This window comes from Fibrobacter succinogenes (genome assembly GCF_902779965.1).
GTDB lineage: Bacteria > Fibrobacterota > Fibrobacteria > Fibrobacterales > Fibrobacteraceae > Fibrobacter > Fibrobacter succinogenes_F.
This window is the reverse complement of record NZ_CACZDK010000028.1, coordinates 1-45,166: the sequence shown is the minus strand read 5'-3', so window position 1 is coordinate 45,166 and position 45,166 is coordinate 1. Positions and strand designations below refer to the sequence as shown.

At 50.0% G+C, this 45,166-nt stretch carries 67 protein-coding genes and 1 pseudogene; 43 read left to right on the top strand and 25 right to left on the bottom strand.

Going from position 1 to position 45,166, the window contains the following annotated elements; translation table 11 throughout:
- Window positions 1-58 precede the first annotated feature (58 nt).
- From HUF13_RS12830 to HUF13_RS12750, 17 genes are all read right to left on the bottom strand, one after another.
- Complete coding sequence (locus HUF13_RS12830) at window positions 59-487, bottom strand: hypothetical protein (protein ID WP_173475510.1); 429 nt, start codon at window positions 485-487, stop codon at window positions 59-61.
- 2 nt (window positions 488-489) lie between these two features.
- Entirely contained in the window at window positions 490-807 is a 318-nt protein-coding gene (locus HUF13_RS12825) for a septation protein SpoVG family protein (protein ID WP_173475509.1), read from the bottom strand.
- Window positions 785-1,018 carry a hypothetical protein gene (locus tag HUF13_RS12820; RefSeq protein ID WP_173475508.1) on the bottom strand — a complete coding sequence of 78 codons (234 nt, stop codon included), beginning with the start codon at window positions 1,016-1,018 and terminating at the stop codon, window positions 785-787. The genes HUF13_RS12825 and HUF13_RS12820 overlap by 23 nt, the downstream gene beginning before the upstream one ends.
- Window positions 1,019-1,126: 108 nt before the next feature.
- Window positions 1,127-1,267 carry a hypothetical protein gene (locus HUF13_RS12815; RefSeq protein ID WP_173475507.1) on the bottom strand — a complete coding sequence of 47 codons (141 nt, stop codon included), beginning with the start codon at window positions 1,265-1,267 and terminating at the stop codon, window positions 1,127-1,129.
- A 70-nt stretch (window positions 1,268-1,337) separates the two neighbouring features.
- Entirely contained in the window at window positions 1,338-1,550 is a 213-nt protein-coding gene (locus HUF13_RS12810) for a hypothetical protein (RefSeq protein ID WP_173475506.1), read from the bottom strand.
- Window positions 1,537-1,689 carry a hypothetical protein gene (locus tag HUF13_RS12805; protein ID WP_173475505.1) on the bottom strand — a complete coding sequence of 51 codons (153 nt, stop codon included), beginning with the start codon at window positions 1,687-1,689 and terminating at the stop codon, window positions 1,537-1,539. The genes HUF13_RS12810 and HUF13_RS12805 overlap by 14 nt, the downstream gene beginning before the upstream one ends.
- Window positions 1,670-2,293 carry a hypothetical protein gene (locus HUF13_RS12800; RefSeq protein WP_173475504.1) on the bottom strand — a complete coding sequence of 208 codons (624 nt, stop codon included), beginning with the start codon at window positions 2,291-2,293 and terminating at the stop codon, window positions 1,670-1,672. Before HUF13_RS12800 ends, HUF13_RS12805 begins: the two co-directional genes overlap by 20 nt.
- Window positions 2,293-2,748 (bottom strand): N-acetyltransferase, encoded by a 456-nt coding sequence (locus tag HUF13_RS12795; RefSeq protein WP_173475503.1) that lies wholly within the window; start codon window positions 2,746-2,748, stop codon window positions 2,293-2,295. The genes HUF13_RS12800 and HUF13_RS12795 overlap by 1 nt, the downstream gene beginning before the upstream one ends.
- Window positions 2,749-2,950: 202 nt before the next feature.
- Window positions 2,951-4,597, bottom strand: coding sequence for a ParB/RepB/Spo0J family partition protein (locus tag HUF13_RS12790; protein ID WP_173475502.1), 1,647 nt, complete (start codon window positions 4,595-4,597; stop codon window positions 2,951-2,953).
- A gap of 18 nt (window positions 4,598-4,615) precedes the next feature.
- Window positions 4,616-5,158: a 3'-5' exonuclease gene (locus tag HUF13_RS12785; protein WP_173475501.1), complete on the bottom strand. Its 543-nt coding sequence runs from the start codon at window positions 5,156-5,158 to the stop codon at window positions 4,616-4,618.
- Window positions 5,155-5,388, bottom strand: a complete 234-nt coding sequence (locus HUF13_RS12780) for a hypothetical protein (protein WP_173475500.1) — start codon at window positions 5,386-5,388, stop codon at window positions 5,155-5,157. The genes HUF13_RS12785 and HUF13_RS12780 overlap by 4 nt, the downstream gene beginning before the upstream one ends.
- A complete protein-coding gene (locus tag HUF13_RS12775; protein WP_173475499.1) occupies window positions 5,385-5,651 on the bottom strand; it encodes a hypothetical protein in 267 nt (88 codons plus the stop codon). Before HUF13_RS12775 ends, HUF13_RS12780 begins: the two co-directional genes overlap by 4 nt.
- A 66-nt stretch (window positions 5,652-5,717) precedes the next feature.
- Window positions 5,718-5,882: a hypothetical protein gene (locus HUF13_RS12770; protein ID WP_173475498.1), complete on the bottom strand. Its 165-nt coding sequence runs from the start codon at window positions 5,880-5,882 to the stop codon at window positions 5,718-5,720.
- A gap of 12 nt (window positions 5,883-5,894) precedes the next feature.
- Window positions 5,895-6,305 (bottom strand): single-stranded DNA-binding protein, encoded by a 411-nt coding sequence (locus tag HUF13_RS12765; RefSeq protein ID WP_173475497.1) that lies wholly within the window; start codon window positions 6,303-6,305, stop codon window positions 5,895-5,897.
- A gap of 7 nt (window positions 6,306-6,312) precedes the next feature.
- Window positions 6,313-6,801, bottom strand: coding sequence for a hypothetical protein (locus tag HUF13_RS12760; protein WP_173475496.1), 489 nt, complete (start codon window positions 6,799-6,801; stop codon window positions 6,313-6,315).
- Window positions 6,798-7,691, bottom strand: a complete 894-nt coding sequence (locus tag HUF13_RS12755; RefSeq protein ID WP_173475495.1) for a hypothetical protein — start codon at window positions 7,689-7,691, stop codon at window positions 6,798-6,800. The genes HUF13_RS12760 and HUF13_RS12755 overlap by 4 nt, the downstream gene beginning before the upstream one ends.
- The gene (locus HUF13_RS12750; RefSeq protein ID WP_173475494.1) at window positions 7,675-7,899 is read right to left on the bottom strand and encodes a hypothetical protein; all 225 of its coding nucleotides are present in this window, start codon (window positions 7,897-7,899) and stop codon (window positions 7,675-7,677) included. Before HUF13_RS12750 ends, HUF13_RS12755 begins: the two co-directional genes overlap by 17 nt.
- Before the next feature lie 145 nt (window positions 7,900-8,044).
- On the opposite strand from HUF13_RS12750, the gene HUF13_RS12745 reads away from it, so the two are divergent.
- The 20 genes from HUF13_RS12745 (at window position 8,045) to HUF13_RS12655 (ending at window position 23,789) form a co-directional block, all read left to right on the top strand.
- Window positions 8,045-8,413: a helix-turn-helix transcriptional regulator gene (locus HUF13_RS12745; RefSeq protein ID WP_173475493.1), complete on the top strand. Its 369-nt coding sequence runs from the start codon at window positions 8,045-8,047 to the stop codon at window positions 8,411-8,413.
- Window positions 8,414-8,439: 26 nt separating this feature from the next.
- Window positions 8,440-9,648, top strand: coding sequence for a hypothetical protein (locus HUF13_RS12740; RefSeq protein WP_173475492.1), 1,209 nt, complete (start codon window positions 8,440-8,442; stop codon window positions 9,646-9,648).
- Between the two features lie 17 nt (window positions 9,649-9,665).
- Window positions 9,666-9,791 carry a hypothetical protein gene (locus HUF13_RS17395; protein ID WP_304039136.1) on the top strand — a complete coding sequence of 42 codons (126 nt, stop codon included), beginning with the start codon at window positions 9,666-9,668 and terminating at the stop codon, window positions 9,789-9,791.
- Window positions 9,792-9,850: 59 nt separating this feature from the next.
- The gene (locus HUF13_RS12735) at window positions 9,851-10,093 is read left to right on the top strand and encodes a hypothetical protein (RefSeq protein ID WP_173475491.1); all 243 of its coding nucleotides are present in this window, start codon (window positions 9,851-9,853) and stop codon (window positions 10,091-10,093) included.
- Between the two features lie 315 nt (window positions 10,094-10,408).
- Window positions 10,409-10,687, top strand: a complete 279-nt coding sequence (locus tag HUF13_RS12730; RefSeq protein ID WP_173475490.1) for a helix-turn-helix transcriptional regulator — start codon at window positions 10,409-10,411, stop codon at window positions 10,685-10,687.
- Between the two features lie 15 nt (window positions 10,688-10,702).
- On the top strand, window positions 10,703-10,996 hold the full coding sequence (locus HUF13_RS12725; RefSeq protein WP_173475489.1) for a hypothetical protein: 294 nt from the start codon (window positions 10,703-10,705) through the stop codon (window positions 10,994-10,996).
- Window positions 10,997-11,308, top strand: a complete 312-nt coding sequence (locus HUF13_RS12720) for a hypothetical protein (RefSeq protein WP_173475488.1) — start codon at window positions 10,997-10,999, stop codon at window positions 11,306-11,308.
- A gap of 1,042 nt (window positions 11,309-12,350) precedes the next feature.
- Window positions 12,351-13,052 (top strand): hypothetical protein, encoded by a 702-nt coding sequence (locus tag HUF13_RS12715; RefSeq protein WP_173475487.1) that lies wholly within the window; start codon window positions 12,351-12,353, stop codon window positions 13,050-13,052.
- Window positions 13,045-14,904 carry a phage terminase large subunit family protein gene (locus HUF13_RS12710; RefSeq protein ID WP_173475486.1) on the top strand — a complete coding sequence of 620 codons (1,860 nt, stop codon included), beginning with the start codon at window positions 13,045-13,047 and terminating at the stop codon, window positions 14,902-14,904. Before HUF13_RS12715 ends, HUF13_RS12710 begins: the two co-directional genes overlap by 8 nt.
- Complete coding sequence (locus tag HUF13_RS12705) at window positions 14,901-15,554, top strand: phage tail protein (RefSeq protein ID WP_173475485.1); 654 nt, start codon at window positions 14,901-14,903, stop codon at window positions 15,552-15,554. Before HUF13_RS12710 ends, HUF13_RS12705 begins: the two co-directional genes overlap by 4 nt.
- Window positions 15,555-15,617: 63 nt before the next feature.
- Window positions 15,618-15,857 carry a hypothetical protein gene (locus HUF13_RS12700; RefSeq protein ID WP_173475484.1) on the top strand — a complete coding sequence of 80 codons (240 nt, stop codon included), beginning with the start codon at window positions 15,618-15,620 and terminating at the stop codon, window positions 15,855-15,857.
- Window positions 15,850-17,370 carry a phage portal protein gene (locus HUF13_RS12695; protein WP_173475483.1) on the top strand — a complete coding sequence of 507 codons (1,521 nt, stop codon included), beginning with the start codon at window positions 15,850-15,852 and terminating at the stop codon, window positions 17,368-17,370. The genes HUF13_RS12700 and HUF13_RS12695 overlap by 8 nt, the downstream gene beginning before the upstream one ends.
- Before the next feature lie 51 nt (window positions 17,371-17,421).
- Window positions 17,422-18,678 (top strand): S49 family peptidase, encoded by a 1,257-nt coding sequence (locus tag HUF13_RS12690; RefSeq protein ID WP_173475482.1) that lies wholly within the window; start codon window positions 17,422-17,424, stop codon window positions 18,676-18,678.
- A gap of 12 nt (window positions 18,679-18,690) precedes the next feature.
- A complete protein-coding gene (locus tag HUF13_RS12685; RefSeq protein ID WP_173475481.1) occupies window positions 18,691-19,377 on the top strand; it encodes a hypothetical protein in 687 nt (228 codons plus the stop codon).
- A 12-nt stretch (window positions 19,378-19,389) separates the two neighbouring features.
- The gene (locus HUF13_RS12680; RefSeq protein WP_173475480.1) at window positions 19,390-20,418 is read left to right on the top strand and encodes a major capsid protein; all 1,029 of its coding nucleotides are present in this window, start codon (window positions 19,390-19,392) and stop codon (window positions 20,416-20,418) included.
- Window positions 20,419-20,428: 10 nt separating this feature from the next.
- Window positions 20,429-20,803 carry a hypothetical protein gene (locus HUF13_RS12675; protein ID WP_173475479.1) on the top strand — a complete coding sequence of 125 codons (375 nt, stop codon included), beginning with the start codon at window positions 20,429-20,431 and terminating at the stop codon, window positions 20,801-20,803.
- Complete coding sequence (locus tag HUF13_RS12670) at window positions 20,796-21,377, top strand: hypothetical protein (RefSeq protein ID WP_173475478.1); 582 nt, start codon at window positions 20,796-20,798, stop codon at window positions 21,375-21,377. The genes HUF13_RS12675 and HUF13_RS12670 overlap by 8 nt, the downstream gene beginning before the upstream one ends.
- Before the next feature lie 15 nt (window positions 21,378-21,392).
- Window positions 21,393-22,913: a hypothetical protein gene (locus tag HUF13_RS12665; RefSeq protein WP_173475477.1), complete on the top strand. Its 1,521-nt coding sequence runs from the start codon at window positions 21,393-21,395 to the stop codon at window positions 22,911-22,913.
- A 12-nt stretch (window positions 22,914-22,925) separates the two neighbouring features.
- Window positions 22,926-23,297: a phage tail tube protein gene (locus HUF13_RS12660; protein WP_173475476.1), complete on the top strand. Its 372-nt coding sequence runs from the start codon at window positions 22,926-22,928 to the stop codon at window positions 23,295-23,297.
- A 240-nt stretch (window positions 23,298-23,537) separates the two neighbouring features.
- Window positions 23,538-23,789, top strand: coding sequence for a phage tail assembly protein (locus tag HUF13_RS12655; protein ID WP_173475475.1), 252 nt, complete (start codon window positions 23,538-23,540; stop codon window positions 23,787-23,789).
- Window positions 23,790-23,948: 159 nt separating this feature from the next.
- On the opposite strand, the gene HUF13_RS12650 is transcribed toward HUF13_RS12655, so the two are convergent.
- From HUF13_RS12650 to HUF13_RS12640, 3 genes are read right to left on the bottom strand one after another with little or no spacing between them, the layout of a single operon-like run.
- Window positions 23,949-24,119: a hypothetical protein gene (locus HUF13_RS12650; RefSeq protein ID WP_173475474.1), complete on the bottom strand. Its 171-nt coding sequence runs from the start codon at window positions 24,117-24,119 to the stop codon at window positions 23,949-23,951.
- Window positions 24,120-24,132: 13 nt separating this feature from the next.
- A complete protein-coding gene (locus tag HUF13_RS12645) occupies window positions 24,133-24,435 on the bottom strand; it encodes a hypothetical protein (RefSeq protein WP_173475473.1) in 303 nt (100 codons plus the stop codon).
- Between the two features lie 58 nt (window positions 24,436-24,493).
- Complete coding sequence (locus HUF13_RS12640; protein WP_173475472.1) at window positions 24,494-24,736, bottom strand: hypothetical protein; 243 nt, start codon at window positions 24,734-24,736, stop codon at window positions 24,494-24,496.
- Window positions 24,737-24,882: 146 nt separating this feature from the next.
- Here HUF13_RS12640 and HUF13_RS12635 point away from each other — a divergent pair, with 146 nt between their 5' ends.
- The 23 genes from HUF13_RS12635 to HUF13_RS12525 all read left to right on the top strand — a co-directional run bounded on the left by HUF13_RS12635 (window position 24,883) and on the right by HUF13_RS12525 (window position 42,471).
- A complete protein-coding gene (locus HUF13_RS12635) occupies window positions 24,883-26,535 on the top strand; it encodes a hypothetical protein (protein WP_173475471.1) in 1,653 nt (550 codons plus the stop codon).
- Window positions 26,535-27,767: a DNA circularization N-terminal domain-containing protein gene (locus HUF13_RS12630; RefSeq protein ID WP_173475470.1), complete on the top strand. Its 1,233-nt coding sequence runs from the start codon at window positions 26,535-26,537 to the stop codon at window positions 27,765-27,767. The genes HUF13_RS12635 and HUF13_RS12630 overlap by 1 nt, the downstream gene beginning before the upstream one ends.
- A complete protein-coding gene (locus HUF13_RS12625; RefSeq protein WP_173475469.1) occupies window positions 27,764-28,834 on the top strand; it encodes a phage baseplate assembly protein in 1,071 nt (356 codons plus the stop codon). The genes HUF13_RS12630 and HUF13_RS12625 overlap by 4 nt, the downstream gene beginning before the upstream one ends.
- The gene (locus HUF13_RS12620) at window positions 28,831-29,325 is read left to right on the top strand and encodes a phage baseplate assembly protein (protein ID WP_173475468.1); all 495 of its coding nucleotides are present in this window, start codon (window positions 28,831-28,833) and stop codon (window positions 29,323-29,325) included. Before HUF13_RS12625 ends, HUF13_RS12620 begins: the two co-directional genes overlap by 4 nt.
- Window position 29,326: 1 nt before the next feature.
- On the top strand, window positions 29,327-29,572 hold the full coding sequence (locus HUF13_RS12615; protein WP_173475467.1) for a hypothetical protein: 246 nt from the start codon (window positions 29,327-29,329) through the stop codon (window positions 29,570-29,572).
- Window positions 29,573-29,633: 61 nt separating this feature from the next.
- Window positions 29,634-30,092 (top strand): phage GP46 family protein, encoded by a 459-nt coding sequence (locus HUF13_RS12610; RefSeq protein WP_173475466.1) that lies wholly within the window; start codon window positions 29,634-29,636, stop codon window positions 30,090-30,092.
- Window positions 30,082-31,233 (top strand): baseplate J/gp47 family protein, encoded by a 1,152-nt coding sequence (locus tag HUF13_RS12605; RefSeq protein WP_173475465.1) that lies wholly within the window; start codon window positions 30,082-30,084, stop codon window positions 31,231-31,233. Before HUF13_RS12610 ends, HUF13_RS12605 begins: the two co-directional genes overlap by 11 nt.
- Window positions 31,233-32,420, top strand: coding sequence for a putative phage tail protein (locus HUF13_RS12600; RefSeq protein WP_173475464.1), 1,188 nt, complete (start codon window positions 31,233-31,235; stop codon window positions 32,418-32,420). The genes HUF13_RS12605 and HUF13_RS12600 overlap by 1 nt, the downstream gene beginning before the upstream one ends.
- Window positions 32,421-32,423: 3 nt before the next feature.
- Window positions 32,424-32,681 (top strand): hypothetical protein, encoded by a 258-nt coding sequence (locus tag HUF13_RS12595; RefSeq protein WP_173475463.1) that lies wholly within the window; start codon window positions 32,424-32,426, stop codon window positions 32,679-32,681.
- Complete coding sequence (locus HUF13_RS12590; protein ID WP_173475462.1) at window positions 32,678-33,040, top strand: hypothetical protein; 363 nt, start codon at window positions 32,678-32,680, stop codon at window positions 33,038-33,040. Before HUF13_RS12595 ends, HUF13_RS12590 begins: the two co-directional genes overlap by 4 nt.
- Complete coding sequence (locus tag HUF13_RS12585) at window positions 33,033-34,235, top strand: hypothetical protein (protein ID WP_173475461.1); 1,203 nt, start codon at window positions 33,033-33,035, stop codon at window positions 34,233-34,235. Before HUF13_RS12590 ends, HUF13_RS12585 begins: the two co-directional genes overlap by 8 nt.
- Window positions 34,236-34,246: 11 nt before the next feature.
- On the top strand, window positions 34,247-34,426 hold the full coding sequence (locus HUF13_RS12580) for a hypothetical protein (RefSeq protein ID WP_173475460.1): 180 nt from the start codon (window positions 34,247-34,249) through the stop codon (window positions 34,424-34,426).
- 8 nt (window positions 34,427-34,434) lie between these two features.
- Window positions 34,435-35,652, top strand: a complete 1,218-nt coding sequence (locus HUF13_RS12575; protein WP_173475459.1) for a hypothetical protein — start codon at window positions 34,435-34,437, stop codon at window positions 35,650-35,652.
- A gap of 62 nt (window positions 35,653-35,714) precedes the next feature.
- Window positions 35,715-36,173: a four helix bundle protein gene (locus tag HUF13_RS12570; protein ID WP_173475458.1), complete on the top strand. Its 459-nt coding sequence runs from the start codon at window positions 35,715-35,717 to the stop codon at window positions 36,171-36,173.
- Complete coding sequence (locus tag HUF13_RS12565; protein WP_173475457.1) at window positions 36,163-37,512, top strand: reverse transcriptase domain-containing protein; 1,350 nt, start codon at window positions 36,163-36,165, stop codon at window positions 37,510-37,512. The genes HUF13_RS12570 and HUF13_RS12565 overlap by 11 nt, the downstream gene beginning before the upstream one ends.
- A complete protein-coding gene (locus HUF13_RS12560; RefSeq protein ID WP_173475456.1) occupies window positions 37,509-38,996 on the top strand; it encodes a hypothetical protein in 1,488 nt (495 codons plus the stop codon). Before HUF13_RS12565 ends, HUF13_RS12560 begins: the two co-directional genes overlap by 4 nt.
- 159 nt (window positions 38,997-39,155) lie before the next feature.
- Window positions 39,156-39,971, top strand: coding sequence for a hypothetical protein (locus HUF13_RS12555; protein ID WP_173475455.1), 816 nt, complete (start codon window positions 39,156-39,158; stop codon window positions 39,969-39,971).
- Between the two features lie 98 nt (window positions 39,972-40,069).
- Window positions 40,070-40,297, top strand: coding sequence for a hypothetical protein (locus tag HUF13_RS12550; protein WP_173475454.1), 228 nt, complete (start codon window positions 40,070-40,072; stop codon window positions 40,295-40,297).
- Window positions 40,298-40,406: 109 nt separating this feature from the next.
- Window positions 40,407-40,874 (top strand): hypothetical protein, encoded by a 468-nt coding sequence (locus HUF13_RS12545; protein WP_173475453.1) that lies wholly within the window; start codon window positions 40,407-40,409, stop codon window positions 40,872-40,874.
- Window positions 40,875-40,876: 2 nt separating this feature from the next.
- Window positions 40,877-41,272 carry a DUF5675 family protein gene (locus HUF13_RS12540; protein WP_173475452.1) on the top strand — a complete coding sequence of 132 codons (396 nt, stop codon included), beginning with the start codon at window positions 40,877-40,879 and terminating at the stop codon, window positions 41,270-41,272.
- A gap of 110 nt (window positions 41,273-41,382) precedes the next feature.
- Window positions 41,383-41,883, top strand: coding sequence for a hypothetical protein (locus tag HUF13_RS12535; protein WP_173475451.1), 501 nt, complete (start codon window positions 41,383-41,385; stop codon window positions 41,881-41,883).
- A 13-nt stretch (window positions 41,884-41,896) separates the two neighbouring features.
- Window positions 41,897-42,235, top strand: coding sequence for a hypothetical protein (locus HUF13_RS12530; protein WP_173475450.1), 339 nt, complete (start codon window positions 41,897-41,899; stop codon window positions 42,233-42,235).
- Complete coding sequence (locus tag HUF13_RS12525; RefSeq protein ID WP_173475449.1) at window positions 42,235-42,471, top strand: hypothetical protein; 237 nt, start codon at window positions 42,235-42,237, stop codon at window positions 42,469-42,471. The genes HUF13_RS12530 and HUF13_RS12525 overlap by 1 nt, the downstream gene beginning before the upstream one ends.
- 49 nt (window positions 42,472-42,520) lie before the next feature.
- Here HUF13_RS12525 and HUF13_RS12520 read toward each other — a convergent pair whose 3' ends face one another.
- From HUF13_RS12520 to HUF13_RS12500, 5 genes and pseudogenes are all read right to left on the bottom strand, one after another.
- Entirely contained in the window at window positions 42,521-43,576 is a 1,056-nt protein-coding gene (locus HUF13_RS12520) for a site-specific integrase (RefSeq protein WP_173475448.1), read from the bottom strand.
- A gap of 317 nt (window positions 43,577-43,893) precedes the next feature.
- Window positions 43,894-44,196 carry a helix-turn-helix domain-containing protein gene (locus HUF13_RS12515; RefSeq protein ID WP_173475447.1) on the bottom strand — a complete coding sequence of 101 codons (303 nt, stop codon included), beginning with the start codon at window positions 44,194-44,196 and terminating at the stop codon, window positions 43,894-43,896.
- Entirely contained in the window at window positions 44,193-44,627 is a 435-nt protein-coding gene (locus tag HUF13_RS12510) for a hypothetical protein (RefSeq protein WP_173475446.1), read from the bottom strand. Before HUF13_RS12510 ends, HUF13_RS12515 begins: the two co-directional genes overlap by 4 nt.
- Before the next feature lie 96 nt (window positions 44,628-44,723).
- A pseudogene (locus HUF13_RS12505) lies at window positions 44,724-44,822 on the bottom strand.
- A gap of 4 nt (window positions 44,823-44,826) precedes the next feature.
- On the bottom strand, window positions 44,827-45,166 hold a 340-nt coding region (locus tag HUF13_RS12500), incomplete at its 5' end, for a hypothetical protein (RefSeq protein WP_304039135.1).

The window sequence follows — 45,166 nt, the reverse complement described above, 5'->3', positions numbered from 1 at the left end:
ACTTCGAGCTGTTTGGCGTATTCCTTATATTCTTCGATTGTCTGCATCAGTGTTCCTTTTAGATTGAATTCAGAAGCGTTTTGACGCCTTCTGCAAAGATTTTATAGTAATGGTGATTTTCTTGTTCTTTGGCTGCTTTTTCGGCCTTCTGAAGGCGAATGTCAACGGCTGTGGCAAAGTTCCGGAGCGTGTTCAATTCGTCATTCATCGGCGCGATTCGGTCCATGATGAACTGCGACAAAATTTTTTCCCAACGCGTCGTGAAAGCTCCGTTGCCTATGTTGGCCTTCACGTTCCCAATGAACTCCTTTGTTTCGAGGTTTGCGAGGCGCTTGATTTTTGCGCGTCGGTTGTCTTCGTCGATCTGCTGTTGAGTCCTGGAGTCGGCTTCCGGTGCTGTTTCGCCGCGCTCGGCGGCTTCCACCTCCGCAAAGATGCGGTCAAGCCTTGCACGTTCTTCTTCAGTCTTGATCTTTGCAATCGGCATGATTACGTCTCCTGATTCGCTATATCTTGGTACTTTCTCAGGATGCAGTTTTCGATGTGTTCGCGAAGCTGTCGTGTAATGGGAATTGCGATGTTGCGTAAGTCTTCGCCCTTGAAAAACGGGTCGATGGGGTAGCTTACAAAAAGACCGGCTGTGCCGTCCACAATACGCAATCCGCGCAGGATTAGCTGGTCGTTTAATACTATTTCCGCGACACCTTTTATGTGGCTGGCTCCCGGAAGATTCGGAAATTTCGTGACATTAACTTCTGTTACGGCGAGACAGTCAAATTCGAGCTTAGATTTTTTCTTTTGTGCCATTGTCGATGAAATCCTTTAGTTGGTTGTCAAGTTTTACGGCCTGCTTGAAATGCGCTTTGCTGTTGCCATCCAATGTGGCCGCGTGTTTGTGCATCAGGTCAGCGGTAAATTCGGTGCTATGGATTGCGTTGTAGACCTTGAAAAGGTTGTTGAACATCTTCGACTTTTCGTCCGCGAGTCTGCCTATCGTCTGTCGGTATTTTACCACCATCTTTGCAAGTTCAATTTCTAGGGGCGTGTAATTGCTACCCCCCCCCCATATTTACTTTGTTCAAAATGTCTTTTACATCGTCAATACTGATTTTCATTTCATATCTCCTTATAGGTAAGTTAAATCCAGTGTTAAAATTCCTGCGGCGATCCAGTAGACGGTCATCCTGACGTCGCCTTCGATGGCGTAGGGGACGGCTGCGACAAATTGCAGGGCCATCAATATCGTCGGGAAAATCTTTGTGTTCATCAAATCTTTCCTTTGATTGCTAAGATGATTGCAATTGCTGTTCCGAAAAGCCATCCTAGAATTAGCCCGATCATTTCTTAAGCTCCATGATGTGTCTGATGATGCGTTGGATCTTGGTGATGAAAAGTTGCTGGTCTCGTTGATAGAGCTCGGCGATGCGGATGCATTCCTTTTGACAGATGTCGAGCTTTCGCTTGAGAGCGTCATATTCTGCCTTGGGTACGGTTGCATAGAGCGGTGCGGGGTGGTGGTTGGGTAGAAGGTGCTGTTTATCGATTGGCATTGCTGAACTTGAATTTTGGATAGTTTCCGTTGGAGCAAGAAAAACAGATGAAGTGACGTCCGTCCAGCTTGCAGTATTTTTTCAGACCGCACTTGCTGCAGGTGGCGTATTCGCTGTACTCAGGGTGAAATGCTGTCATTTGCGAATTCCTCCATTAGACCATGCTTGACTTTGTACCTGTAAGTGCTGTAGCTCATGCCGTGCTCTTCCTTGAACTTTGCAAGCCACTTGTTCTGGTATTCCTTGTACTTTTCAGGATGCTCCTTTTGGGCTTTCTTGTGGTACCGGTGTTCGCGCTCAAGGATTTCTGCGTATTTTTGCGGGTCGTTTGCCTTGATCCAGACGCGGCGTTCTTTCAGGCGTTTCGCGTTGTAGCCCGAATGCTCCTTGCGCCATTTTGCAGTTCGCTCGATTTCACGCTCGCGGTTGGCCTCGTACCAGGCTTTATGCGACTTGCGCTTGAGTTCCTTCTTGCCTGGCTTAGCAATCCACCGTGCGGCTCGTCGGCGTTGCGATTCGCGGCCTTTTTCACTGTGGTCGTAGCGGTAATGACGTTCTTTCTGCTTTTCCTTGTCGCGTGCCTTTTTGCGCTGGAGCGGGTCTTTGCTGTCAAGAGACGGTTCTACGACGGGCTTGGGTATCTGGCGTTCGATAGCCTCGTCTGCAAGCCTGGCCATCTTTTCCCGGAGCAATTCATTGAATGTCTTTTTTTTCGGTCGACCGCGTTTCTTCTGTCCATTCATTACCAGTTCTCCCTGCCGCCAAGGCCTTTTTTTGTTGCCATGAAAATTTCCCGCATGGGCATCTGCATGCCGTAAGGTTTGAATCCAAGCTTACGGTAAAGGTTGTAAGCGATGTTGTTGTCAGCATTTACGTGTAGCGATACGCCGTTTGGCGACATCTCGATTGCGTGTAGCAGCAACGCTGTTGCGATTCCCTTGTTACGGTCCGGTTCGTTGACAAAAACAATGGATACGTATTGCGAATTAAACTTGTCGTGATTCCGCGTCATAATTACCGCACTTTTCCCATCTTCTGTGCAGTAGGTAGCACAATTTGTTTGTCTAATTTTTTCAACAAAAGCGTCATAATCTTGTGGTGTAAGAACTTCGGACTTGTGGTAATTACGATATTCATGCGTAAGGTAATTGATGGCTATGTTCTTGCATTCGTTGTTGTTAAGTTCGCGGATTTTCATTTAAATGTTCCTTACAGGTGTTTCAAATTTTGCCCTCCGGCGGCGGTCTTTGTGTATGTTTACGTTTTTAGAAGAAGTTTGAAATATGGGTTTAACTTTCAGTTTTGCACACCATCGGGCTAAAGGGTTGCCCGCGCACGGAGAGGGATTGGATAGTGTTTACCGTTGTGTTGTGGTAAAATGCCGTGCGCGAGCGTTATGTCTATTCGTCGGTTTCTCCGTCTTCGGGTTCGGTTGCTTTTTCTTCGTCGATGGCGGCCTGGACTTCCTTGTCGGTAGGCATGAGCTTTTCGGGGCTGATTGCGCTTACCATCGTGTAGAGCTTATGAAGCTTCCTGGTGCTGTAGATTTCGTCGAGCACGGTTTCGCCGCTGCGGCGGATTGCGTTTGCTACATCGCGGAAGGTTTTGCCTTCCGGAATGTCTTCGAGGTCGCCGCAATAACCGTCTTCGGTTTCGACGCCAAGGCATTCCTTGGCGGCTTCGTCGCTGATCAGGTAATTGTCAGATGCGAATGCGAGTACGGTCACGATGAGGTCTGCATGGCTACTGAAATCGAAGCATTTTTCGATGATTGCCTTGCGGAGCCGTTCTTTGAACATGGATTCGCGCTTGCGCTCGAATTCGCGTTCGGTGTTTTCCTTTTCGATACGTTCTTCGCGCTGTTCTTCGGTTTCTTCTTCGAAATCCGGAAGGTCACGGCGGTCGTAGTATTCCACTTCAGTCAGGTCGTGCGGATGAACAAAGACGCGCTTGGAGATTCCGTTTTCTTCGGCGACCTTGAAATCAGACGCCCACTTTTCGATTACGTTGTCGTCTAATTCGTCGCCATCGCAAGTTGCTTGCTTTCCTTCGGCTTGCAGTTCCTGGACACGCTTCTGAGCCTGCTTTTGACACATCTTGTTCCAGCAATCGTTATCGAGGCAGAACGCCTTCTGGTCATTTTCGAAAAGGTCCTTTTGTGCGTCGCTGCACTTGGCACAGCCGAGACACGGGGAAACGTCAAACTTTGCGCTGTCGAGGTCGTGGGTAAGGCGGTGGATGATTCTTTCGGCGTCGCTTGCGGTCAGGTTCCAGGCGTCTTCCATTTCCTGTTTGAAAGTTTTGTCAGGGAGTTCCACCAGCTTGGCGGCGGCACCGAGTTCAATCCTGCCGTCCTTCACCTTTTCGAGCACCTCTTTACCGGCATCAGCGAGCTTCTTTCTGACCATCACCCAGCGCACCGTTCTGCCGAGTCTCTTCGCGATCTGAGCGGGAGTGTTCTTCTTGTTTTCGAGGTTCTTAACAGCGAGGCATTCTTCGTAGGGGGTCATTTCGACGCGGCTCACGTTCTCGGTCAATGCGATTTCATGGAGTGCGGCCTTGCTCTGGTCGCTGATGACATGGCAGGGAATCTCCTTGAGCCCGATCTGCTTGGCGGCGGCAAAGCGGCGGTGGCCTGCCACGAGCACGTAGTAGAGCCCGAGGGACGCCTTGTCCTGCGTGACGGTAATCGGGTGCAGCATGCCGTGCGCCTTGATACTTGCCGCGAGGTCGGACACGTCGGAATCGTTGGCGCGGATATTGCCCGAATCCTTGATGTAGTCGATGTTGACGGTCTTCACCGCGAAGGTGTTTCCGCTGATGGTGTGTTCTTTCATTTCGATGCCTTTTTCCTTGTGGTTGTTTTCAATTCTTTCGATCAGGGCTTCGACTTCGTCGATTTCGCGTTTGCCTGGGAACGGAATACCGTGTCGGTTGCAAAATACCCTGCATGCCCTGATGCTTCGTCCTTGCGGGCATACCCCGCAGCGCATGATCTTCACGTCAATGTTGGTCCATGTCTTGAATGTCTTGTCGTACTTTTTCATGCGTGCGGGCCCTTCGTTCTAGTCCTTTGTCAAGCTGTAGAACGCGCGGAGCCCGCGCATCTGTGCCTTGGAGTCTTCGAGGGCGGAATGCTTGAGCAGGTTGCCTTCGGCGCTCTTGATGACTGGGAAAAGGTTGGCTACGGTGCGGTAGTCGTACTGCTGCCAAAATTGCCACGGGCACCCGTTAAAGCCGAATGCGGCAAAGAACCTGTTAAGAATAGGGAAGTCAAAATCAATGCCACGGCTCCAAACCTTAAACTTGTCGGCACGGCCGGTGCGGAAGTTCGCCATGACCCATTGCTTGAAATCCGCGATGCCTTTGATGGGGTCGGTGTCGCCGCCGAAGGCTTCCTCGAAGGCTTCCTTGCCCTGCGACTGCCACCATGTCATGGTGCTGTCTGTGTCGAAAAGGCCCTGTGCGCTTTGCGACTTGGCGTCGAAGCGGCGGTAGAATTCCACCTGCTGGCCGTCCTTGTCGAAGCCGAAGGCACCGAGGCTCAGGACCTTGCAGCCCGGCTTGTCGCCAGATGTTTCTATATCTACCATTAACTCGTTGATCATTGTGCTATTCCTTGATATTCGTTGTGTCTTGCCATGGTGAACTTGATTGCCTTGATGCTGTCGGCATAGAGCCTGGTGTGCGACTTGGCAAGGGTTTCGCACAGCTCGGTTACACTCTTGTGGGGTTTTCCGCTGATCTCTATCCTGTCGATTTTTTCGCAAGAGACAAAGACGCTTACCACGTATGACCCGCAAAAAGTTTTGCCCTTAAGGCGTGTGACTTCGTTCATTGTTCTCTCCATTCGGGTGGGTAGCTGAGCGGCTCTGCTCCAGGTGTTCCGCTCGGCAAAAGTTTCTTGCTGAAGTTCGGGTTCGGGCGGCGGTGCACGTCGTAGTTGAAGCTGAGCAGCCGCACCATCTTGCTCTTGAATTCGCTGATCTGACCGATGGTCGCGTCAGGATCGCGCCTGCGGATATACCAGCGGAACTCCTTAGCCTTGCCGACCTTGGCGCAAAGCATTTCGAGGGCCCGCCAGAAGTTATGGCGCTTCACGGCTTCCTCGGCCTGCTCCGCCGTCAGCGGGCGCTGTTGTCTCTTCGGTTTCCGCATGGCGTGCTCCTAGACGGCTTCCATCGGAGAAAGATTCTTGACGGGCTCGAACGAGAGCGACACGTGCTGCCCTGCGGACTGGCTCCAGCTCCAGCGGAATGCGTCGCGCATGGTCATGATGCTGAGGTCTTCGCCGTTTGCGCGGACGAGGAAAAGTTTTTCTTCTTTATTCATGGTTTTCTCCTTTTAGAACGGCAAGTCTTCGTCGACTGCGGTGTTAGATTCCGGATTGGTAGCGGCGGCACCTTCCTGTGCGGCCTGGTTCTTGTCGGTGGTTCGGTGGCCCGTGAGTTCGATGCCGGTGCAGTTCAGGGCCCCCGTCGTGCGCGGAATGCCGTCGTTGTCGGTCCAGTTGTTGATTTCCCAACGGCCAGTGACGCACACCTTGTCGCCCTTGCCCAGGTGGACCTTGCGGGCGTAATTTGCGGAGCCCCAAATGACGACCGGAATCCAGTCGGTGGGGCGGCTGCCGTCTTCGCGCTTGTAGTTGCGGTCCACGGCGATGGAAAAGCGAACGCGCTCCTTTCCGCTGGGCATGGTGGTAATTTCGGGATTGTTGCCGAGGCGGCCGACAAAAGTGCATACATTCGTTGACATAAAACTCCTATGCGGTAATAGCGTTTGAAACTTGATTGATGATTGCCTGCGCCTCGCTCACGACGGCCTTGCGGTCGACCGGAGGGAGTATTTTCTTGCCCGCCTGGATAAGCGGCGCGTAAATTTGCGCGAGCTGCTTGAATGCGGGGAGCCTGCGCAAATCTTCGTCTTCCTTGAACGGGAGCCACGAATGCGCGATTCTCTGTTCGCACTGGAATCCGATGTAGCGCTGCTTCATGCAGAATTCAAGGTCGGCGATGGTTGCCGCGTGCGGCATCATTCCGATGTCTTCGTGGTACTGGTGCGCGTCGGCGAAGAGTGAACGCAGCTTTCGGGTGCAGCAGGGAATCTTATCGATGAACATGACTGTCATTGCAAGGTCGGCGTCGTTCAGACGCTCGCCGCGATACTTGAACACGTCTTCCTTGACAAGGAATTCTATGACTTGCATCCTGAGCAGTTTGGAAAACTTGTTTACCTGTTCTTGGGTGTTCATTGAACGTCTCCGTTGTCAAAGATTGAATGGGTGAAGAATTCGGTTCGGGCGTCAAGGTCTTGCTGCTTGAAGCTCTTGTTGTTCTTGGTGGCGTTTTCGAGGCGCTTTTCGTTGATCCGGTATTCCTGCACCTTCTGCCAAACCCAGTTGCCCTTGCGGAGCACGGCCGCGTGGTTCTTGTATTTCTTGAGCGCCTTCGGGTTGTTTTCCAGGTAGGCGTCAAGGATTTCGATGGCGAGCGCAAGGTCCGTGCCGTAGACTTCGCGCAAGTGGTGCCCTTCGGCGTCGGTAAGCATCACGTGCTTGCAGGTGCCGTAAGGCTTCTTGGCGGTATCTTCTGGGAAAAGGTCGGCAGGGGAATCTGCACCGGGCTGTGATACTTTCGCCAACCCTCTTACGGTTGAGCCCGATGCAGACCCTTGGTTTACCAGAGCCTCTCCGGATGGAGAATCTTGGTGACTTTGCCGATCCTCGTCTAAATGTTCCTCGCAGGAAGGTGGCGGATTCCAAGGCGATCCGTTTCCGGACTCTGTCAGTTCATCCCCGGCCTTACGGGTAGGGGCCTCCTGCGAGGGGTTTGTGCTTATCGTACTGGCACAGGATGTGGTAGCAGTGCCGTTGTTGGTTTCTTGGTCGTTAAGTCTGTTCTTGCGGTTTTGGTACATTTTGGCGTTGTGCTCTTGGGTGTCAAGAATTCTTGACATTGCCCAATCGTAACGTTCTTTGATAAAAGGGTCGGTTTTCGGGTCGATACAACCGGAGCAACAGTCGATGACGGCCTTGCGCCACCAAGCGCCAAGCTTTGCGTCAGTCATTCCCTGGATTCTTGCTGCCATCGCCTGCATATCGAAACTCACGAATTGAGCGATTGTGTTACGCCTGCGTGCCATACTGCGACTCCTTGAGTCTGGAGTGCATGTCTTTGAGAGCTTTAGCGCAATTAGTTCCTGCGTATGGCAAATTGCTGCTTATTTCGCACAAGTCGTCGATTACGACGCCAAGCGAAATTTGCTTGCCGAACTCTTTAGCTGCTTTTTGGATAATCTTGAGCTTGTTGAAAGTCTCAATTCTTACTCTTATGTTTTTTGCTTGTGTCATAATGTTCTTGTTTTTCTCATTTTGTTCTTTTCACGAACAAATATAGTTCCGATTTTTCACAAAGTCAATAGATTGTGTGAAAAAAAATCACTTTTTTTTTCATAATGTTCACACATTTTATACATTTTGACCAAAAAAGTGAGTTATGGCTATGCTAGAGCGCGTTAAGTTGCAAGAATTTATGGACCGTAAAGGTCTTACTCAGCAACAGTTAGCCGACAAAATAGGCGTTAATCGTGGCGCTATTGGGAAATGGAATACGTATGTCTCTGATGTTACCAGAGAAAATTGCGCGAAATTGCTTCTTGCTGGAATGACGCTTGAAGAAATGTTCGGCAAAGAAGTTGCTGATTGCGTAAAAAAAGCTGTGCTTGAAGAGGCTAAAAATGCGCAAGTAAAAATTTTGCCAAATCCCGACAATACGCCTATCGACTACCAGGACCCGAAGTTCCTGGAAGCTGTCAAAAAAGCAATGATCGAACTTGATGAGCGTATAAAGAACGGGATTAAGTGAGCCTAGTAAAAAACGGAGGTTTGGTTATGAAGAAAATTAAGTACATCGTGTCTTTGGTTTTGTTCTGTTTGTTGCTGATACTTGATATCTTGTTTGCCTTGGCTACAGTTGCTGTCGCTATTGACAAAAAAGAACCTAGTGCCGTTGTAGTTGGTATTGTCTTTTCAGCTTTCTTTATTTTCTTGACGGTGAAGTGCCGTTCGTATAGCAAAAAGCTTGATAATGCTAAAGATGATGATTCTAAAATTGAAAAGGTAGATGTCCCAAAATCTTCTAGTAAAGCGGTGGATGTTATTGCAGTTGATTCCGTGAGTAAAAGAGGAAATTTAAAACCTAATTACGAAATCAAGTATAGAGACGCGGAAGGTAATGAAAGCGTTAGAAAAATATTTGTTAGAAAATTTGACGGAAGGGTTATAGAAGCTCATTGCTTTTTGAGAGGTGATGAGAGAACTTTTTATGTTCCGAGAATCGTTGAATGTGTAGATTTGGAGACTAGTGAAGTTATCAACGCGGATGAGTTTTATGGCGATTTGCGTTGGTATTTCAATAAAAAATTTAATAATAGATATAAACCATCGGACATGTTTAATCCTGAAGAATGGAATGGTTTTTCCTTTTCTTCTTTTTCGCCGTTGTTGGACGAAATGGATAGATTCGAAATTAACGAAGTATTCGTGATGAAAATTGCTGATTATGACGATGGCTTTATTACCAGAAAATTTAGTTGTGGATCTGTTTGGATCACTCGCTCCGAAGGTTTTTACATTTCTTTGGAAAATACAAACGGGACTCTTTACGATATAGCGTTTAATAAAATCATATCTGTTGACGGAATAGAGGATTTTGGCAAGTATCTTAATGACAAATTTTTAAACAGTGACGAGGGTAAAGCTGTTTGTTTACAGAAAGATTGTGAAGAAGAGCTTACGATACTGATTTATTTGGCTCGTGCAGATTCTGCTTTTACTGCAAAAAAGAGAAATGTTATTTGTGATTATCTAAAAAAATCTGGTCATGATTGCTCAGATGAGGTTTTGGTTTTAATTGGCAAAAAAATAAAAGTTGAGTTAAACACGTTCAAAAAGTATGTTCGCGATTATTCAGTAAAAATCGATCCGTCAAAGAAGCCGTTGTTCCTTGCGGCCGCCAACGAAATCGTAGGTGGTAAGGAAAAAGCGAAACCTTTCGGTCTTGCCAGTCTGCAATACATCGAGTCTAAAATTAAGTTATAGCAGAGTGCCATAGCAGAGTGTCTGATCAACTTGCCCCTGAACCCGACACGACGCCTGTCGACTACCGGGACACGAAGTTCCTCGCCGCCCTCGAAAAAGGAATGGCCATAATCGAGGAACGCAAAAAACAGGGCATCAAGTAAGCTGTTCGCCTTGTTGTTTTCAACTTGATTTTGGATTCAGCATTGTGTATATTTTCGGCATGGAAAATAAAAGCATTCATGAAATAGCTCTTGAATACTTTATCGCTCATCAGAACGAGCTTGTCGCTAAATACAACGGCAAGTGCTTGTTGATGCGTGGTGCTGAGGTTGTCGGCGCTTTTGATTCCATGCTCGATGCGGACCTTGAAGGCATTCGGCTGTTTGGTGACGGGAACTTTTCTTTGCAGAACTGCATTCCTGGCGAAAAGGCATATACCGTCTGGCTCAACATTTTTCAGTAATCATATCGCGGGGAGACTTGCATATCTTGAATCGTTCCGGAAAGACGGTTTTTGAATTTGAAGCCGACTAGGCGTGGCGGTTTAGAGCAGTTCCCGTATCAATAGCATGGCCTCTTCGACGGTGAGGTCTTTTTGCGAGAGCTTGATTAGGATGGCGTAGATGTAGCCAAGTGTCTCTGCGTTTTTCATGCGTTCCCTGCAAATTCCTAGTGCTTTGATGTAAATATAATACATTTTGTCAAATAATTATACATTTTGTCAAATTTTTTATTAAAAAATTAGACATTTTGTCAAATTATATGTTATATTTAGGGCATGGTAAACATTCAGGGATTTATCGACCGCGTCGGAATCGCGGACCACACCGAGCTTGCCGCGAAGCTCGGCACCAAAAAGTCTACGGTGGACTCCTGGTCTGCCGGATCGCGAACTCCGACTTATGACATGTGCGTCAAGATGCTGGAACTCGGCATGACCGTAGAGGAACTCTTCGGCAAGCCGTACCTTTCGAGCGTAGGCAAGGCCCACGAGGCGCTTGACAGCAAGGTGGAAGACGCGCTCAAGCGCATGTTCGCGAAGATTGGAAACTTTTAACTGAAGGAGACCTCTATGGACCACAAGGAATACGAAGCCGCCCTGGAAAAGGGCATGACAATCGCTGCAGACCATTTCGCCGAAACGGAGCTCGCCATATGCAAGGGCAAGCGCCTTGCGCTCGAGAACGTTCTGGACTGGCTCACGGTATGCGTGGCGACCGCACGCAAAGACCTGGAATCGAGCAATGATGCTGCCGGAGTGCTTGCGACGACATTGAATGCCATGGACGCCATGCGTGCCGTCTACGAGAAAAAACTTGCGAGCGATGTGCGCCTGATTTCAAAGTCCGTCGCCGAGAAAGCCTAGATGCAGGATAGGCCCCTTTTCTGCATCGTGGCGAGCCGCGCCGAGGCTGCCAAGGCCAAGCCCGACCTGGGCAAGTATAGCCCAAAGGCGCTTGCCGCAAAAGAAGGCGTCAAACCCAAGACCGTCTACACCTGGGTGCGCGACGGGCTCCCGGCGCTCCGCCACGGACCCAAGGGCGACATCGAGATTTATTACCAGGATTACGTCCGCTGGATGATCGAGTGTGCCCGAAATCCGGAAAACGAGGTCAAGGGCGTGCCCGTGTGGGCCTACTGGTTCGTGCGTGCTGAAGGCTGGAAAAGCCCGGTTTGATTTTTGTATATTGTGGCTATCGGTGCCAGCAATGGGGCCACAAGACCGCGCAAGCGTGCCAAAACGGCGGGATGGGTCCCGCACGCCGCAATTTTCTTTCAAGAGGTCGCCACAAGGCGGCCTTTTCTGTTTGCGGTCGGTTCGGCTGCCGGTTGCCCGACCACCGCAAGAAAGAAAAAGCACCAAAAAGAAAGAAGTATTATCAAATACTTTATTTTTCTTTATATAAATAAATATTATCCTATACTATAAATAAATAGAGAAAGAGTCAACCACCTATTTCAACTAGTTGAAATTTTAAATTTAAAGTTTTTTATTGTCCGAAAATTGGCGTTTTTGTGTGAAAAATGAAATAATTTAAATTTATTTCAACAGGTTGAAATTTTGCAATTGTCAAAAATTGGCGGTGTTGGTGTTTGCGGGTGGCATTCTGCCTGGTTCGATACCCTGTTTGCCGGGGTCTCGTGAGGCTCATGGCAAATTATAGCCTATACGCGCGTTCTGCGGCCCTCTTGCATCTGGGCATGGTGCTAGGCGGGCAAAGTAAAAAGAGAGCGCTGCGGCCCGCGCTGGGTGGCTCGCTTTGCCTGCCTGGGTTAAAGTTAAGGGTTAAACGCCGTTTTCGGCCGATTTTGTGAGGCCTAGCCTTGTCTGCTGGCTTACCTACGGCGTTGTTTTACCTTGACCGCCTATTCCTTAACCTAAACTTTTTAACCTTCAACAAAGCGTAATTCCTTGTAAATAAAGGGATTGCGCGTGGTGTTGTGTGTTGGATTTTACTTTTGCGTTTAGTGGGGCGGTTAATTTTTTAACCGAATGATTTAATTTTTTATCCGTTTCGTTTTGTAACGGGTTGCCGCCACCACCCGGGTGGGGTACCCCCGGGGGTCAAAAGAGTTGCTAGGGGTGGGGGAGCCAAATGGGGTGAGTCCGACGCGCTGAATCCGGCGTTTGATTGGGTTTTTCGTTTGGGTTAAGGGCTCCCGTTTTTCTTGTGCCGTTTTCGTTGCGGTTTTTTAACGCAATAGGTAAAATATCGGGTATGAACTACCCGAAGTCAAAACACAGCTATCCGGATGCCGATCTTTGCAACGCAACCGCGCTCAGGGCGCATTTGGGCGTTTCGGGAGCTGCAATTACCAAGGCAACTTACAGCGGACGCCTGGATACCTACGAGAACTCAAAGGGAAAGCGGATGTATCACCGCATCTTGAGCGTGCAGCAGTTCCGCGAGAACCGTGACCGTCGCCATGTGACGACGCCGACACAGGGGCAAAGAAGAATGGGATTCGATGACCTGACTGCCCAGGCGGTGGCGCACGATGCCGAATTCGATATGCCGTCGGAAGCCGTTGGCGAACTGCAGGATCTTGATGCCGCTGCCTTTAAACGTGGCAACCTGGCTGTTTCGAAGGCCGAAAAGGAATTCCAGATGGCACGACTTGCGAAGCTCCGTGCCGACGAAATGGAGGGCCGACTTGTCGATAAGGCAAAAGTCGCCATCAAGGTGTACCAAATCGGGGCGGATGTCCAGGAAAAGATCATGACTGTCTATTCGTGGCTGGCTCCCGAAATCGTGGGGTATTTCCGCGAATTGATGGTGGCGTCGGGTATGGAAAACCAAAAGGTGGTTGACCTTACTATGGAATCTTCGCATGAAATCGGAGAAAAGATTCGTAGAGCCTGCCTGCAGGCTTTAAAGGACTTGACAGACAAAAACGAGGCGAATATCCTGGATGGTTAATGGCGATGTAAGCAATTCGCCTGTACTTGAGGCGAACGCAAACATGGTGGCCAACAACCTGTTGGCCGGTTTGAAACCGCCTCCGGATATGACCATCAGCCAATGGGCCGAAGAATACCGCATTCTTTCCGGAAGCGCATCGAGCGAACCTGGCCGCTGGAGCAACGCCCGAACGCCGTACCTTGTCGAAATCATGGATGAGCTCTCGCCGCAAAGCTCTGCGACGGATGTCGTTTTCATGAAGGGCTCGCAGATCGGCGGCACCGAAGTGCTCATCAATACGGCGCTTTACTACATCAAGCATTGTCCGTCGCCGATTGGCCAGTTTCAGACCACCGAACAGACCGCCAAGAGGTTCCTGAAACAGCGTGAGAACCCGGCTTTTACGGCAATGGGTATCGACAAGCTATTCTATGGCGACGAAATGTACCTCAAGGAATTCCCGGGCGGGGCCCTGATTACCGGATGGTCGAATTCGCCTTCGAACCTGCGTTCGATGCCGATACGAATTGCGCTTTGTGACGAAATATCCGAGTGGGCAAAAGATTGTGGCGGTCAGGGTGACCCGTGCGAACTTGTCAAGCGCAGAACGACAAACTTTCCGCGAAAAAAACGCTTTTGGAACAGTACGCCTGGAATTGACGGCGAATGCAACATTACCGAAAAGTTCAGGCTTGGCGACCAGCGCCATTACCAGGTGCCGTGCCCGCATTGCGGAGTCTTGCACAAGTGGCTGTGGTCGAACATCGTGTGGGACCGCGATTCCGAAGGAAATCACCTGCCGCGCACTGTGCGAATGCGTTGTCCGCATTGCGGCAAGGAATACGGTGAACATTACAAGACGGACCTGATGGCTCAAGGTCAATGGGTTGCCGAAAACCAAAACGGCGCTTACCCGAGCTTCCATATCAATGCGCTTTACAGTCCGCTTGGGTGGTATTCCTGGGAAAATGCCGTAAACGACTTTTTGGAAGCCCAGGGCGACGTGAACAAGATGAAATCGTTCACGAACAACATCTTGGGCGAGGCGTGGAACATTGATGGAGGAATGCAGGTTGACCAATTTGGGCTGATGGAGCGTTGCGAAGATTATGATGCGGAAGTTCCGGAAGGCGTTCTTGTGCTTACGGCTGGCGTTGACACTCAGGATGACCGTCTTGAAGTTGAAATTGTCGGTTGGGGTGTCGGCCTTGAGTCCTGGGGAATCACGAACAGGGTCCTGGTGGGTGATCCGTCGCAGCCGGCTGTTTGGGAGCTCCTGGACAACATCTTGAAGGCCGGTTACATCAATTCGGAGGGTAACAGGATGTATGTCGCATCGACATTGATTGACGCGGGCGGTCACAAGACGGACTACGTGTATCGATTTACGGCCCAGCGGGAATGGCGAAACGTGTTCGCGAGCATCGGTAAGGCAGGAATAGGCAGGCCCATTGCGTCAAGGCCTCGCGAAACGAAGAAGTCGGCGATGATTGGAGCGAGCGTCGTTCCGGTCGGTGTCGATACGGCAAAGGACCAGCTTTTCGACTGGTTGACGAAAGAGCGTGTCTGTGCGGGCTATTGCCATTTTCCACGAAACGACGAGTACAACAACGAATTTTTCGCGCAACTAACCGCCGAGAAGCGTGTCAAGCATTACGTGCGTGGAAACCTGGTGTGGGGCTACAAAAAGACGAGGGAACGTAACGAAGCCCTCGACCGTCGAATATATGCACGTGCTGCCCTTGACCTTATCGGCGTAGATGTGGACGCGATGGCCGAAAACGGCGTGAAGTTCTTGCGGAACGTGTCTGAACCGTATGTTCCGGAAAATCAGGGCCGTAGAACAATTAGCAGCGGGGTAAGCGTATGAGTACGATCAAGTGTACGTTGGACAACCTGGCAAAAACCTTGGAAAAGGAAGTCCAGAAAGAAGTCAAGCAGGCAAAATTTGCCGCCATGAAGGCACTGAATAATGTTGCTTTTAAGGCGAGAGATAATTTGATTAAGAACTACAATGCGTCTTTCAAGGTTCGAAATAAAAGTCTTCCGAAAGCGATTACTGTCAAAAAGGCAACAAAGGAAAATCTTCAGGCCGAAGTTGAATTTCCGAAAGATTGGATGGAAATAAATGTTAAGGGCGGGACTAAGCAGGCTGATTCAGGGAAAAACTTGGCGTTTCCATCTGACAAGCTTGAAGGAGAATCACGTTTGCAGTCCGGAAAAATCAAGAAAACAAAACGTCCGGCGTCTCTTTTGGATTATGCGGATAAGCACAAAAAACGTGGTAAAAATAAAAAAGGAACTTCAAAGCCTCATGCTTTCAAGACGAAAGGAAAACATGGCTACGAAGTAATTGGTATTCGTGACGGTAAAGAGACGAAGTGGCCGTATTCAATACAAAAAACAGCGAAAGTACCGAAACGGTGGGATTTTTACGGAATTGTCAAGAAAACTGCTGAACGGAATTTACCCAAGGAATTCGAAAAGGAGTTCAAAAAGGCGATGGAAACGGCGAAATAGCCTTAAAAATCTTGTGCCAAAATTGTGGAAAAGCGTTAAACCGTCGTGTAAATTTGGATTTGTATGGCTGCATTGCATTCGGTAGAATTTTGTCAACAGATGGTGAGCGAGTATCAGCACGCTCTTTCAAAAGTGCTTTTGGGTCAAAGTTACTCCATAAATGGCCGCGCACTTACCCGAGTGAACCACAACGAAATTTTGGAAGGCCTTAAATACTGGAATGACGAGCTTGCTAAGGCTAAAGCTGCCGAAGGTGGCGATGTTGGCACAATCCGATGCCGGAGGGTGATTATTCATGGCTAACTATAGCCCGACAATTCCGTGGAAAGGTGCCGATTTTATTGGCGATGCCCTGAAAACATTTTTGTATTCTCGTGGTTCTGCCGATGCTGATTTGGCCGAAACTCGTGATGTTCTTGAATATCGGTCGCGTGCGCTTTATCAGAACGCTCCTTTTGCCGGTGCTGCGGTCGATACGAAAGTTATCAATGTTGTCGGTTCGGGGCTGTCTTGCCGTCCTTCGCCGAAGTCGGAATTTCTGAGTGATGTTTCCCAGGAAAAAATCAAGGAATTCGGTAAAAAGGCGCGTGGGCTTTTCGAGCTTTGGGCCGCCTCGAAAGACTGTGACGCCGAGCGCGACAAGAATTTTTACCAAATGCAGGAACTTGTAATGAAGACCAAGGCAATCTGCGGTGATTGCTTTGCGTTGAAATGTTGGCACAATGTGCCTTCTTCTGCCTTTGGTCTTTGCTACAAACTCCTGGAAGGTAACCGTTGCAGAAATCCGTATGACAAAAGCGATACTAGGGAACTTGCGATGGGCGTGGAAAACGACAAGGATTCCGTGCATATCGCTTATTGGTTTACCAAGTATCCGGATTACGATGTCGGCGGTTTGGGCAGGTATTGGGAGTCGGTGCGTGTGCCGACTTATGACGCTTTCGGTTTCCGGAATGTTGTGCATGTTTTCAAGTCTGACCGTCCGAACCAGCGTCGTGGCGTTCCCTGGCTTGCTCCGATTATCCCGATGATCAAGCACCAGGAACGGTTCCAGGATGCAACCTTGATCAATGCCATCGTGCAGTCGATGTACACGGTGTTTATCAAGTCGGCTGAATCCACGGTTCCGAATAATTTTACCGGGAATGTTCAGGGTAAAGAACGTGTTACGCCTGAAGCGGGTCCTAAAGCTGCTGCTGAACTTGCCGCGGGAAATGTAATCGAGCTTGGCAAGGGCGAATCCATTGAAGTTGCCGATGCAAAAAGGCCTAATTCAGATTATCGCGATTACATGCGCGAAGTCTGCATGGAAATGGCTTCTCGCCTGAATATGAGCTATGAACAGGTGCTCAAGCACTTCGAAGGATCTTACAACTCTGTTCGCGGCGCAATTCTTGAATCCAAGAAAATGTTCGATATCGAACGCGCAAATCTGGCATCCGATTTTTGCCAGCCGATTTACGAAGCGCTCATTTTCGAAAGCGTTATGCTCGGCGTGCTAGATTGTCCTGGTTTTGAAGATCCGCTCAAGCGTATGGCTTGGCTGAATTGCGATTGGATTGGTGACGCTCCGGTGATGCTTGATCCGCTCAAGGAAACCACCGCACTTAAGATGCAGGTGGATGAACAGTTCAAGACTCGTTCCCAGGCGGTTCTCGAGATGAACGGTGGTGAATACTCCAGGAATGTCGAGGAACTTGCGGAAGAAGCTAAATGGCGCGAAGAAAACGGCGTTCCTGAACCGGGTGCCGTCAACCGTTCTGTTTCCGTCTCTGAGGCTAAACAGATTATCGATGAAACTGAAGACGAAAAATAACTTGTGCCAAAACGCGTTTTTTTAATGGACTTGTAGCTTATTTTTGAACCGATGAACAAAAAATTGTTGAAAATTCTTTCCGGACAATGGGCTATTGAGCCTAAAGCCATGGAGGCCTTGTGTTCTTCTGACTTTGGCGACCCGGCCTGGAAGGAATCTAACGAGCCAAATCACAAGAATAATGTCGATATCAAGAACGGTATTGCTGTTTTGCACATCGATGGAGCTTTGACGTATCGTTCCAACATCTGGAAAGCTTGGTTTGGCGTTGATACCTACAATTCTATCGAAAATGCGTTCAATGAACTTGTTGCCGACGAATCGGTGAAGGGTATTGTACTTTCGATTGATTCTCCGGGTGGCGAAATCAAGGGGGTTTCCGACCTTGCTGACCGCATTTTTGCCGCTCGTGGAACAAAAGAATGCGGAATTGTCGCTCATTCTGCCGGTGCGATGTGCTCGGCTGCATACTGGATTGCGTCTGCTTGCGAAAAAGTTGTTGCGTCCGGTGTCGCGCAAGTCGGTTCTATTGGCGTTATGGGTGTTTTGAGTGGCGACGAAGACAAGTCTGTGACTTACTTGCGTTCGAGTCTTAGCCCGAATAAGAACTTGGATCCGAATACACCCGAGGGGCGCTCCGCTGTCGAAAAGAACTTGGACGCCATGGCTAAAGTCTTTGTCGAAGCTCTTGCGAAAAATCGAAATTCCGATTTTGATTCTGTACTTGAACATTATGGACAAGGAAAAGTTTTTGTCGGTCAAGAGGCTCTTGAGGCCGGTATGGTCGATGCGATTGATTCCCTTGATTCCGTTGTTGAAAAAATGATTAAACATCAAACCATAGGAGGCAACATGCCTACTAATCAAACTCCGGCTCAGACTCCGGCTGCTCAGGCCACTGTAGATGTGGATGCTGTGCGTCAAGAGGCTGTTGCCGCCGAACGTACCCGAATTGCGGGTATTTCCTCCGCCTTCGAAGGCCTTGGCCTTGACGGCGATTGCAAGAAGTTTATTGCCGAAGGCAAGACGGTTGACGAAGCGAAGGCGTTTTGTCTTGAGGCTTGCAAGAAGCAACTTGCTGAAGCTAAAACTGCGGCTCCGTCCGCTTCGGCTACTCCCGATAATCCCGCTGCAGATCCTGCCGCTACCGCCGGTCTTACTGCAGAACAGAAGGCTCTGATTGCCCAGGGAATGGCCGCTGGTGCCGCTGCCGCAAACTCTGTCCAGGCTGGAACGGCTGAACCGATGTCTGACGCTGACAAGCGTGCTTTTGACGCGTTCGCCGCCGGTGCAAAAAACTTTCGATAAAAGGAGGTGAAAATGTTTGAACCGATTGTTTTTGAAAACAAGAAAATCTTTGCAGGTAACACTCAGCCTCGCAATATCGGCTCCGGTATCATTTACGGTGCCGACCTTCAGGCCGGTTCTGTGCTTGCCTCCCGTGGCGTGGCTACCTCTGCTACGAAGGCAAAGAAGTCTGTAACCTTTACCGGAACTCCGGTTGCTACCAAGACTGTCAAGCTGTCTGTCAATGGCAACGAAGTAACCTACACGATTGCTTCTACGACCTTGGCTGATGAAGTTGCCGGTCTCAAGGCGGCAATCAATGCTGACAATGTTCTGAAGAACATTGTGGCTGCCACCAATTCCGCAGGCAAGCTTCTTATCGAATGGAAGGAAACTGGTTTTGCCGGTAATGACATGGTGATTGTTGTTACGGTTGGCGACGGTGCTGGTGTCGAAGCTGGTGCGGTTGCTGTCGAAACCATTGGCCAGTCCGTCGGTGATGAACTCTTCGAAATCGTCGATTCCGACAGTGGCACTGCTGCGCTTCAGGATCCGGTCGGCGTCTTGCTTGAAGATACCAAGGCGGGTAAGTCTGGCGCTATCGCCTTTACGGGCGAAGTGGACGTTGCCGAACTCAAATTCGCCGAAGGCGATTCCATCAACAATTTCTTGAAGGCTCTGCGCAAGATTGGAATCTTCCCGCGCACTGTCAACGAATAAAAGGAGGATGACATGCCTGATTATATGAATGTCGCGACTCTTACCAAGCAGGTAAACAACAACCTGCCTCCCAAGCGTTTTCTTTCCGGCTTTTTCCAGGTAGAAACGCTTAAGACCGTGAATGCCGAACTCGACACTGTCGAAGGAACCCACGTTCTTGCACCGTTTAAGCGTGAAGGGGCAAAGCGCACCGTTACGAAACGTTCCGGCTACACCAAGCGCCCGTTCCATTGCTATGAAATTGCTTTGGAACGTCCGACCGACGCGTTTGACGTGCTCAAGGCTCAGCCTGGTGAACCGGCGGTCCTTGTTGATCCGATGGATGCAAACCAGCGCCAGTCCTACATCTTGGGCAATGATACTACTGACCTGAGCAACCGCATCAACCGCACAATCGAAATGATTTGCTCCAAGGCTTTTTTCGAAGGCGGCTACGAAATTCTTGACGAAGAAGGGAAGAAAATCGACAGTATTTCTTTTGATGTCAAGGCTACCCACAAGATTACCAAGAGCGGTACTTCGATTTGGACTGGAAACGATGCTGACATTATCGGCGACCTGTCTGATCTCGATACCGTTGTTAGCGAAGATTCCGGCTTGGCTGTTGCCGACAAGATTTTCGGCGCTGCTGCTTGGAAGGCCGCTCGTGCAAACGAAAAGTTCATGAAAGACTTTGACCGTATCCATGTGACGGGCAATTCCATGGACCTGGGTGGCGGAGTCAACAGCAACGGTGCGAAACTTGTTGGTTACCACAATGGTAGCCGCATTTGGGTGTACAACGATACGTATACCGTCAACAAGGCCAAGACGAGCTTTGTCCCGAAGGACAAGGTGCTTGCTATCGGCGAAGGTCTTGCTGCCAAGCTGTACTTCGGTTGCGTCGGTAATGTCAAGGATGGCTGGTTCCGTGCAGAACGTTTTGCCAAGACGATTTACGACGAAGACGAAGAAATCCAGAAGCTCATCATGAAGAGCCGCCCGCTTGCTGTTCTCCAGCAACCGGATGGGATCGCCTGGGCCAAGGTTGTCAACCTCTAGGAACTAAACCGTGAGTGCATTTTCCGAAAGTCTCAATGAAGATTTAAACGGCGTTTTTTTCGACGTTGAAGCTTTCGGTAATGCCGTGGTTTTAGTCCGTGGGTCTGACCGAATTCAGATGAATGGACTTTACGACTCGCAGGCGCTTGATAGTGGTGAATCTCTTGGCCCTGAAGTGACTGCTATTTCTCACCGCCCTAGGCTGGTTGTCCGCAAGGTCGATTTGCCTGGGCAGGTGGCCCGCAAGGGTGATGTCTTTGAAATTGAGATGAAATCCGGATTCCAGAAGTCACTCAAGTTGAAAGCGGTTGATTTTGCCGACGAATCTGACGGAACTGTAACCTACCAGCTTGAACTGGTAAAGAAGGTGCCTGTCGATGGCTAATAGAACTCTTGATTGCATTAAGACTTTGCGAGCAAGTGTTGTGCAGACGCTTAAGACTGCGGACATTCCTGGAATTGGCCAAAATGTTTTCTCCGCCAGGCAGGAACGTGCCTGGCCGGAGGAATCTGGCTTTATTTGTGTTTATACGCCTGAAACGAATTTTGATGATAAACGGACCTCTCCGCGCTTTTACTATGTGACCGGTGATTTGGTCATTGATGTGTATGGCCGTGGAGCTGTAGATGATTCGAATGATCAGTCCGAAATATACGATGTAAACGATTTTCTTGATGATGTAGCTAAGGCCGTTGCCGAAGCTCTTCAGCCTATAGAACGCCGCATTGGCCCCTATTCGGGGCTTGTAAGAAGGCTTGTGCTCAAGTCGATTACAAATAACTTGAGTTCTGCAGGAGAAGCGGACCGTGGCTCTCAGCGAATGGTCTTTGGCATTGAGTATGCCGTGACAATTACGGTTGGTGGTCCTGCTGACGATTTCTTGAAGGCTGAAAACACGCTTTCGATGGGTAGTGGCTCTGGTAACAAGATTGAATTTGATACGAATGTTAGACCTTAAAAACGGAGGATGCCGATGAGCATTTCTTTTGGTGAAATTCCGGCGGACAACCTTGTCCCCATGTTTATGACCGAGTTCGACAACTCGAACGCGGCAAAGGGCGGTGCAATGCCCTGGAAGAACTTGCTCATTGGGCAGGCCCTTTCGGCAAACTCCGCCAACACTGGAACGTTGAAGCTGATTACGAGCGACGAACAGGCCGACGCCCTTTACGGTGCAGGCTCGCAGATTGCCCGCATGATCCGTGCGTTCCGCAAGAATACCCGCAACAGTGAACTTTGGGCCTTGGCTGTTGCCGATGGCTCGACCGCTGCAGAAGGTTCTATCGCGGTGTCTTTCGCGGGCTCCGCTACGGTCGCTCCGAAGTCCGGAGCAATCCGCCTGATGATCGGTGGCCAGAGCGTTGCCGCTGATGTGGTCGCGGGCAAGACTGCAGCCGAAGTTGCGACTGCCATTGCCGCTGCCATCAACGAAAACCAGCAGCTGCCTGTTACTGCCGAAGCTTCGAGCGCTACCGTGACGCTTACTGCAAAGAACGGCGGTACTTGCGGCCAAGGCATCGATATCCGCTACAACCATTACCAGGGTCAGGAACTCCCGCAGGGCGTCCAGCTGGCCATTACCGCCATGACTGGCGGTGGCTCCGACACGTCTTACGTGACGGCCAATGTCGCCAACATCATTCGCGGCACCTGGTTCAACGCTATCGTTGCCGGTTCCGACGATGCGACGAATGTCGCCGAAATCAAGCGCATCCTGGATGACCGCTGGACGGCAACCGTGCAGCAGACCGGTGTGCTGTTCTTCAGCCTGAACGGCTGTAGCGTGACCGAAGGCAGCTCTACGGTCGACTATGGCACAGCAAGCCTTGACGCTCTCGTGGAACGTGGCGGCGACCTGAATTCCCAGGTGATTTGCTTGCCGTCTCTTCCGGAAACGCCGACTCCGGGCTTCGAAGTTGCTGCCGCCGTGCTCGGCTGCGTTGCCCCGAAGGCCCTGAACGACCCCGCTCAGCCGCTTTCTAACTGGGCTGTCGCTGGCATCGTCGCTCCGCGTGAAACCGACCGCGAAGACCTCGAAGGCAATAACCTGCTTCTGAAGGCCGGTTGCGCCCTGTTGACCTGCGGCAACGACGGCACCGTGTACCTCAAGCGCATGGTGACCACCTACAAGACGAACCCGGCCGGTGCTAAGGATACCAGCTACCAGCAGCTCGAAAAGGTGTTCACTCTCTCGTTCCTGCGCTGGGACTGGAACAATTACCTCGCTGGCCGCTACCCGCACGCAAAGCTTGCGGATGACGGTACGGACTTTGGTCCGGGTCAGGTGATCATGACTCCGAAGCTTGGCGAAGCCGAACTTTTGGGCCGCTACGAATACTGGATTTCGAAGGGCCTTGTCCAGGATTACGCCACCTTCAAGGCGAACCTTGTTGTAGCCCGCGATCCTGACGACGATACCGCGCTCCAGTTCCTCATCCCCGCCGACTTGATTGACCAGTTCTTCATCGGCAAGTCCAAGATTCAGTTCAAGTAAAGGAGGCTCAAGATGGCTTTTGAAGACGTGGGTGGAACCCACAAGCTCTATGTGAACGGCGTCCAGTTCAACCTCAAGGGCGACCCGACTATCGATATTGGCGGCGAAAAGCGCACGCCCATTATGGGTGTCGATGGCCGTATGCACGGCTATAAGGTCGAAACCATGCCTGCGAAGGTGTCCGGCACCATCACCGATACTTCCGACCTGGACCAGATTGAACTCCGCCAGCTGAAAAACGCCACCGTGAAGCTCGAAAAGCCGAACGGCAAGGTGTTCGTGATTACCGGAGCCGCCTTCAGTGGTGATCCGAGCGAATCAGGAGCCGAAGGCGAAATCAGTTTCGAATTCTCTGGCCCTCCGGGCAAGGAACTCATGCCGTAGTTTGATGCCTTTTCTACGGCTCATATCCGCGCTACTTGGGGACGGATTGCGGCGAACTTGATTGTGAGCCGCTTTCCGGTGGGGATCGAAGCCCCAGCGCGGCTTAAACTAATCTCATGGACGGAAGGCGCTCCGGTCTAGGTTCCCGACGCCATTGTGTTGCCCTTACAAGAGAAACCTTGCAGCTGTCGATGGGTCATGGGATTAGTTTTCTTTTCAATTCATACAAGGAGTAAAAATATGGATTACACACTGATTGTTCCCATCAAGAAAGTGGATGGAACCGAAATTGACCATGTTGCGGTCAAGGAATCCTTTACCGGTCGCGACATCAAGGCTATTGTAAACTGTAAAGGCGAAGGTGATGCCATGATTGCACTCGTTGTTGCTGCGTCCGGCCTGACGGAAAACAATGTGCTTGGCATGGATGCCCGCGACGTGAAGGCTATTGGCGAACTTGCCCGCCCTTTCTTAGTCGGTGGGGAGGCTTAGGTTTCGACGACGGCTTTGCCGCCCTGGCAGGCGTTTTTCACTGGTCTTATGACCAGATAATGGACTTGGATGCCGAAGCGTTTGCGTTCAGCCTGAAAGCTGCCGAAAAGTATGCCGAGTGGATGAATCCAAAAAAGTGACCTTTTGCGGGTCGCTTTTTCATTTGTTGTATTCGTCAATCAGCCAGCGCACAAAGGCGCTGGAGCTTCCGGCGATGGCTGGGTCAATTCCAGCTTTTGCTGCCTTGCGCTGGGCTTTTTCGAGCGATTCTTTATCCAGCATCAGGTTTATCCTTGTCATGACTTTATCGCGAATTAGTGGGCGTGGCATTTATAGCTCCTTTTTACCAAATATTCACTCGGTCGATGCTTGCGTGTTCGTCGTGGCATGCTGCGTGTGAAGCGATTTGGCGAAGCGCATCGCCGACAGTGATGTCCTCGCATCCGAACTCGACGCATTCGTCGTATGCCTCGACGACATCCTTTTCGGTGGCGTTGACGATGTCGTTGTAGCCGTTTTCTTCGAATTCCCGGAGCCATTCTTCGACCAGGTGACCGCACGTGCTGGCTTCGACTCGCATGCACTTGTTCCCGGATTTAATCTCGGCGATGGTTTTGAGAGTGCTTTGGATGATTTCGTTTTTCATAGTTTTTGTCCTTGTTAAAATTTCGAGGTCTGCCAGGTCGCGAGTCCTGGCGAGCGCTTTAGACCTGGATGGAAGCCCCGCGGAGCATTCCGGCAACATCATCTTTTGCGTAGTAGAAATTTCCGATTTTTACCAGGCTGTAAGACCTGACGAAAAATTCGACTATATCTGCGTTGGCGAGTTGGCGCTTTGAAAACTTCCAGTTAGGAACGCCAACGATTTTTCCTTTTTTATCCATTTCGAGTTTTTCGGTGTCGATGGCAAATTCGGTGTTCTTTGCGATGTAAGTCTTGATAATCATTGCGTCCTCGCTTTGTTGTTTGCTGCATTTATAATATACACACTTTACACACGAAAGTCGATATTTAAAATGTAAAATTTTGTAAACAAAAAAAATTTGGTTCAAAAAAAGTCTTTTTGTTGGGTCGTGTGCTTATTTTTTGAACTATGGCCAATATTTTGAACGTATCACTGAATCTGTTGTCGGGCGGTTCTTTCCGCAAAGCCGCCGGTGATGTCAAGATTTTGAATTCAACTCTTGGCACGGCAAACGGTATTCTCGAAGATTTCAAGAAAAAGATGGATTTTAGAAGCAAGATGGCGAGCTTTGCTTCTGCGTCTGTGCTTGTTTCAAACTTTACTAGCGGTGTGAAGTCCGCTATCGGTGCGGTTGAAAGCCTTGTCGGCGTTGTCGGCAAGTTCGCAGAAACTGGTGACCGCATTGCAAAAACGTCGCGACTTGTCGGGCTGTCTGTTAATGATTATCAGGCGTTTGACGCTGCCGCGCAACATGCGGGCATGTCTACCGAAGAGCTTGATTCCGCACTGAAAAAATTCAGCGTGAACCTCGGCAAGGCCCGTGGCGGCGACAAGACCGCTTTCAGGGTGTTCGATTCGATTTTGGGCGGTCGTAGGATTACAGAATTTAAGGATTCGACTGAGCTGCTGAAGGGAATCGCGGACGGTTATTCGAAGCTTGCGACGGCTGAACAAAAGGCTTTTGTTTCTCAAGAACTCTTTGGTCGTTCTGGCCTGAAAATGTCTGAAATGCTTTCTAGCGGCGGCACTGGCGTTCAGAAAATGCTTGACGATTTTGCGGCGATTGGTGGCGGATTTAACGAAGAAGGTGCCAAGAATGCAGAAGCCTTCGATGATGCGCTCCAGGATATGCGCGGAACGATTAATTCTGTCAAGATTTCTGTGATGCAAGAACTGTTCCCGACATTTACAGAAATGTTCAAGACGATTCAGGCGTTTGTCAAAGATAATGGCCCGAAGATTCGCGAACAGGTTGGCTTTGTGGTGGGTTCTGTCGGCAATCTTGTCAAGGGTCTTCTGCCGTCCATTCCGAAGATTCTGAACGTAGTTGTCAAGCTGGTCGACTTGATTGGTCCGGGCGTACTTGCTGCGCTTGCTGGGTTTACCGGAATTCTTGGCGTGGTTGTTCCTTTGGTGCCGTCTTTGATGGCTGCTGCAAGCGTTGTTTCTGGGCCTATCGTTGCGGGAATCGGCCTTGCCGTTGTTGGCTTTGTGGCATGGAAAAAAGCGATTTCAAGTGTTATCGATAATTTCGATATGCTGAAGTCTTTCATTTATGACGATATTGGCGGTGCTATCAAGAATTTTGCAAACCAGTTTGTCGAGGTTGCAAAATGGATGTGGAGCGGTTTTAAATCTATCTTTATTGATCCGTGGTGGAATTTCTTTACGGCTCTTCCAGGTGCTATTTCGGATTTATGGGATGGATTTAAAACGGGTATTTCTGAAATAGGCAATTTGCTCTACGATACTTTTATTGGCAGTGTCAAATCGGCTGTTTCTGGAATAAAATCTATTGTAAAAGGTATTCCTGTTTTAGGGAATCTTTTCGGCGATGATGAACAACCTTCGATTCGTGATATTTCTTCGGCTTCTGCAGCTCCGGGTTCTTCGTCTTCGTCGCTTGGAGCTTCCGTCGCTCAGGCGGTAAGCGAATCCCACACGACTACTACCAGCCGCTTTGCGGTCGATTTCAAGAATATGCCTCGCGGCGTCCAGGTGACGGCTCCGGATCACGGCGACTTTGACTATTCTCGTGGTTATGTTTTGGCGGGTATGTAATGGCTGAACACGAATTTTTATACGCAAATTCTTTACACAAGGTTCAAATCGATACGCCCCAGGGCGTTGTCGAGTGCGTGGCCGCATCCTATGCAGGGGTCCCGTTTTTTGTGGAAGAAACGGCGAGTTCCGGCGGTCGCGAAGTGGTTACTACTCCGCTGCCTTTTTCCGATAGCCATGTAAACGAAGATGTCGGCAAAAAGGTTCTTGGAATCACCTGCACTATCTACCTGACCGGAGCGGATTGCGAAACCAAGCGTGAACGCCTGGAAGAGGCGCTGAACAAGGAAGGTGCTTTCGAGTTCATTCATCCGCATTATGGCCGCATGAACGCCCGCTGCACGGCGTACAGCCTTTCGTTCAAGAAGGCTGAGCAGGAGTTCATTTCGGGTGAACTTACGTTTGTTCCGGAACAGAAAGTCGAGAATCAGGCTCAAAGTGTAACGGACTTGCGTGGCGTTGCGATTGGAAAATCGGATTCCGCACTGAGTTCCGCAAAGTCGATTTTTACCGAGGTTTTCAGTATTGCGGGAAAGGCTAAGTCTGTCGTAGATTCGGTGGCTGATTCAACCACCAAAATGCTTGATGACATCGAAAGTGCACGTGGATCTATTCGTAGTGTTTCGGCGTTTGTCAATACGCTTTCGCAGATTCGCGAGAATGTTCAGCTAATCATGATGTCGCCGTCCGACTTTGCGAATCGCATACAAAATCTTTTGACGCTGACCAAAGAAACCGTGTCTGACGACGATGCCAACGGATATGTGAACGAAAGCCTGGTCATGATGCGTTCGACAATGGCCAAGAGGCGGGATTCGGCCTATTCTTCGGCAGATGAATTGAGCTCTGAAGTTGACCGTTTGGCTCTCATGAGTGCTGCGGCAATGGCAGCTCGATCTGTGGTGGATTGCTCTTTCACAAGTGCTGAAGAAGCTCGTGAAATGCAGGACTCGCTAAGTTCTGTTTTTGATGATGCGGCCGAACAGGCCGGTTCTGTCGAAGATTATGCGACTTTGATGGATCTGCAGGCGACGGCACTCAAGTATCTGCGTGACGAAATGTCGAAACTTGCGGTGGTCGTAGAATTGCCGTTGAACGGGACTCGCGATATTCTTTCGGTGTGCTTTGATTGTTACGGCAGCCTGGACCGTGTTGACGAAATCCTGGAACGTAACGATGTCGGTGACCCGCTGGTAATGACCCGCGAAAGTTTGAGGGTACTTTCCAAATGATAGAGGTTTTCGCCAACGGCCGTAAGTTTTCGGAGTGGACGGAAGCCCGCGTGGTCCGGTCTCTTGACCATATTGCGGCGGCATTTTCGCTCACCTTGGTTGCCAGGAATTCGGATGGCGACCGTGTGCGTCTTTTCCCTGGTGATTCAGTCGAGGTTGCTGTCAATGGTACCAAGGTGATTTCCGGGTTTGTGGACCGTCTTTCAACGTCGTTTTCCGCTGGTTCGCATTCGGTGGGTGTTTCCGGGAGCGAATGTTCTGCGGATATCGCCGATTGCTGTATTGATAACCCGCTGGAGTGGGAAAACAAGAAAATGGACGAAATCATCCGCATTGTCTGCGCGAATTTCGGTCTTTCTTTCTCGAACCGCATGGGCGTGGATGTTGGCGGTCCGTTCCAGAAGTTTTCTGTCGAGCCTGGAGCCAAGGCGCTTGACACGATCACGAAGCTTTGCAAAGAACGTGGAATCCTGTGTTGTTCCGACGGCATGGGCAAAGTGTATCTGCTAAAGCCTGATTCGTGCCCACGTGGGCCAGCCTTGAAGCAAGGTGAAAACTTGATGGCGGCAAGTGTAGATTTTTCGCTTGTTGACCGCTTTTCAACCTATACGGTTTACGGAACTGGCAAGGCGAAAAACAAGGTTGTAGCGACATCTTCTGATTCGGACGTTAGCCGAAACCGCCCGCTGATTGTCGTGGATTCCAATGCGGTCGAAAAAGACAAGGTGCAAGCCCGTGCCGACTGGGAATGCCGCGTTCGCAGGGCTAAATCGATGGGATTCAGGGCGACGGTCCATGGTTGGGAGCATTCGTCGGGTCTTTGGATTCCTGGCGTGATTTGCTCTTTCGAAGCCCCGGAGCTTTTCGTCGAGACACCGCTTGATTTATTGGTATCATCCGTAGAGTATTCCTGGGGGTCTTCGGGTGAGATGACGAACTTGACGCTGGTTCCGCCCGAAGTTTTTGAGCCTCAGCCGGAATCAAAGAAGGTCAAGGCGGTAAAGTCTGCGAAAAGTCCTAAATCCGACCCGTGGAAATCTATCAAGAAGGCGGTGCAAGGAAAATGAGCTTTGAATCTTTGATTGAATCGTTGATGGCGAAGCTCCGCCTGATGGTGGGCCGTTGCGTGATTTCTGCCAGCCGTTACAAAAACGGTGAGCTGTTGGCCGATATTGAACTTGTTGCTGGCGAACGACGCCGAAATGTTGAATTCTTGCAACAGTTCGGTTTTTCGAGTCGCCCCAAAGGTGATGTGGAAGGCGTTGCGCTTTTCATTGGCGGGTCCCGCGACAACGGAGTGGTTATATCCACTCGGGGCGAATGCCCGGATCTGAAAGAAGGCGAGGTGCGGGTGCATTCTCCGTTCGGCACTAGCATAACTCTCAAAAACGATGGTTCTATTGAATTTTTGACCAATTCCAACAAGTTCCGTTTTGTTGGCGATGTTGAAGCGACGGGAGATTTTAAGGCTCTGTGCGACGGAACTTTCGTCACTTTGACTGGTCATATTCATAAGACGGGTATGGGCCCGACGGATCCGCCTCAACCAGGGATGTGATATGGCTTTGGATAAAAATGCGCTAAAAGATGCTCTAAAAAATATGTTCGAGTCGCGACCTGCTGATGACGGAGCGGCTGCTGAAGCTTTGGCTGGAATCATTTATGATTTTGTCAAAAGTGCCGAGGTGACGATTACGGCTCTCCCGAAAGAAGTGTCTGTGGTTGGGTCTCCGACTGCGCAGGCTAATGCCGTATCGTTAACTTTGAAAGGTGGCGATGCCACCCATACCGGCGGACTTTCGTAGCTAAAAAAAACTTGTGTCAAAATCGGCCTTTACTATGTAAGGGCTGTTTATTTTTATTGCGATGAGCGACCTTGCTTTGTATCGCAGAAGTTCCGGTGATTTTGACCTTGCCTTCGATGAAGTCAAAGGTGATTTGCTGACTTCTGACAGCCTTGAAAATGCTGTCGTGATATCGATTGGAACTTACGCCCGCGAGCGCAAGCTTGGAAAAGTGGCTAATCTGAAGCCGGTTATTGGTGGATGGTGGGGTGATGCCCTTTCTGAAAAAGGGAATCTTGGCGGGTATCTTTACGAAGCTTTCCCTGGAAAACTGACCGAGGTGACGGCAAGGTCTGTCGAAAATCTTGTGAACGAATCTTTGGCTTGGATGGTTGAGGATGGCGTTGCTAAGTCTGTCGGCTGTAAAGCTGAAGTCGCAGCCGAAGAAACGATGAATGTCACTATCACTATTGGACGTCCTGATGGTAGTGACGACGCTTATGCTTACGAAATAAAGTGGATGGCTACTGATGGAATTTAAGAGCTTGCAGGAACTTATCCGTATCGTCGAAAATGCCTTGGCAATTCAGTTTTTTGGCCAGTCTACGGTGTTGCGTAAGACCGTGCTTAAGGTGCTTGCGCATGTGCTTGGCGGGGCCTTGTACATGGTAATTTTGATTGCAAAACGGATATGGAAAAATCGTTTCGTCTCTACTTGCGACGTGTCTGCTCTCGAAGGATTTGGCGCTGAATACGGGATCCCGCACAAGGTGCCGTTAAAATCTTCCGGAACGGCTGCTGTTACTTTGGAAGAAGGTGTTTCTACGGTTACGATTCCGCAGGGGACTGTTTTGGTCGATGAGGAATCGGGGATTGAGTATGAAGTGCCTAATGATGTTATAGTTGACTCTGAACATATCGGTATCCCTGTTGTTGCGTTGGATGTCGGTAAGGACTCTGACCTTGGTGAAGGCGTGTCTTTGACGTTTAGGGATGGCGCTGTTGATGGCGTCGCCTCTGTTGTATCCGAGTTGATATCCGGTGGCGTTGCGGATCCTGTTGAAGTGGATGGCGATATCCAGGTGTGGGGCGAATTGGCGGAAGACTATCGTGCCCGCCTTTTGAATCGCATCCAAAACCCTGCGCATGGCGGTGCCGCGAACGACTATTATGGTTGGGCGACGAAGTTTTCATTTGTTACGGATGCGTTTATTTTTCCGAATCAGCCCGAAACCAACTCGGTAAGCGTCGCCTTGGCGAATTATAATTCTGCAAACATCGTGCCGACGGAAGATCAGGTTGCCGAAGTTAAGTCTTACATCGAAGATGATGCCCGTAGACCGGTCACTGCCGATGTGCGTGTGTTTGCGGTGACGCCGGTTCCCGTTACGATTACTGCGTCGGTAGCTCCTTACAATCAGTATGTGCGTGAAAGCGCTACGACGGCGATTAAACAGTATCTGCAAAAAATGCAACCTGGAACTTCTGTTGATTTCGAAACGTTGCGGTTGCATGTGCTGTCGAATTCTGCTGCGAAAGAATTCTTTATTCAGTCGGTGACGAAAAGCGGTTCCCAGGTTCAGGTGCTCGAAATGGATTTGGATTTCTCTGGCGAAAGTCCGGTTGCCGAAGTTTCGAAAATTGAAGCTGGTGGAATCAATCTTCTGAACGGAGATGTGTAGTGCTTTCGGTTCAGCAAATAAGTCCGCTGCGTGTAAACCAAGGTGGCTCGGTCTATGTCTTTGGATCGGGCTTTGATTACAAGTGCAAGGTTTTGGCTGACAACGGAACTCCATCTCAGATTGCAGAACTTACGGTCCTCGATTACGACGATAATTCTCTTGAATTTGTAGCGCCGAAAGATGCTGGTTCTTACGATGTGCTTGTCGTTCGCGAAAATATCTTGTTTGGCCGATTTTCGCTTACAGTCGTTACTCTGAGCGAATTAAATGTTTGGAATGTTGCTCGGCGTGATAATGTCGTGCGTGACGGCGTTGATTACGAAAATGAAGAGTTTAGAAGCTCCCTTTTAGGGTTGCTGCCGCGCGGGTTCGCCTGGTTTAAGGGTAAAGCCGGAAATTGGTGGAAGCTTTTTGCAGGGTTCTCGCTCGGCTTTTCTGCTGTGTATAAAATTCTGCGCGACCTTGTCTTTGAATCTAGCCCTGCAAAAACGACGTCCTACGAAACATGGGAACGTGAGCTGGGATTGCCGATTAAAGGCCTTGAACAGTCTACTAGCGCAAGGCGTCTTGAAGAAATCTTTCGAGTTGCCAGGAAAAAGGGTGGCGCGACCGTTCCGTATTTTAAAAGTCTTGCAGCGCTGTTTGGCTTGCGGGCAGAAGTGTACGAATACTGGAATCCTGAACATAGGTCTCATTTTGAAGGCGTAGATTTTGGCGACGATGATCCGAATTTTTATTGGATGATTGCTGTCGAGGGAAGTGCTGAAGACTGGCATATTTGCACGTGCAACGATACCTGTAATGACTATTTGCAGGAATGGAGTAATGTCCCTGCCGAGGTCATGTTTGAAAAGCTGAAGCCAGCGCACACTAAGCTTCTGTGCTCGTATGTCGATGTAGATGTTGAGCTGGTGCTTGTAGATAACCAAGACAATGTCTTGATTGCAAATAATGCTCCTATTGTGGCGTCTGTCAAGAGTTCTCAGGTCAGATATACTGGGACGATTGAGCTTGAAGATGGAACCGTGTTTCGAACCGTCCGCATCAAGGACTTGCCCGACGGTGCCGACACCAACAGCTACATGGTGCGCGACAGCGATACCGAGGGCACGGTCAAGAGCCGCGCCATGGACGAGGCTACGCTTGACGAACTGTGGAAATCCACACCTGCGGAAGGGGAGGTGTAGCGTATGGCGGAAGTGACAAGGCAGCCGATAGACACCGAGGCGACACGTGCGCTCATAGCCAAAATCAAGAAGGGCGACCAGGACAATGCCGATGTCATCAGCACGCATGCTGACCGGACGGACAATCCGCACAACGTGACAGCTGAGCAGATAGGTGCAGTTGATGCCGCGTATGTCGACGCGCATGTTCTCAAGATTGCGCCGCCTGAAGCGGCTGGCGCTGGTGAGGTGATTTTTTACAGGGGGCAACTTCTTTTATGATTGACACGATTAGAAAGTGTGTAAGCGATTGTTTGGCGAAGAGTGATGGCAATCGTTTTCTGGGCCATATGAGCGTCGGCGAACTTGAGGTTGGGAACTTCTTTACTGGCGATATGGCAATTGTCTGTGGGATTCCCCGTGAAAAAAGGAAACTTGATGACGGAAGCGAACGCGAAGAAGCTGGTACGTTTACTCTTCGTGGAGGGGTTTCGGTTGTGAATGGACTTGAATTGATTTATGACGGTAATGAAGGTTGTTGGAAATATTTTAGTGCCGCGCATGTGGAGCCGAAGTCCCGAAAAAAGTTTTCTGAATTGTATAAAGAAATAGACTTTAAAACGGAGGTTGAATATGCCTGAGCCGACTTATTTGGATTGGTCGCGGTTTTATGACAAGACCAATAACGTAATATATTTATTGAGGGCTCTCGGATTGCAGAACGCAATATCGATACGCCTTACCAACGATGTTACTGGGTCCGTGTCTACGGATTTGCGTCAGGATGTGAGCATTACGCTTACAATATCGAATGGCGCGGTCACTCATGCAAAACTCGGTGACGATTCAGTCCAAGCGAATAACATTCTTGATGCAACTATACCGCTGTCAAAATTTGCCACAGCGTGCTTTGGAAATAACGACGTTGCGTCTGACAACGACGGGCATATTGCGACGCACGCGCAGGTTGTTGCCTACGTCACACGCTTGCTGCAGGGCTACGGCCAGAATTACGGAACGATGACTGTTGCGGCCATCAACGCGATGACGCTTGACAACCTGCACAACGGCGACCTTGTTATCGTTACAGGTATTTCCGAACAATCGCCCGCAAATGTGATTACGCTCGGCAATCTTACCGTGCGCAACGGCCAGAACCTCATCTTCCACAAGCAGGGTACGGGTGCGCAGGTTACCGGTGAATGGCAGTCAATCGACGGCGAGTTCAAGCTGATTCAGAATCCCGTCGACACGGACAATGCTAGTGGCTCTGGTAAGGGCGGGCCGCTCAAGACGCTTGTTCGCCTGCAGCAGAACGGCAATGGCGATATTACTGCTACGTTTGCAGACATTCCGACCGCAAGCGCAAGCGGCAACGGCCTGATGACCAAGGAGCTTTACACCAAGCTAGATGCGCTGCCGACAAACGCGAACCTTACTTTACTGATCAACGCGAAGGCCGACAAGGACGCGGACGCCGTACCCGGCAACTTGGCAGTATTTGACGAGAATGGCAACCCCGTGGACAGCGGCGTCGCACCCGGCGACCTGGCTCCTGCCACCGACATTTCCGCAAAGGAAGAGACTACGGCTGCCGCTCTTGACAATCTCGACGCGCGCATGCGTGCCGTCGAGGAGATGGCCGCCGCCGAAAATATGGGTGACAGGAAGGCCGACAGTCTCGACACGCAGGTACTGAAGATCGGCGGAAGCGATGTAGCCGTTGAACTCGCCTCTATCCGTAACAGCCTTGCGGGAAAGCAGGACTCGCTTTCTTGGATGACGAACGATGAAGTGGACGCGATGTTCGAGAACGCCTGGAACGCCACAACATAAAGGAGGATGATATGCCGATAACTCCAGAAGATTACAATAATGACGCGATTAAAGGTCAGCAGCTAGAACAGTTGACAAAAAATGTCTTGAATAAGGTCAAAGAAAAGCAGGATATACTCGATATTGAGTACGATTCCGCGAACTCTATGATTATCGCTAACAACATTTCGATCGTTTTGCCTAACTCGTAGGAGACATTATGGCTTTAGACACTAAATATATCAACAAGTATACTGACGCAGCGGCGTATGCCGCTGACGCGTCTGCGCGAGCCGCTCTCGGCAAGAGTACCGTTTCGCTCGAGGCCGACTCCGGCAAGGTTCACTTCGACGGCGTGAACGTCGTTGTTAAGCGCCCCAAGCAGGGCGACGCGGTGTACGTGCCGACAACGAGCGTGTACAGCGCGGCCGCACCTGGCAGTGGCGTTACGGAAGGCTCTGTGACGTTTGTTTCTGGTGATACCGTGGACAATGCCAAGATGACGGCGGCGGGATTTACCGCGCTTGGTGTCGTGGCGAGCGTGCACGGAAACAAGTGCTACGTGCTGTACAAGGACATCGGTGCCGCAGGGCCGTTCTTTACCGGTGCGACTTCTTCCTCTTACACGATTCCGTCCGGCAAGCTTTCCGATGCCGACCTTGCTAAAATCACGGCTGGAGACGCCAAGGACACGCAGGGTCTTGTCGGCTTCCGCGCCACGTGCAATGTAGACGTGCTGTTCGCGTGGCTCACTGGTCGTGGCGGCGCGAGCAAGAACGAAGGCTGGAACGGCGGTACGGACGGGTTGCAAAACGCCTTTCTGAATGGGGCCGACTGGGGTCTGACACTCGGTCCTGCGGCGTACAGCATTACGGCTCATGACGCCACGACGTACAAAGTGGCCGAAACTATCGCCAAGTTTGGTGCAGGCGAGGCGGGCTTCCGCAAATATTTGGATTCTCGCAGGCTTGCGTATCCGTGCTCGCTGGCGAGCAATTCCGTCGTCTTCCAGGACGGCAAGGCTGCGACGAAGGTGCTTGTCGATGCGAACGAGGCCGACAATTCCGCATTCTTCCGCGTGGCGCAATTCGCCTACAACCATAACCTGACATGGGGTTCCTACGGTCAGTTCGCGAATGTTGACGGACTTCGCCGTGGCGACTGGTTCCAGCCCGGATTAGGCATCGTGCAGGATGTTTTCAGGCATGTTAAGTACACTCTTGAGAGTCCTGCTGCCGACGTTTTCAACAAGACGCTGTCGAAAATCGGCGGCAGCACGCTACAGCTCAACACGAACTCGAACGATTCGCGCTATTGGCTTCCCTGTGTCCGTTCCCGCTCCTATGGCTGGAATTTGGGCTCCAACGGGCTTTTCTACGGCTACTACTCCCTGTCCAGCTACTATCGGGCGTTGTCGGTCGCGCTCTTGGATATTTAACCTTCCACCTTATTCGGCGCGGCCTTTGAAGCCGCGCCCGCACCTAAAAAAGGATCTCGAAAGTGTCAAAGAAAGTTGTCGATACTCCGATATACGTGGATACCTACAAGCTGGTTGGTATCGTGTACGGTCTGCGGTTTTCGATTCCAAAACGCGACAGGGCCGTTCTCGGCGACAGAATCCTTGACGCGTCGACTGCGATGCTTGTTGAGTTCACTCTTTCTTACAAGTTGCGCGGAAACGAGAAGGTGGTTCACACGGACAGGTTCCTCGCGCATTTCGAGGTACTGAAAGGCCTGATGCGGCTGTGTATCGACAAGAAGGTGGTGCCCGGAAAAAAGTGCGTAGAATCATACGAATATATACAGAGAATTGACGATGGCATAATCGCGTGGCGAGAAAGGATCGCCCGCGAAGTACGGTCAACGGCGGCATCAAACAATGGCCGTCGTTCCGGCATGCAAGAACAGTTAAGAGGAGGCGACGGTATCATGAATACCAGTTCCGGCAGTGCGCCTTGATGCAGCTTCGGCTGCGGCGGTTCCCTTTGTCCGTTCCCGCTCCAATGGCTGGAATTTGAACAACAACGGGAATTTCAACGGCAACAACAACCTGAACAACAACAATCGGGCGTTGTCGGTCGCGAACTTGACTAATGCAGGCCGTTCGGCGGATAGTATGGTATTGCTAGATGAATTGCTAGAGACTTATTTCGTTGCGCGTAGCAACAAGCGCCGCTCGAGAGACGCGGTACTGTTCGAGATGTGCTTTGAAAAGTCTCTCGTCCGTCTGTGCAATGACCTGAACGGGCGTAGGCTCGATACTACCCCGAACTATGCCTTCGTCGTTTTTAGCCCCAAGGCGAGGGAGATTTTCGCCACTGCGATGTACGTGCGTGTCGTGCATCACTACCTAGACCGCAAGCTGCGCCCGATATACGAGGACGTGCTTTCGGACCGAACCTACAACAACCGCAAGGGCAAGGGCCTTCACGCCTGTATCGCTCGCTTCCGCGAGGACGTGCGCGAGATGACCTGCAACTACACGCGTGACGCCTGGATAGTCCATATGGACCTCAAGGGCTATTTCCCTAACGCGGATGTCGAGATTGCGCTTGCGCAGCAGTTGGACATTATCGACCGTTACTACATCGGAGATGACGAGGCCGACATCATGTACATGATGGAATCCTGCATGCGGGCTGACCCTGCGAGGAACTGCAAAGTGTACGTACCGCGTTCGAACTGGTCCGCGATTGCTCCGGAAAAGAGCCTGTTCAACAAGCCGGTGGGAACTGGCGGCGCGATAGGATTTCTTTGCTGGCAAAACGCCATGGGTCACTACATCAACAATGTCGTGAAATGGCTGGAGACTTTCGGCTTCCTGCGTGTTGTTGGCTTCGTTGACGACATCTACATCGTGACTACCGACAAGGCGAAATTCCTCTCGATGATGCCGGAGATTCGCTCAAGGCTTTCGGCTTTGAAGGTACGGCTGAATGAACGGAAGTTCTACTGCCAGCACTATTCGAAGGGTGTACATATACTAGGTAGCAGGGTGAAGTTCGATCGCGAGTATGCCGACAACGGAACGGTCTGTCGGGCTTTTGCGAAAATCAATGAATGGAAGCATGCTCGGAACGTGCAGTGGAAAACTGCGCGACTACTTTCTTCGATGAATACCTACGTCGGGATTTTGAGGACAAAGGATATGCGGAATGTCGCCGAGCGATTCAGGCGTGAAGTGCTGACATCGTTTAGGCGGTATTTGCAATGGAATGACAAGAAGAACTGCTTTGCGCTGCGTGCCCGCTACGGTTTTCGTGCGGTGCTTCGGCGCAAGTACAAGGTGAGGTTGTGATGCCGATAACTCCAGAAGATTACAATAATGACGCGATTAAAGGCGAAACGTTTGAAAAGCTTACAAATCTTGTAGTCCAGAAGCTTGTAGACAACGGTATGGTATCGGCTAGAGCGCTGGTCGAGCTTGAAAGTCGACTTTCATCCGTCGAGCAGCAGGTAGCTAATTCGAACATCGGTGACCGCATGGCCGATTCGCTTGACGCACAGTCGCTCAAGGTGACCGGCGTGGACGTGTCGCCTAATACGCACGGACACGGGAACATTACATCTGCAGGCAAGGTCGGAACTACGGCGAACAAGCCTCTAATCACTGGAACTGGAGGCGTAGTTCAGGCAGGTTCGTTCGGCTCTTCGGCGAACACGTTCTGCGAGGGCAACGATTCAAGGCTTGCTCCTAACGCCGATATGTACGTCGCGCAGTACGGAGTGATTTCCGAATTTACCGCAATGACAAATGCTCGCGGCGACGGTCGCGGCGAAGGTAAGAAGATCTGTGTCGCGGTTGGATTGGGTGGAGGAAGTTCAGAATTCAACTCTGCTGAGGCTATCGTTCCGTTGTCCTATGTTGAGTTCGGCAGCGGAGGCGCTATAGTCGCCTTCTATTTCAATATGCCTAGAGACTCCTACGGCGACGTTAATGCAAGAGGCTCAATTCTGCAGGTGAAGTGTACGAGTGCGGGATGGGATGTAACGACTCTTTCTCCGTACTATGCAGACAATGCAGGGGTAGCTGCAACTGCTGGTTCCGCTAACACGGCTGGGAGTGCTGCCAACGCGACAAACGCTACGAATGACGGGGAGGGCTCTGAAATAAAGTCAACTTACGTCTGTAATGCAAAGCTAGTTAATGGCGGTGGCGGGACGTTGTATCCAGGATCCTCAATTACCGTTTTATCCGGCGCAGCGATAAAGAGCGATGATGCAACTATAGGTAATCGTAAGTACGTAGAACTCACTTATAAGTCTTACGGACTTGGCGTAGGTACACGCATACAGCAAGTCGGCGCTCCATACATGACTTACAATGACCCCGACACATATCTTGATTTGTCCCAGACAGCATTCTCAATCGCAGGCAGAAAATCGCAGAGTGGGTATTTAAATGCGCTCACAAGTCAATCGATGGGATCTTATCATGACCTTATTGAAGTTGATTTTGACTATGATATTGTTGCAACCAACAGCACATCGTCAATCGGCGTTGTTTTCTGCCTGGCATCCACTTTGATGGCAGGAACCCCGCAAACAGCCATAGCCACCAACGACGGCCGTATATTCGCCTTTGCGACCGTATCTGGCCAGGGTGTAGGCGGTCATTTGCGCGGCCATCTCCATATAACCGGATACTTGCAGAGCGGTCAGGTTATCATGGGCTATGGCCTATGCATTGGAGCTCGGTCAATTTATGGGGACTACAGCGGTACGTGCACATTGAAGATAACGAACGTGAATATTAAGGACTCATACGCAACTTATACATAGTTAAGGAGAAAGCGATTCCAATTTTTGAAAGGAGAATAAACCATGGCGCAAAACATCACATCCATTATCGAGCTGCTGGCTTCGCAGGAGCAGGGACTCACGCCGGACGCAGGCCCGAATGAAAAAAAAACTGGACAAATTTCTTATAGGAGTTAAAAAATGAAACGAATTAATACTGCTACAGCTGTTAATGGCAAGTTCGTTGATGGCAACAGGACTCTTGGCCAAAAGGCAACTCAGTTCTCGTCTGAATGGTGTAACACCATACAGGAAGAACTGTGCGCGATTGTGGAACTTATTACAGGCGCGGCCGTGAAAGGCTTATCTAACCATGAGGTTATTGATGCGTTGAACGGTGATCGGACTTTTCGTTCTGTAAAGGTCGGGTCTGCGGAATTAAAAGTTGTTTCCGGTTTGGGCGTGTCTTTGAGTAATCTTGCGGCCTTGTCCGCTGGCGTCATTGAGGCGCTGACAATGTTCAAGGTCGGCGATTCGCAATGGATTCCTGGAAACAACCAGCCTAAAATCGAGGGACTGTACGGCGTTGATGCGGGCAATGTCGGCACGACCAACTTGCAGGCCGACACGATTGACTCGCACGGCGACGGTATGAATACGATCCAGGTCAAGAAGCGTCTTGTGAGGGATAATGCACCTGGCCAGGAAAACGAGCCTCTGCTGCTAGGCCCAACGCAGGTGGGCGGTGGGCTAAAGGTGACGGGCAATCTTGATGCTTTCGGCGGTCTCTCATTGACTAATCATGTATGGAACGCAAGCGCGTCCGATATCGTGGAAAAAATGAATAGTCTTGAAGACGGACAGATTGCAATCATATTCAACAGCGGGTCCAGCGACGTGTCTTTCCCTGCCGCGCAAGGTTCTCCTAACCCTCGGTCATTCATCGTGCCTTACGACGCATCGGTTCTAGTTGTGAAATCCGGTGGTAGGATTTATCCGGCTGGCGGTGTGCTGTAGACTGATTTTTGGAGTAGATGTTTGATGGGCGAAATGAAAACACTTTTTAGAAAAGGAATTTTACATTGGACATCACTGGATTAGACATAGGTGCGTTTATGACCGGAATCGGAGCGATTATAAAATCGTTTCATTCCGACCGTAAGTCGGATTCGGCAAAAAAAACTCTTGATGAACGAATGTCGGTTATCGAGAATGACATTCGTCATCATGATAAACGTCTTGATGACGGGGATTCGAATTTTAAAATTCTTGATCAGAAAATTGATCGCAATAATGAACTTTTGAATCAGCTTATTGGCGAAGTTCGCGCTGGAAGGAAGTGATATGGAAGCTTTAATACTAGTGGTTTTCTTCGCTCTGATTATGACGTTTGGCTGGATTTTCTTTGACGAAGATGATTGGGGTAAACCGAATAACAAGTAGGAGTGAAATATGTCTGGAATAGTCCTTCGTAGCGCCGAAATCATCAAACCGCTCCAGGTTGCGACCGGCAAACTGCATGGCGATTCCGTCTATGCTTTCGAGCGCGATTTTGAAATGCTGTTGCATACTAGCCGTGGCGATTATCTATGGCGGGTTGGCGAAGGGTATATTAGCAACTGCGGGTCCATCCCGTGGCTCGGCCAAAAGATTCTACGGGTGAAATCCTATGATCCGGATAATCCGTTGCAGAACGCCTTCTTCTTCTTGCATGACGACCTTTATCAAAAAAAAGGATATGAAATCTTTGATCGCGAAGACTCCGATGCGCTTTGCCGTGGCGGGCTCCGCGAAGCTGGCTGCAGCCGTTTCCAGGCGTCGACTATCGACTTCTGCTTGATGATCGGGGCCTGGGGCCATTGGGGCGACAACGCTTACAAAAATTTTGATTTCTTGAGCAAACTTGAAAAGGTGGGGTAGTTGTGAAACCTGAACTTGTTCTAATTCGTACTGGTTTAAACTACAATAAAAAAGGCGTATTCGGCGAACTTTACCTGAACAATCATTTTGTCTGCTGGACTTTGGAGAACCGTTCCAAGCTAATCCCTGCAGTCGGTTATTGCGTCAAGAATTCACAAAGTCCGAAATTCAAACGTGAGCTCCCCTTGCTGTACAACAGAGTTATTCAAGCTTCTCGTGGGATTCGAATTCATGTTGGCAACGATGCGGTCAAGGATTCGAATGGTTGTATTTTGGTCGGTATGATGCGTGACGAAAATAAACTTATGGAGTCGGCTCCGGCAGAAACCATGGTAGCTATGCTATGTCGGAATTGCGATTATCTTTTAATCGTTGAGCCGTACTCATTAACAAACTAAATTTGCACAAATTTTCCTAAAATACGATTCGAGCCGAATCTTCTTTTAGCTTTGAGTGTAGACCGCTGGGAAACTCCCGGCGGTTTTCATTTATCCCAAAAGGAGATATTATGGCTACTTACGAAAACGACAGCTACACCAGCAAGGGTGTGGGAACCGCCGGTCTTACTCTCGGCGTTATCGGCACGGCACTTGCCAGCGGCGTGCTCAACGGCAACGGTCTCGGTGGCCTTTTTGGCAACCAGAACCCGACTGCTAACCCGGTTTACCAGTTGGCCCAAAAGGACAACGAAATCGCTCAGCTCAAGTCCGAAAAGTATGCTGATGCCAAGGTTGCCGCGCTGACCGAACGTGTCGCAAACCTTGAAGCTCGCGTTCTCGCCGACGAAAAGACTGACCCGCTTCGCGACCAGATCCTGGGTGACCGCATCGCCGGGCTTTCTGCAATCGTGAACCGCATCAGCGCTCCGTTTGTGCCGAACTACGCTGTGGCTCCGGGCTGGGGGCCCGCTTTCGTGTCCCCGTTTCCGCCCGTCCCTCCCGTCGCCGCCGGTAGCGGAACCGTCACCCCGACTCCCGCCACTTCCACCAGCACGTCGCAGACTGCGTAAAAAGAGGTAGCTTATGCATATTTCTCTCGAAAAGGCTGTTGACGGCTTCATCGGTTTCATGGCGGACCAGGTGGCAATGATTCCGAAAATGGGTGACCGTTTTCTGGGCTTCGCCGCTCTTGGCGCTCTCAAGAGCAATCCCGCTGCACTTGTATCCAAGGTTAAGCCCTGGATGGAAATGTCCGGGATTCTTGATGCCGACGGCATGGTGAACTTGGATTCCGCCAAAGCCGCTCTCGACATGGCTTTTGCCAATGTTCCGAAAGTCAGCTATTTCGGATTCTCGTTTACCAGCGAAGACGTTCCGGTCCTTCTTGCGAAGATGCAGGGCACCCAAACGGAGGTTGCGTAATGAACGAACGCGTGAAAATGGTTCTGGAGCGTACCGAAAAAACGCTTTGCCGCCACCTTGAAGACCTGAATGATCAGGTGGAACAGGATGGCGGTCGAATCAAGAATCACATGGTTCTCGATGGTATCAAGGATTCTGTCAAGACTCTTCGATGCATCAAGGAACTGATGGATCATGGCAGCGGTGAAACTGTTGCTTCCAAGATGGCTGCAAAGACTGTGCCCGGCATTGTCTAGTAGTCAATCTTTTTCTCAAGGCGGTTTGCAGCGATGTGGACCGCCTTTCTTATAGCTCTGGAATCGCGTCAACTGCCTTGCGGCGGCCCTCGTCGAGCACTTTGGCGTAGACCTGTGTGGTTTGTAGACTACGGTGCCCAAGGAGTTTGCTGACCGTGTAAAGTTCGGCTCCGTTAGCCAGGGCCAGCGTCGCGAACGTGTGGCGACTCATGTGAAAATGCAAGTTCTTTTTCAGTCCGGCGTTTTCGGCCCAGGCTTTCAACCCGCGAGTCAAACTGTTTAGCGGACCAATTTCGAAGACCTTACCCTTGCATTTTCTTTCGGGTAAGAACTTTTTCGCATTGGCTGATAGCGGCACCCGGACAATTTCTTTTGTTTTCTTCATCCGGATGACGATTGTGTCGTTGTCGATGTTTTCCCATTTGAGTGTCTGAATGTCTGAAAATCTCAAGCCGGTAAAGCAACAGAACAAGAATGGATTCTTGATTTCATCGGGAGCTGGTGCGGAGTCCAGGTCACGCAGTTCGTCAAGTGTCAAGAATTCGATTTCTGAAGACTGCTTTTTTGGCATGATTCCGTAAAAGTCGGGCATGTGCAGAATGAGCCCGTCGATGTAGGCGTTGTGCAACCTGGCTTTCAAGAGCACGCCGTAAAGGCGGATTGTGCCGGGTGACAAATCTTTTGATGCCAGAAAGTCAATGAATTTTTTGAAGAATTCGCGGTTGATTTCGACAAGCGTTGCATTTTTCCGGAATTCGGTCAAGGATTTCAGCATGGTGAAATTGTTCTGTCGCGAGTTTTCGACCTTTATCTGACCTATTTTCTTTTGGAAATAGTCGATAGCAAAGATGGTCTTTGCCTTTTTCGGGGTGTCGACATTAAGTTCGCCTGAATCCAGCTCGCGGATCCGCTTGTTTTTTATTTCGGTTGCCAGCCTCAGAGTCTCGTCATTTTTTATCTTGTCTGCCTGAGTCTTGGCGGGCACGAGGTATAGTTTCAGGAATTCCCTGACCCTTTTGCCGCCGATCCTGTAGTCGAGGTGCAGCGAAAAACCGCCGCCCTTTACAGGGCGCTGGTTGATGTGAACTTTCTCTTTGATTTTCATTTTTTTTTGAGTGACCGAAAAGTGACCGTTTTTATAAAATGATAGAAAACGAAAGCAAATGAAAGTAAATGAAATTGCCGAAAATGCAATAAAAAAGCCGATTCTTTCGAACCGGCTTTCTGTAAGTTCTATAATCTGGATTACCTGGAGTAGTTTTCTGATATTCGCTCAATCCCTTGTAAATACTGATGTTGCACTTTGCTTTATACTTGCAGAGTGACCAAAAAGTGACCAAAATTTTTAAAGTGACCGTGTAAAAAACAAAAAAAGACGCTTCGAAACGCCTTTTGTGTTTTTAAAAATGTTTTTATAATCGGTCATACCGATCGTAATGCTGCGGCTGCAGAAAGTTCTTCGTTGCTCGACCTGCGTTGCCTTGCCAGGTAACGGTTGAGGTCGGATTCCCAGAATACGAGCGATTTGCCTACCTTTAGGTAAGCGAGTTCGCCTGAGCTGGTGAGTTTGTAAATGGTACCGCGGTTCTTGGCCTTGATGTGTTTGACAGCTTCGTCGATGTTCAGAGTGCGGTCCTTGCTTTCAACTTTCCTGTGAATAGCCTGGAGAATGCGGCACTCCATTTTGGCAAGGTCGTCTTTTGTGGCGATTTCTTCGGTGTTCATTTTTCCATCTCCTTTTGAATGAATTCCATGCAGCGCAGAACGACCGCACCGACCTGAGCAAATTCCTTGAGCGCGTTTTTCTTGTCGCCGTGCTGGTAGGCGTTAAAAGCCTCTGCGACTTCTTCCATGAGGATGTTGTCGGCGGTCCAGGGGCCTCTTTCGTTGCGTAGCTTGATGCGGTACTCGGATTCCGCCCAGCTTACGGAAGAGTCAGGCGACACCATCGCGTCGCAGAACTTGGGATGCTTGGCGACGGCATGGCGGAGCTCGTTTTCAATTTCACCAAAGAACTTTTGTGTGATCTTGTAGCCATCGATGTAGGCTTTGAATTCGGTTTCGTTTTCAAAAATCATGTCGCCGACGGTTGGCATGCTTGCCAGGATGCGACCGTCGTTTAGCTTTTGGTAGGTGTAGTTTTTGTAAGTGTTCATAGTCAATCCTTGTGCTTGATGTTGGTGATTATGGCGATTGCGGAAATCAAGATCGATAGAATTATGATTAAGGTCATTTTTTTATCCTTTTTTTTATAGGACCGACTGGATTCGAACCAGCATCAAGGGCATTCAAGCGCATATCCCTTCAATCGCTGAAGCTCTGCCTGAGTATTACTTTTGAGCTACGGTCCTTTGTTTAAGTAGTTTCCTTTTGGTTGATTAGGTTTTGAACTTTTTCTGCTTCGAGTTCCTTGATGCGGGCCTTTGCCAAATCCCATTCAACTTCGTGCAGGCGGAGCTCTTCAAGTTCGTTAGCGCAAGTTTCGATGATGGAATTCTGTTCGACGCGTTCGCGTTCAAGTCGCAAGTTTTCTTTTGCAAGTTCCTTGACTTGAGCCTGGCTTGCGTCGAAAGCGTCGTGCCATTGTTTCACTTCGACTTCGAGCTGTTTGGCGTATTCCTTATATTCTTCGATTGTCTGCATCAGTGTTCCTTTTAGATTGAATTCAGAAGCGTTTTGACGCCTTCTGCAAAGA

What these genes read in the sequence shown, in the direction of transcription:
- HUF13_RS12605 (WP_173475465.1), top strand. Translation starts at nt 30,082, where the DNA reads ATGGAATTTAAGAGCTTGCAGGAACTTATCCGTATCGTCGAAAATGCC.
- HUF13_RS12530 (WP_173475450.1), top strand. Translation starts at nt 41,897, where the DNA reads ATGCATATTTCTCTCGAAAAGGCTGTTGACGGCTTCATCGGTTTCATG.
- HUF13_RS12555 (WP_173475455.1), top strand. Translation starts at nt 39,156, where the DNA reads ATGAAACGAATTAATACTGCTACAGCTGTTAATGGCAAGTTCGTTGAT.
- HUF13_RS12705 (WP_173475485.1), top strand. Translation starts at nt 14,901, where the DNA reads ATGAGTACGATCAAGTGTACGTTGGACAACCTGGCAAAAACCTTGGAA.
- HUF13_RS12670 (WP_173475478.1), top strand. Translation starts at nt 20,796, where the DNA reads ATGGCTAATAGAACTCTTGATTGCATTAAGACTTTGCGAGCAAGTGTT.
- HUF13_RS12700 (WP_173475484.1), top strand. Translation starts at nt 15,618, where the DNA reads ATGGCTGCATTGCATTCGGTAGAATTTTGTCAACAGATGGTGAGCGAG.
- HUF13_RS12615 (WP_173475467.1), top strand. Translation starts at nt 29,327, where the DNA reads ATGGCTTTGGATAAAAATGCGCTAAAAGATGCTCTAAAAAATATGTTC.
- HUF13_RS12735 (WP_173475491.1), top strand. Translation starts at nt 9,851, where the DNA reads ATGGAAAATAAAAGCATTCATGAAATAGCTCTTGAATACTTTATCGCT.
- HUF13_RS12545 (WP_173475453.1), top strand. Translation starts at nt 40,407, where the DNA reads ATGTCTGGAATAGTCCTTCGTAGCGCCGAAATCATCAAACCGCTCCAG.
- HUF13_RS12725 (WP_173475489.1), top strand. Translation starts at nt 10,703, where the DNA reads ATGGACCACAAGGAATACGAAGCCGCCCTGGAAAAGGGCATGACAATC.
- HUF13_RS12690 (WP_173475482.1), top strand. Translation starts at nt 17,422, where the DNA reads ATGAACAAAAAATTGTTGAAAATTCTTTCCGGACAATGGGCTATTGAG.
- HUF13_RS12520 (WP_173475448.1), bottom strand. Translation starts at nt 43,576, where the DNA reads ATGAAAATCAAAGAGAAAGTTCACATCAACCAGCGCCCTGTAAAGGGC.
- HUF13_RS12590 (WP_173475462.1), top strand. Translation starts at nt 32,678, where the DNA reads ATGATTGACACGATTAGAAAGTGTGTAAGCGATTGTTTGGCGAAGAGT.
- HUF13_RS12745 (WP_173475493.1), top strand. Translation starts at nt 8,045, where the DNA reads ATGGCTATGCTAGAGCGCGTTAAGTTGCAAGAATTTATGGACCGTAAA.
- HUF13_RS12625 (WP_173475469.1), top strand. Translation starts at nt 27,764, where the DNA reads ATGATAGAGGTTTTCGCCAACGGCCGTAAGTTTTCGGAGTGGACGGAA.
- HUF13_RS12790 (WP_173475502.1), bottom strand. Translation starts at nt 4,597, where the DNA reads ATGAAAAAGTACGACAAGACATTCAAGACATGGACCAACATTGACGTG.
- HUF13_RS12585 (WP_173475461.1), top strand. Translation starts at nt 33,033, where the DNA reads ATGCCTGAGCCGACTTATTTGGATTGGTCGCGGTTTTATGACAAGACC.
- HUF13_RS12760 (WP_173475496.1), bottom strand. Translation starts at nt 6,801, where the DNA reads ATGAACACCCAAGAACAGGTAAACAAGTTTTCCAAACTGCTCAGGATG.
- HUF13_RS12810 (WP_173475506.1), bottom strand. Translation starts at nt 1,550, where the DNA reads ATGCCAATCGATAAACAGCACCTTCTACCCAACCACCACCCCGCACCG.
- HUF13_RS12770 (WP_173475498.1), bottom strand. Translation starts at nt 5,882, where the DNA reads ATGAATAAAGAAGAAAAACTTTTCCTCGTCCGCGCAAACGGCGAAGAC.
- HUF13_RS12650 (WP_173475474.1), bottom strand. Translation starts at nt 24,119, where the DNA reads ATGCCACGCCCACTAATTCGCGATAAAGTCATGACAAGGATAAACCTG.
- HUF13_RS12800 (WP_173475504.1), bottom strand. Translation starts at nt 2,293, where the DNA reads ATGAATGGACAGAAGAAACGCGGTCGACCGAAAAAAAAGACATTCAAT.
- HUF13_RS12750 (WP_173475494.1), bottom strand. Translation starts at nt 7,899, where the DNA reads ATGACACAAGCAAAAAACATAAGAGTAAGAATTGAGACTTTCAACAAG.
- HUF13_RS12510 (WP_173475446.1), bottom strand. Translation starts at nt 44,627, where the DNA reads ATGAACACTTACAAAAACTACACCTACCAAAAGCTAAACGACGGTCGC.
- HUF13_RS12830 (WP_173475510.1), bottom strand. Translation starts at nt 487, where the DNA reads ATGCCGATTGCAAAGATCAAGACTGAAGAAGAACGTGCAAGGCTTGAC.
- HUF13_RS12805 (WP_173475505.1), bottom strand. Translation starts at nt 1,689, where the DNA reads ATGACAGCATTTCACCCTGAGTACAGCGAATACGCCACCTGCAGCAAG.
- HUF13_RS12580 (WP_173475460.1), top strand. Translation starts at nt 34,247, where the DNA reads ATGCCGATAACTCCAGAAGATTACAATAATGACGCGATTAAAGGTCAG.
- HUF13_RS12595 (WP_173475463.1), top strand. Translation starts at nt 32,424, where the DNA reads ATGGCGGAAGTGACAAGGCAGCCGATAGACACCGAGGCGACACGTGCG.
- HUF13_RS12550 (WP_173475454.1), top strand. Translation starts at nt 40,070, where the DNA reads ATGACCGGAATCGGAGCGATTATAAAATCGTTTCATTCCGACCGTAAG.
- HUF13_RS12820 (WP_173475508.1), bottom strand. Translation starts at nt 1,018, where the DNA reads ATGGTGGTAAAATACCGACAGACGATAGGCAGACTCGCGGACGAAAAG.
- HUF13_RS12630 (WP_173475470.1), top strand. Translation starts at nt 26,535, where the DNA reads ATGGCTGAACACGAATTTTTATACGCAAATTCTTTACACAAGGTTCAA.
- HUF13_RS12815 (WP_173475507.1), bottom strand. Translation starts at nt 1,267, where the DNA reads ATGAACACAAAGATTTTCCCGACGATATTGATGGCCCTGCAATTTGTC.
- HUF13_RS12765 (WP_173475497.1), bottom strand. Translation starts at nt 6,305, where the DNA reads ATGTCAACGAATGTATGCACTTTTGTCGGCCGCCTCGGCAACAATCCC.
- HUF13_RS12680 (WP_173475480.1), top strand. Translation starts at nt 19,390, where the DNA reads ATGCCTGATTATATGAATGTCGCGACTCTTACCAAGCAGGTAAACAAC.
- HUF13_RS12780 (WP_173475500.1), bottom strand. Translation starts at nt 5,388, where the DNA reads ATGAACGAAGTCACACGCCTTAAGGGCAAAACTTTTTGCGGGTCATAC.
- HUF13_RS12755 (WP_173475495.1), bottom strand. Translation starts at nt 7,691, where the DNA reads ATGGCACGCAGGCGTAACACAATCGCTCAATTCGTGAGTTTCGATATG.
- HUF13_RS12740 (WP_173475492.1), top strand. Translation starts at nt 8,440, where the DNA reads ATGAAGAAAATTAAGTACATCGTGTCTTTGGTTTTGTTCTGTTTGTTG.
- HUF13_RS12620 (WP_173475468.1), top strand. Translation starts at nt 28,831, where the DNA reads ATGAGCTTTGAATCTTTGATTGAATCGTTGATGGCGAAGCTCCGCCTG.
- HUF13_RS12825 (WP_173475509.1), bottom strand. Translation starts at nt 807, where the DNA reads ATGGCACAAAAGAAAAAATCTAAGCTCGAATTTGACTGTCTCGCCGTA.
- HUF13_RS12785 (WP_173475501.1), bottom strand. Translation starts at nt 5,158, where the DNA reads ATGATCAACGAGTTAATGGTAGATATAGAAACATCTGGCGACAAGCCG.
- HUF13_RS12610 (WP_173475466.1), top strand. Translation starts at nt 29,634, where the DNA reads ATGAGCGACCTTGCTTTGTATCGCAGAAGTTCCGGTGATTTTGACCTT.
- HUF13_RS12535 (WP_173475451.1), top strand. Translation starts at nt 41,383, where the DNA reads ATGGCTACTTACGAAAACGACAGCTACACCAGCAAGGGTGTGGGAACC.
- HUF13_RS12525 (WP_173475449.1), top strand. Translation starts at nt 42,235, where the DNA reads ATGAACGAACGCGTGAAAATGGTTCTGGAGCGTACCGAAAAAACGCTT.
- HUF13_RS12710 (WP_173475486.1), top strand. Translation starts at nt 13,045, where the DNA reads ATGGTTAATGGCGATGTAAGCAATTCGCCTGTACTTGAGGCGAACGCA.
- HUF13_RS12635 (WP_173475471.1), top strand. Translation starts at nt 24,883, where the DNA reads ATGGCCAATATTTTGAACGTATCACTGAATCTGTTGTCGGGCGGTTCT.
- HUF13_RS12695 (WP_173475483.1), top strand. Translation starts at nt 15,850, where the DNA reads ATGGCTAACTATAGCCCGACAATTCCGTGGAAAGGTGCCGATTTTATT.
- HUF13_RS12575 (WP_173475459.1), top strand. Translation starts at nt 34,435, where the DNA reads ATGGCTTTAGACACTAAATATATCAACAAGTATACTGACGCAGCGGCG.
- HUF13_RS12655 (WP_173475475.1), top strand. Translation starts at nt 23,538, where the DNA reads ATGGATTACACACTGATTGTTCCCATCAAGAAAGTGGATGGAACCGAA.
- HUF13_RS12665 (WP_173475477.1), top strand. Translation starts at nt 21,393, where the DNA reads ATGAGCATTTCTTTTGGTGAAATTCCGGCGGACAACCTTGTCCCCATG.
- HUF13_RS12660 (WP_173475476.1), top strand. Translation starts at nt 22,926, where the DNA reads ATGGCTTTTGAAGACGTGGGTGGAACCCACAAGCTCTATGTGAACGGC.
- HUF13_RS12685 (WP_173475481.1), top strand. Translation starts at nt 18,691, where the DNA reads ATGTTTGAACCGATTGTTTTTGAAAACAAGAAAATCTTTGCAGGTAAC.
- HUF13_RS12730 (WP_173475490.1), top strand. Translation starts at nt 10,409, where the DNA reads ATGGTAAACATTCAGGGATTTATCGACCGCGTCGGAATCGCGGACCAC.
- HUF13_RS12640 (WP_173475472.1), bottom strand. Translation starts at nt 24,736, where the DNA reads ATGATTATCAAGACTTACATCGCAAAGAACACCGAATTTGCCATCGAC.
- HUF13_RS12645 (WP_173475473.1), bottom strand. Translation starts at nt 24,435, where the DNA reads ATGAAAAACGAAATCATCCAAAGCACTCTCAAAACCATCGCCGAGATT.
- HUF13_RS12715 (WP_173475487.1), top strand. Translation starts at nt 12,351, where the DNA reads ATGAACTACCCGAAGTCAAAACACAGCTATCCGGATGCCGATCTTTGC.
- HUF13_RS12515 (WP_173475447.1), bottom strand. Translation starts at nt 44,196, where the DNA reads ATGAACACCGAAGAAATCGCCACAAAAGACGACCTTGCCAAAATGGAG.
- HUF13_RS12795 (WP_173475503.1), bottom strand. Translation starts at nt 2,748, where the DNA reads ATGAAAATCCGCGAACTTAACAACAACGAATGCAAGAACATAGCCATC.
- HUF13_RS12720 (WP_173475488.1), top strand. Translation starts at nt 10,997, where the DNA reads ATGCAGGATAGGCCCCTTTTCTGCATCGTGGCGAGCCGCGCCGAGGCT.